This is a genomic window from Providencia sp. SP181, assembly GCF_050446505.1.
GTDB lineage: Bacteria > Pseudomonadota > Gammaproteobacteria > Enterobacterales > Enterobacteriaceae > Providencia > Providencia vermicola.
The window spans coordinates 173,014-230,684 of sequence record NZ_JBBPXM010000005.1 but is presented as its reverse complement, the minus strand read 5'-3'; the positions used below and the strand labels follow the sequence as shown (position 1 = coordinate 230,684).

The window sequence follows — 57,671 nt, the reverse complement described above, 5'->3', positions numbered from 1 at the left end:
TGCTGATTTGGATAAAATTCGTGATAGCTTGTCTAACTCGAACCATAAAGACCCATTGATTCAAAACTTTGGTAGCAGCCGTGACATCATGATCCGTATCCCGCCAATTGAAGGCACTGCGGGTCAAGAAGTCGGCAAAGAGATTATTACGATTATCAACCAAAACGTTGATGATAAAGCCACTGTAAAACGAATCGAATTCGTGGGGCCGAGTGTCGGTGCAGAGTTGGCGCAAACAGGGGCATTAGCTCTGTTAACTGCGCTTATCTGTATTTTGATTTATGTCGGTTTCCGTTTCGAATGGCGTCTGGCAGCGGGTGCCGTATTGTCTCTTGCCCATGACGTGGTGATTACCTTGGGTATTCTGTCTCTGTTCCATATTGAGATAGATATGACCATCGTAGCATCATTGATGTCGGTTATTGGTTACTCGCTGAACGACAGTATCGTTGTTTCCGACCGTATCCGTGAAAACTTCCGCAAAATTCGTCGTGGTACACCGTACGAAATCATGAACGTCTCTTTGACGCAAACATTGAGCCGTACCATCATGACATCAGCCACCACATTATTAGTGGTTCTGATGCTGTACCTGTTCGGTGGCGCAATGTTGGAAGGCTTCTCACTGGTTATGTTAATCGGTGTAACTATCGGTACTATCTCATCTATTTATGTGGCTTCTGCATTAGCACTGAAGATGGGTATGAAGCGTGAACACTTGATGCAAGTAAAAGTCGAAAAAGAAGGCGCAGACCAAGAGTCATTACTGCCTTAGTTTTTAAAAACGATAAATAACTAAGCCAATTAGTACTCAAAATAGTTTGTGTTGTGAGTAGGCAGCAAGCGAGCGATATCCCTAGGAACATAGTAAACTATGTGACTAGGGTATCGGAGTGCAGCTAAAACCCTCACAACACGAAATATGAAGAGTTACGAACACCTTGTAAGTTACCTTACAAGGTGTTTTTTCTTGCATAGTAGGGTAAACTATCCCTCCGTAAATAGGACTCAGGAAACGCTATGCATTGCCCATTTTGCTCAGCTGTAGATACGAAAGTCATCGACTCGCGTCTGGTTGGTGAAGGTGCTCAAGTCCGTAGACGCCGCCAATGTTTGCTTTGTCATGAACGTTTTACCACGTTTGAAGTGGCAGAACTTGTCATGCCCCGAGTCATTAAAAGTGATGAAGTGCGTGAGCCGTTTGATGAAGAAAAACTCAATCGCGGTATGCAAAAAGCGTTGGAAAAACGCCCTGTTAGCTCTGATGATATTGAACAAGCTATTATTTCCATTAAGTCCCAGCTCCGTGCGACAGGGGAACGTGAAGTTCCGTCGAAATTAATTGGTAGCTTGGTAATGGATGAGCTGAAAAAGCTCGATAAAGTGGCGTATATCCGTTTTGCCTCGGTTTATCGTAGTTTTGAAGATGTGCGTGAGTTTGGCGAAGAAATCGCGAAACTACAGGATTAGCGCCAATGATTGAACAAGATAACATTTACATGGCGCGTGCTTTTGAATTAGCACGTCTTGGCCGTTTTACCACATCACCGAATCCAAACGTCGGGTGTGTGATTGTACGTGATGGCGAAATTGTGGGCGAAGGCTATCACCAAAAAGCGGGTGAACCCCATGCGGAAGTGCATGCACTGCGAATGGCGGGCGAGAAAGCGAAAGGGGCAACGGCGTATGTCACCCTTGAACCTTGTAGCCATCATGGCCGTACACCACCTTGTGCAGAAGCATTGATTAACGCAGGCGTGAGTCGTGTTGTTGCCGCGATGCAAGACCCCAACCCACAGGTCGCTGGGCGTGGTCTGTACATGTTGTCTCAAGCGGGAATTGAAACTCGCAGTAATGTTTTATTAGAGGAAGCCGAAGCGGCAAACCGCGGTTTCTTAAAACGCATGCGTACTGGCTTCCCGTATATTCAGTTAAAACTTGCCGCCTCACTCGATGGTAAAACCGCGTTAGAGACAGGCGAAAGTAAGTGGATCACCAGTGCTGCGGCACGTAAAGATGTCCAAGAGTTTCGTGCCCAGGCTAGCGCCATCTTAAGTACCAGTAGCACTGTGATTGCGGATGACCCATCTCTGACAGTGCGTTGGAACGAGCTCCCCGCGGATATTCAACACGTTTACCCAGAAAGCCAAGTGCGCCAGCCAATCCGTATTGTGCTGGATAACCACAACCGCGTGACGGCTGACCATAAAGTCACACAACTTGAAGGTGAGTGTTGGTTAGTTCGCGCAACCCCAGAAGCAAACACATCATGGCAAGGAAAAGTTGAGCAGATTGCCGTTCCCGCTGATGATAACGGCACTGATCTGGTTATTTTAATGATGCAGCTGGCGAAACGTAACGTAAACAGTATTTGGGTAGAAGCGGGGGCCAAATTAGCGGGATCGTTACTCAAGCTGGGTATTGTTGATGAACTGATTGTGTATATTGCCCCTAAATTACTGGGCAACAATGCACGTGGTTTGGTTGATTTCCCTGCATTAAATGCCTTGGTGGATGCGCCAAGATTTGAATTTACAGATGTGACGAAAGTCGGTGATGACCTGCGTGTCAGGCTACGCCCTGTCTGGTAAGTGCGTTTTTTTGAAATTCGCGCATACGATAAACGAAAGAATGTGATAAAATCCGCGCCCCGCGGGTTATAATTAATATTAGAGGAAGACTATGAACGTAATTAAAGGTGTTGTTGCTGCGCCGAAAGCGCGTGTTGCTATCGCTATTGCTCGTTTTAACAACTTTATTAATGATAGTCTGCTGGAAGGCGCTGTTGATGCGTTAGAGCGTATTGGCCAAGTTTCAAACGACAACATTACTATCGTTTGGGTCCCGGGTGCCTATGAACTGCCATTAACCGCGAAAGCGCTAGTTGAAACTAAAAAATATGATGCCGTTATTGCACTAGGTACGGTTATCCGTGGTGGTACTGCTCATTTTGAATACGTTGCGGGTGAGTGCAGCTCTGGCCTGTCCCATGTTGCAATGAATAGCGAAGTGCCTGTAACTTTTGGTGTATTAACCACTGAAAATATCGAGCAAGCTATTGAACGTGCGGGTACTAAAGCGGGCAACAAAGGCGCTGAAGCTGCCTTAACAGCACTTGAAATGATTAATGTGATTAAAGCCATCAAAGGCAAATAATACACAAATAATGTGACGTCGCGGAGAGTGTGTAAACCTCTTTGCGACACAAATTATTGTGTATAGTTTTTAAATTTAAGGGGAATCTTGTGAAACCTGCTGCTCGTCGCCGCGCTCGTGAGTGTGCTGTACAGGCCATTTATTCATGGCAATTATCTGGCAATCCAATTGCTGAAGTCGAATATGAGTTTATTGCTGAACAGGACATGTCAGACGTTGACGTAAACTATTTTCGTGAACTGTTATCAGGCGTTGCGACCAATGCAACTAAGCTTGATCAACTGATGGCGCCTTATTTATCTCGTCAACTCGAAGAGCTGGGTCAGGTAGAAAAAGCGATTTTACGTGTCTCTATGTTTGAATTGAGCTTCCGTGAAGATGTGCCTTACAAAGTCGCAATTAATGAAGGTATTGAATTAGCGAAAGTATTCGGCGCAGAAGATAGCCATAAATTCGTTAACGGTGTATTAGATAAAGCGGCACCAGCGGTTCGCCGTAAAAAATAATAATATCAGGGTTCCCTCCTGTAACACTACAGTAGTCGAGAGGTAGGCTGGGTTTCAGTCTACCTTTGTACTTATAGGCTCGTCATACTTTAAGTTACAGGTGTATTGGCTAGAATTGGCTCAAATGCAGGTTTTAGTCTATTTTAGGAAGTGCAGTCATTTGCCGCCTATTTGTAACTTGAATTATTCAGAGTATAAATTATTTATTTCGTTTAAAACGAAAATAGAGATAGCGAAAACGGAAAATCTACCATGTCATATGGCGAATTTGACCTCATCGCACGTTACTTTAACCGTCAAACCACTAACCGACGTGATGTGAATATCGGTATTGGTGATGATTGTGCGTTGATGACCATCCCGGAAAAACAGCAACTTGCTGTGAGTACTGACACTCTCGTTTCCGGCATTCATTTCCTACCTACGATTTCTCCCGCTGACCTTGCGTACAAATCATTAGCCTCTAATTTAAGTGACCTTGCTGCAATGGGGGCTGATCCTGCATGGGTTTCTTTAGCTATTACACTGCCTTGTGTCGATTGTGAATGGTTGCAGTCTTTTAGTGATAGTTTGTTCGAACAACTAAATTATTATGGAATGCAATTAATTGGTGGTGATACGACTCGTGGGCCTATGAGCTTAACCTATACAGTGCATGGCTTAGTGCCAGTTGGTAAAGCAATGTCCCGTTCTGGTGCGCGTAATGGCGATTGGATTTATGTGACAGGCACATTGGGGGATAGCGCGGCAGGGCTCGCTATTTTGCAAGATAAACTGCATGTTGCGAACACCGAAGACAATGCGTGGTTAGTTGCACGCCATTTGCGTCCTCAACCGCGTATTTTACAAGGCCAAGCCCTGCGTAATTTAGCCTCTTCAGCGATTGATATTTCTGATGGCTTGGTTTCCGATTTAAACCATATTTTAAAAGCCAGTGGCTGCGGTGCGCGGATCAACTTAGATTCGTTGCCACAATCGGAGGCGTTAAAACAAAGTTGTAGTGTAGAACAAGGGCGCTTATGGTCGCTCAGTGGCGGTGAAGATTATGAATTGTGCTTCACAGTACCTGAAATCAACCGTGGTGCGCTAGAAATGGCGTTAGCACATACAGGCTCTGGTTTTACCTGTATTGGGCAGATCAAACCCCAATCCGAAGGGATCCGCTACTTTTGCAATAACCAAGAAGTTGATGTAAACCTTAAAGGTTTCGATCACTTTGTTTCGGAAGGTGTTTATGGCGACTAGCCAAGAAAAAGTAGAAGCGAAAAAACGGCTAAACATGCGTAACCCATGGCATTTACTTGCTACGGGGTTTGGCAGTGGATTATCGCCGATTGTTCCTGGAACGATGGGCTCACTCGCTGCAATCCCATTCTGGCTATTGATGTCAGGGATGCCCGTTTGGAGTTTATGGGTGGTGATTGTTGCAGGCTTCTGGATTGGCTGTATGATTTGCCAACGCACGTCGGACGACATGAAAATTCATGACCACGGCAGTATTGTCTGGGATGAGTTTATCGGTATGTGGATTACGTTGATGGCGATCCCTGTGGTGGATTTTGAGTGGGTTGTCACCGCTTTCTTTATTTTCCGTATTTACGATATGTGGAAGCCTTGGCCGATCCGTATTTTTGACCGTAAAGTTGGCGGCGGTTTTGGCATTATGATCGACGATATCATCGCGGCGATTTTCGCTTATGTAACTGTCTGGCTATGTGTTAAGTTTAATTTGCTCTCATTTTTATGAGTAAAATAAGAAGGCCATCAATGGATGGCCTTGCTTGCTTGTCATCATTAACAAAATTATTCCTTTCGACGACTAATTCCCATTACTGATGTTTGTGCTAGCGTTAACCCTTTGGTTTCTGGAGCAAACAATATCGAAACGACTAAACCTAATAACGACACTCCCGCCCCCATCAATACCACATTACTAATACCATATTCACTGATAAACACAGGCAGAGCCCACGTAGAAAAGATGGTTCCGATACGGCTAATTGACATGATCACACCGACGGCAGAAGCACGGATATCCGTTGGGAACAGTTCATTTGGATAGAGCCATTGTAAGATCCCAGGCCCTCCAGAGAAAAAGGCGTAGATCCCAAACATAATGATCACCAGACAGATCCCAAGGTTGGAAAATAGCCCGAGGGTCGCTAGTGCAAGTGTCATAATGGCAAAGCTGCCAATAAGTAAGGGACGTCTGCCCATTTTATTGAGCCAATACATGGCAGGCAGGCAACCTAACATAAAGAATAGGCTGATCACGACGTTACCGAGTGCGGCGTTTTTACCTTGATCCCAACCGAGCTGCCCAACAATTTGTGGGCCGAAGGTATAGATGGCGAACATTGGGATCACTTGGCAAGTCCAAATAATTGCGGTAAATAAGACGAAGGAAAAATGACGTTTAGTGAATAATTGCAGGAAATGTGTTTTCTTCTGTTCTTCCGCTTCAAACACCACGGGTTGCCCGAATAGTTTTTCCATCATTTTTTCACATTCTTTAATTCGCCCTTTACGTATCAACCACAGTGGCGATTCAGGCAAATCAAAGCGACCGATCAAAATAACGATGCAAGGGATTACTGCGCTGCCTAGCATCCAGCGCCAGCCGCCTTCGACATCGTACAGCACATAGCCCACAAGGTTGGCGCAAGTTGCCCCCACATACCACATCGCCGCAATAAAGCCGACGGCAAATGCCCTTTGTTTGGTGTTTGAAAATTCGGTGATCATTGAGGTAGCGATGGGGTAATCAGCGCCAATCACAATGCCAATCAAAAAGCGCATGAGAAGTAGCTGCAATGGCGTGGAGACAAACATGGTGGCGACAGAAATGACGCCGATCGCCACAATGTCAATGAGGAACATTTTGCGTCGACCGACTTGGTCACATATATAGCCAAAGAGCGATGTACCGATAAATAACCCTGCAAGGGTTGCTGCGCCGAGTAAGCCTATCCACTCGCTGCTTAAATTGAGTAAAGGGGTGAGTTGTTCAAGTGCGACACCGATCAGAACCAATACATAACCATCAAGAAAAGGCCCGCCGCTGCCCCACAGCATGATCCGCCGATGCACGGAGGAGAATTGAATATCATCAAAACTTTTCGGTTTCATTGTGTATCCCAGTGTCAGCGTAAAATACGCTATAAAACTCTCGAAGTCTTTGAAACTTCGAGAGTAATACTAATCAGCCGTAACGAAATTCAATGCCGAAAGTGCCACGTGGGTATTCCCACTTTTCGAGTGCACTCTCTAAGCCTAAAATACGGCAAGTACCGCACTCAAGGCAGCCAGCATAGTCAAAACGGACTGAGCCATCTTCTTGTTTTTTATATAAACCTGCGGGGCAGGCCTTTGTTAAAGTGTCGAGCACTTGCATATCAGGGTGTTCTTTGATGACGATATGTGGATTTTCTTCATCGACATTAAATTTATTGATACCAAGTTTGACATCAACGTTAACTGGCTGGCTCATATTGCTCTCACTCCTTTAATTCCATCCTTGATTAAATTCATGAAGCCCACTTTTTTCGCATGTTGCAGCATGGTTTTACGCAGTGGAACAGGCGCTTCATCCGAAATGGTAAATAATTTTTTCGCAATCCCAATTGCCATTTCTGGGTAAGCGGTAAACATACGTGGGTTATCCAAAAACTCAGGCATTTTTTGGTACATCTTCATGTCACGCAGTGGGCCTTCATTTAATAGTGAAAGATATTCACTGAGCCCTTGCTTGCTAAAGTCTTCTTTTTTCATTGCATTAAGCACAGTTTTAGCTGCCGCTTCACCCGAGGCAACGGCTAAATCCATGCCGCGAATGGTAAACCCAAGGTTCATACACATACCCGCTGCATCACCCGCAATTAACACGCCATCACGGACAAGTTCCGACTGCATTTTTAAGCCTGCTTCTGGCACAACGTGTGCAGCGTATTCAATCATCTTGCCGCCTTCAATTAACGGGGCGACAGCGGGGTGCTGCTTAAAATCTTCTAACATTTGTGGAACAGATTTTTTGGCATCTTTGATATGATGCAAACCACAAACCAGACCTAAAGAGACAGTGTCCTCATTGGTATATAAGAATCCTCCCCCCATTAGCCCATCAGTTGGCGAGCCAGCAAATAGCCATGCAACGCCTTCATTGTCTTTAATATTGAAGCGATTACATAAAACATCTTTAGGGAGTTCGATTAATTCTTTAACCCCAACAGCGACATGTTCAGCGCTCACACGCTTCGTCATGCCAATTTGTTCGGCGAGCAGTGAATTCACCCCATCAGCCAAAATAACAACTTTGGCTTCAAGCACATCACCATCCGCTTCGACACCAACGATTTTGCCGCCCCGCTCGACCAGTTTATCAACTCGGATACCTGTAATGCATTGCGCTCCCGCATTTTCAGCTTGTTCTACCAGCCACGGATCGAGTTTTCCCCGTAAAACAGACCAAGATGTTTCGTCTGGGCTCTGCTCGGCACTATTTTGAAAATCGACGGTGACGGCACCGGTTTCAGTCATAAATGACAGCCTTTCACGGGTGATCATGCGTTCGATAGGCGCTTCTTGGGTAAATCCAGGAATAATGCGTTCTAAACTATGGGCGTACATCCGCCCACCTGTGACGTTCTTCCCGCCAGCGTAGTTTCCTCTTTCAATTAGGAGAACTTGCGCACCTTCACGGGCAAGCACCAGTGCAGCGACAGAACCCGCTAGGCCTGCGCCAACAATGATTGCATCAAAAATATCATCGGACATAGTTTCTCCAAATCATACTAAGCAGTGGAGTGACAACTCCACTGCGATAGGCTTATTTCGCCAATTGTTGCGTTAAAGCAGGCAGAATTTTGAATAAATCACCGACAATGCCGTAATCGGCAAATTGGAAGATAGGTGCGTTTTTATCTTTGTTAATGGCAACGATAGTTTGTGCGCCATTTGCCCCGACCATGTGCTGGATTTGCCCTGAAATACCGACAGCAAGGTAAAGTTCAGGTTTGAGCATTAAGTTGGAAATCCCAACGTAGCGCTCGTGCTCCATCCATTTTTCATTTTCAGCGACAGGGCGGGAGCAGGCAATTTCAGCACCTATGGCATCCGCAAGCGTTTTGGCAATGGCAATGTTTTCTTGGCTGCCGATTCCGCGACCCACACTCACTACAAGGCGAGCTTTGTCTAATTCCACGGAGTTGCCTGCTTTTTTCTGAACCGAGGTACGTACAACAGATTGTTTTGGTTCGACCCATTGTGCAGTTTGAGCCGTTCCGCTGCGTGATGCATCACTTGCAGCTGCTTCAAAGGTGCCTGTGGTAACGGTTGCAATGGAAAAGATGCTATTTAAGGTTTCTTGGCCAAAAGCTAAGCCGCCGTAAACCATATGTTTAATGACTGCTTTGTCGGCTTCGATAGCAATCGATGCCGCATCATTCGATACGGCAGCTTGCAGTCTTGCACCTAAACGAGCAGCCAGTAATTTTCCACGACGTGTATTCGGTAGTAGTAACAGGCCTTTGTCGCCATGTTGTTTAATGGTCGCAACGATGGTGTCAGCGTAGTCTTCCAAAATACGGTCATCAGGTTTGCCCGTTAATTGAAAGACTTGTGTTGCACCCAATTGAAATGCTTGGGAACTTTGTGCTTCATCTAATGCTAATACATTCACTTGCTCACCGAGGGTGAGTGCTCCGCCAATCAATTCGGGTAGACGGGAAGCCATATCGCTAAAGACCCAAACGGTTGATAATTTGCTCATGACGCCTCCGATTAAATAATTTTTCTTAAATGTTCAGCAAATTGTGCAATTTGGTCTTCGCCATCACCTTCAATAATGATGCGTTGACGCACTTTTTGCTTCGGTGCTGCAATCGATTGAGCCGATAAAGCGGCGACATCTGTGAGTGCAATATCAGCGATGCCCCATGCTTGAACTGGCTTTTTCGCAGCGCCTAAAATTGCTTTCATAGACGGAATAACAGGGACGTTAATATCGGAGGTCACTGCAATAATGGCTGGCAGCGGAAGCGACAATGTTTCAATTTCATCTTCAAGTTCGCGCTCAACGACAATGTTATCTGCCCCAAGAGAAACAATTTTCTTCACGCCATTAATGGCAGGAATTTGCAGGCTTTCACCTAGTAGAATGCTGACTTGCTGCGCATTGAGGTCAGCAGAACCGTCACCACAAATGATTAAGTCAAAACCTATTTTTTGTGCGGCTGCACCAAGGGCAATGGCACTTTGATGAGGAAGGGCATGTTCGAATTGGTCATCAATAACCACGACTAATTCATCTGGGCCGCGAGATAACACGTCTTTACGGCCTTTCATGTTGGTCAGCGCTTTGCCACCAATACTTAATGCTGTGATTTTGCTATCGGGTTGTTGTGCTTTAATTTGATTAGCCGCTTCGATGGCATTTAAATCATATTGACTAATTTTGGTATCCGCACGGGAAAAATCTAAAGAGCCATCTGAGCTATTAATAATAATATCTTGTTCATCAGGAACAGATTTATAGCATGTAATAATATTCATTACATCTCCTAAAAATATATTTAATAAATATGATCCGTTTTGGTTTCGGATTATATAATTATCATGAACTGGATATTTAAAAATAAAACCTAGGTCACCAATATTGAAAACTTGAAATTAAACGTGTTTTAAATATTCATACTGCTACCTTACTCACCAATATTGTAAAAATCATCAACTTAGCGACGAAATGTTCAATATTGCTACCCTAATCACCAATACTGAAGGTATTTAATAACATTGCCGTTACAAGATATTTTATCTGTTTGTATTGATTGGTTATTTTGATAATAAAAACACGAAAAAACAGTAACAAATATTTATCACGAATAATATTGTGACCTTAATAACAGAATTGTTAATGATGAGCCGACATGATTTGAATAGTGATTGGATTAATAGTTAATTAAATTTATAGGAATTAAATAATAAATAAGTGGAGAGGTATTGCGAATAATATCTATTTTAAAACTTATGTATTAAATAATAAATCGGGATCGAACTATGAGCAAAGAAAATAAAAAGGGTGGGATAGAACCGAAAGTGTTTTTTCCTCCATTGATCATTGTTGGACTATTGTGTTGGTTAACCGTCCGTGACCTTGATGCTTCGAATGAAGTGATCAACCAAGTGTTTAGCTACGTGACAAACGTGTGGGGCTGGGCATTTGAATGGTATATGGTCGTGATGCTTGGTGGCTGGTTTTGGTTGATTTTAGGGCCATATGCGAAAAAAACCCTAGGGGAAGAGAAGCCTGAATTTAGCCGTGCGAGCTGGATTTTCATGATGTTCGCTTCGTGTACATCGGCAGCGGTACTTTTCTGGGGGTCTATTGAAATTTATTATTATATTTCAACGCCGCCTTTTGAATTTGCCCCTTATTCAACTCAGGCGAAAAGTATTGGGCTTGCCTATAGCTTATTCCACTGGGGGCCATTACCGTGGGCAACCTATAGCTTCTTAACGGTTGCTTTTGGTTACTTCTTCTTTGTACGTAAAATGGATGTTATCCGCCCAAGTAGTACATTAGTACCGCTGGTCGGTGAAAAACGCGTTAATGGTTGGTTCGGAACAATTGTTGATAACTTCTATTTAGTGGCGTTAATCCTTGCGATGGGCACTAGTTTAGGGTTAGCAACTCCGCTAGTGACTGAATGTATTCAGTATTTATTCGGTATCCCTCACACTTTACAGCTTGATGCGATCATTATTTTCTGCTGGATTGTTTTGAACGCAATCTGTGTGGCATTCGGTCTGCAAAAAGGGGTGAAAATTGCCAGTGATGTACGTAGCTACCTGAGTTTCTTAATGCTTGGATGGGTATTCATTGTTGGTGGTGCAAGTTTTATCGTTAACTACTTTACCGATTCTATCGGGGTATTAATGATGTATATGCCGCGCATGCTGTTCTATACAGATGCGGTCGGTAAAAGCGGTTTCCCACAAGGCTGGACAGTATTCTATTGGGCTTGGTGGGTTATCTACGCAATTCAAATGTGTATTTTCCTCGCACGTATCTCTAAAGGTCGTACCGTTCGTGAACTGTGTATTGGTATGGTCGCGGGTCTGACCGCAGGTACCACTCTGATTTGGACGATTTTAGGCAGTAACACACTGCAACTTGTCGACCAAAATATTATTAACATTCCAAAACTGATTGATGAGTTTGGCGTTCCACGCGCCATCATTGAGACATGGGCTGCCTTACCTTTGAGTACTGTAACAATTTGGGGCTTCTTCATCCTCTGCTTTATCGCCACTGTGACACTAATTAATGCTTGTTCTTACACCCTCGCCATGTCGACTTGTCGCGCAGTGAAAGACGGTGAAGAGCCGCCATTGTTAGTGCGCATCGGTTGGTCTGTTTTAGTTGGTGTCATCGGCATTGTTTTACTGGCTCTAGGCGGATTGAAACCAATTCAAACAGCGATAATTGCCGGAGGATGCCCACTTTTTTTCGTCAACATTATGGTAACGCTCTCGTTTATTAAAGATGCCAAAGTGCATTGGAAAGATGACTAATTTACTCAGAAACAACATTTAAGAGGTTATTGATATGGATTTTAGATTGAATGATGAGCAGGAGCTGTTTGTCGCAGGGATCCGTGAACTGATGGCCAGTGAAAACTGGGAAAGCTACTTCGCACAATGCGACCGCGACAGCCAATACCCTGAACGCTTTGTCAAAGCGTTAGCGGATATGGAAATCGATAACCTGCTGATTCCAGAAGAGCATGGTGGTTTAGATGCAGGGTTTATCACCGTTGCTGCGGTGTGGATGGAACTGGGGCGTTTAGGTGCGCCAACATACGTGCTGTATCAACTGCCGGGTGGTTTCAATACCGTACTGCGTGAAGGGACGCAAGAACAGATTGATAAAATCATGGCGTTCCGCGGCACGGGGAAACAAATGTGGAACTCAGCCATTACTGAGCCGGGCGCGGGTTCTGACGTGGGTAGCCTGCAAACTACTTATCAGCGCCGTAACGGTAAAGTTTACCTGAACGGAAGCAAATGTTTTATCACCAGTAGCGCCTATACGCCATACATTGTGGTGATGAGTCGCGATGCAGATTCGCCAGATAAACCCGTCTTTACTGAGTGGTTCTTGGATATGAGCAAACCAGGTATCAAGGTTAACAAACTTGAAAAGCTGGGCCTGCGCATGGATAGCTGCTGTGAAATTACTTTTGATAACGTCGAACTGGATGAAAAAGACATGTTCGGTCGCGAAGGAAACGGCTTTAACCGCGTAAAAGAAGAGTTTGACCATGAACGTTTCTTAGTGGCGCTAACTAACTACGGTACAGCGATGTGTGCATTTGAAGATGCGGCGCGTTATGCCAACCAACGCGTTCAATTCGGCGAAGCAATCGGTCGTTATCAATTAATTCAAGAAAAATTTGCACATATGGCGATCAAGCTCAATTCAATGCGCAACATGTTATACGAAACTGCATGGAAGAGTGATAACGGGCTGATCACCTCAGGTGATGCAGCAATGTGTAAATACTTCTGTGCAAATGCCGCATTCGAAGTGGTGGACTCTGCGATGCAAGTACTGGGTGGCGTTGGTATCGCGGGTGAACATCGGATCGCACGTTTCTGGCGCGACCTGCGTGTTGACCGCGTATCGGGTGGTTCAGATGAAATGCAAATACTGACACTAGGCCGCAGTGTACTGAAACAGTACCGCTAATGACGTAACCGTCGTGGATTGACCCTTTGATCATGGTTAGAGGGTCAACCGAGTTTCACAGGAGAATCGAACATGGCAGCGCATTTACCTATGCCTGAATTTGGCCCGCTTTCTGGGGTTAAAGTCGTATTTTCAGGAATTGAAATTGCAGGCCCATTCGCGGGGCAAATGTTTGCGGAATGGGGGGCAGAAGTTATTTGGATTGAGAACGTGGCATGGGCAGACACTATTCGTGTCCAGCCAAATTACCCGCAGCTATCGCGACGTAATTTACGGGCGCTCTCATTGAATATCTTTAAGGATGAAGGACGAGAAGCATTTCTTAAGTTAATGGAAACGACGGATATATTTATAGAGGCGAGTAAAGGCCCTGCTTTTGCCCGCCGAGGGATCACGGATGAAGTGCTGTGGGAGCACAATCCAAAATTGGTTATCGCTCACTTATCGGGCTTTGGCCAGTATGGCGACCCGCAATATACCAATCTTGCTGCATATAACACCATTGCTCAGGCCTTCAGTGGCTACCTGATTCAAAACGGTGATAAAGACCAACCAATGCCCGCTTTCCCATATACGGCAGACTATTTCTCGGGTATGACCGCCACAACCGCGGCATTAGCTGCGTTATATAAAGCGCGCGAAACAGGGAAAGGGGAAAGCATCGACGTGGCAATGTATGAAGTGATGCTGCGTATGGGGCAATACTTCATGATGGATTATTTCAATGGTGGTGAAGTTTGCCCACGTATGACCAAAGGGAAAGACCCGTATTATGCAGGTTGCGGCCTGTATAGCTGTAACGATGGTTATATTGTCATGGAAATTGTCGGTATCACGCAAATCCAAGAAATTTTCAAAGATATTGGTCTCGCACATTTATTGGGTACTCCTGAGATCCCAGAAGGCACACAACTGATTCACCGTGTTGAATGCCCATATGGGCCACTCGTTGAGGAAAAATTAGATGAGTGGTTAGGCGCACGTTCCATCGAAGAGGTACTTGCAAGGTTAGCTGAGCTGAATATTGCGAGCGCTAAAGTGTTAACCATTCCTGAGCTAGAAACTAACCCACAATATATTGCCCGTGAATCCATCACCAGTTGGCAAACCATGGATGGGGAAACCTGTCGTGGCCCAAATGTGATGCCAAAATTCAAAAACAATCCAGGACAAATCTGGCGTGGTATGCCATCTCACGGTATGGACACCACTGAAATACTAAAAAACATTGGCTACAACGAAAATGATATTCGGGAGCTGGTCGATAAAGGGCTAGCGAAAATTGTTGAGTAATTAAGTGATTATTCAGGTCAATCTTTCCTGTTGGCCTGAATGTTCATTGGGGAAATAGAGGGAAAACAATTAATGGATGTAATCGGTAGACAAAATTTGCGTCAAATGTGGGATGACCTTGCGTTAACTCACCAAGACAATAAGGCGCTTATCTTTGAGTCTTGCGATGGAAATATTCGTGAATTCAGCTATTTAGAAATGAATGAGCAAATCAATCGCACAGCGAATCTCTTTTTAGCCTATGGCATTCAAAAAGGGGATAAAGTTGCCTTACATCTGGATAATTGCCCTGAATTTTTCTTTTGCTGGTTTGGTTTAGCGAAAATCGGCGCAATTATGGTGCCCATCAACGCACGGTATAAATATAACGAAAGCGCGTGGATTATGCAGAACTGCCAACCTCGTATGGTAGTGACTTGCACCGTATTTTTAGATATTTATCAACGTGTTTTGGCGGATGAAAGCACTTGTCTTGAACATGTTTTTTTAATTGCAGATACACCCGTCCGACAACAAGATGGCATTTCGGACTTTTTATCAGAACAAGCGGCTCAGCCAGCGGCGCTCACACAAATTGTTGAGCTCAGTGTGAGCGATACTGCGGAAATCTTATTTACCTCAGGAACAACGTCAAAGCCTAAAGGGGTGATTATCACCCACTATAATTTACGTTTTGCGGGGTACTACTCTTCATGGCAAAACGCGTTACGTGCCGATGATGTGTATTTAACGGTGATGCCTGCTTTCCACATTGACTGTCAATGTACGGCATCGATGGCAGCTTTCTCCGTTGGTGCAACGTTTGTCTTAATCGAAAAATACAGTGCGCGGCGTTTTTGGCAGCAAATTGTTAGGCATCGTGCCACTGTGACTGAGTTAATCCCAATGATGATCCGAACGTTATTAAGCCAACCGCTGGCGGATAACGAAAAAGAGCATTGCCTGCGAGAAGCCATGTTTTATCTCAATTTAAGCGATGAAGAAAAAGAGCAATTTATGGCACGTTTTGGTGTGAAACGCTTTTTAACTTCTTATGGTATGACCGAAACGATAGTGGGGTTAATTGGGGACAGACCTGGTGATATCCGCCGCTGGCCATCAATTGGCCGCCCTGGTTTTTGTTACCAAGCGCAAATTCGGGATAAAAACAACCAACCCGTTGAAACAGGAGTGATTGGCGAACTGTGTGTTAAAGGTGAGCGCGGTAAAACGCTGTTTAAAGCGTATTACAACAACCCCGAGGCTACAGAAAAAGCCTTTGATGGCGCAGGTTGGATGCATACAGGGGACTTCGCTTACCAAGACGAAGACGGCTTTTTCTATTTTGTTGATAGAAGCAGCAATATGATCAAACGCGGTGGTGAGAACGTCTCTTGTAGTGAAATCGAAAATATCATTGCCTCACACCCTGCCATTGTGGATGTAGCGGTCATTGGTGTTGCGGATGATATACGTGACGAAGCCATTAAGGCATTTATTGTGTTGGAAGAAGGGGAAACCTTAACGCAGGAGGAGTTCTTTGCCTTTTGTGAAAAACAAATGGCGAAATTTAAAGTACCAACGTGTGTTGAAGTGCGCAAAGATTTACCGCGAAATTGTTCTGGGAAAGTACTGAAAAAACATCTGCAATAATCGGATCATTCTATTAATTCTGAGGATACCTCTGTTTATTACTTAAAACAGAGGTATCCCCCTATGATGACGAAAGGATTGCACTATGAGTGAATCATTAAAAATTACCCGTAATGGCTCCATTTTGGAAATCGTACTCGATAGGCCTAAAGCGAATGCGATAGATGCAAAAACCAGTTTCAAAATGGGTGAAGTTTTTCTTAACTTTCGAGATGACCCATCTTTAAGAGTCGCCATTATTACAGGGGCAGGGGAACGTTTTTTCTCTGCAGGATGGGATCTAAAATCCGCTGCGGAAGGTGAAGCCCCTGATGCGGATTTTGGTCCAGGTGGCTTTGCTGGGTTGACTGAGATTTTTAATCTTAATAAACCCGTGATTGCGGCGGTTAACGGTTATGCATTTGGTGGCGGTTTCGAACTCGCATTGGCGGCAGATATGATTATTTGTTCAGAAAATGCCAGTTTTGCGTTGCCAGAAGCTCAATTAGGGATTGTTCCAGACAGTGGCGGTGTTTTACGTCTGCCAAAAATAGTGCCTGCACCTATCGTGAATGAAATGGTAATGACAGGCAGGCGCATGGATGCTCAAGAAGCATTGCGTTGGGGCGTTGCGAATGATGTGGTGCCTATTGAAAAATTGATGGATAGAGCCCGTGAGCTGGCAGAGCAAATCACGCAAAGCGCACCATTAGCGGTTGCGGCATTAAAAGAAATTTTCCGTGCAACTGGGGAGTTGACCGTCGAAGAGGGTTACAAACTGATGCGCAGTGGGGTATTAACCAATTACCCAGCGGTTTTACACTCTGAAGATGCGACAGAAGGGCCGTTAGCGTTTGCAGAGAAACGTTCTCCAAGTTGGAAAGGCCGATAATCTAGCCACCTGAGAGGTCAATTGTGAGCTTCTATTCATTTGAAGGCGTAAGGCCCGTGGTACACCCAACGGCGTATGTTCATCCTTCCGCAGTCGTGATTGGTGATGTAATTATCAAAGAAGGAGTATTTGTTGGGCCGAATGCGTCACTCAGAGGGGATTATGGGCGCTTAGTGATTGAAAAAGGGGCCAATATTCAAGATTGCTGCATTATGCACGGTTACAGTGATGTAGAAACGATTGTGCGGGAGTGCGGGCATATTGGTCATGGCGCTATTTTACACGGGTGTATCATTGGCCGCGATGCTTTAGTCGGAATGAATAGCGTCATCATGGATGGCGCCGTGATTGGTGAGGAAAGCATTGTTGCTGCAATGAGTTTTGTTAAAGCTGGTTTTCAAGGCGAACCACGGCAAATGTTAGTGGGGAGCCCCGCACGATTTCTTCGTCAGGTTAAGGATGAAGAACTACATTGGAAGCAATTGAATACAAAAGAGTACCAGGATCTTGCTGGGCGCTATCTTGTTGGGTTAGAAGAGACTAAGCCCCTCACTGAAATTGAAATTAATCGACCAAAACTATTTGGTACCACAGAAGTGAAGCCTAAAGGGCAATAATAGGTATTGGTCGGAAATAAAAAAACGCGGGTTTAAAACCTGCGTTTTTTTATTGATATAACATATTAACTAGCGGCGCTGTGCTTTGGATAACATCCATTGCCATTTCTGTTCTCTATTCAGTTCACTTGGTGGCATTGAAGCCGCTTTCACGGGGGAATCTATGGTGACTTTTTCCGATTGGTGGTTTCTTAAACGAGAATAAAGTTGGTTATCAATTTTACTCACTTTAATTAAACGCTGGCATTGGCACCCACGACCCGATAGTTTATTCGGGATCATTTTAACTTCACATTGGATCTCAGCCACATCCGATAGAATATAAGAAACAATATTAACAGCATTAGGATGCGGAATATCGAAATTGTTAGATATTTCTCTGGCGGTTGTCCAACGACCTTGCTTCATTACCCAATGTGCTATGGATAAATACAAGGGTTCGTTAATATATTGTCCACACATAAGCGCTCCCAAATCTAATTATTAAAATTGAATAAATAAAGAGAAACTATATGTAAATTGTAGTTGGAATAATGTTATTTATCTCCCGTAATAAATTAAAGGAAAATAATTAATTATTAAAGCCTGGTTAAAATTGTTAAAATAATATATTTGTTATTGATTTATTTTACTTTGCTTTTAGATAGTTAAGTAATTTATAACGAATATAAGTCAGAGCCTAAATTGCGCAGTCATACAGTGACAAGGTTCATAATAATAGATTTAAAAATAATTTGCATGTGTTTATTTTTGAAAATTACATTCAAGGTAATAATTTTGTTTATATTCTATTTTTGGGTGAAGAGATAAACATTGTTGTTTATTATCTGATTATATTTGGTTTTTTTATTGGAAGGGATGTTATTAAACTAAGGGGAATATGTAAATGTTGTTATTTTAGATAACTATTTTTATAACAAATTAATCTAATACTCAATTAATGCGTATTTGAAAGAAAATGAGAGTCATTACACGAAATAATGACTCTCATTTAATAAAAGGTTATTTATTCAGGTAGCTTGTGATTGAATTAACAATGCCTTTGGCATTTAATCCAAGATCGGCAATCAGCTCTTCTTGGCTACCTTGGGAGATAAAGTAGTCTGGCAAGCCAAGGTTTAATACAGGAATTATTTTCTTTTCATGCATTAAAAACTCGTTCACGCCACTCCCTGCGCCACCCATGATGGCATTTTCTTCGAGTGTCACTAACACATCATGGCTATTTGCCATCTCGAGGATCAATGCTTCATCCAAGGGTTTCACAAAGCGCATATCCACAACGGTCGCATTTAATTGCTCTGCGGCTTCAAGCGCGTGGCTGAGTAAGGTCCCGAAGCACAGAATAGCCACTTTTTCACCTTGGCGGCGGATGACTCCTTTACCAATAGGTAATGGTGCTAAAGGCTGGAGTTCAGCCCCTGTACCCGTACCACGAGGGTAACGGACAGCACTTGGACCATCGTTATAGTGGTAGCCAGTGTGTAGCATCTGGCGGCACTCATTTTCATCACTAGGGGCCATGATAACCATGGTTGGTATACAGCGCAGGAATGAAATATCAAAAGACCCTTGGTGAGTTTGCCCATCGGCACCTACGATCCCTGCGCGATCAATTGCAAACATCACGGGGACTTTTTGGATTGCTACATCATGAATAACTTGGTCATAGCCACGTTGCAAGAACGTTGAATAGATAGCGACAATCGGTTTATAACCACCAATCGCTAAACCTGCAGCAAAGGTTACAGCGTGTTGCTCAGCGATAGCGACGTCGAAGTATTGGTCTGGAAATTCTTTTGAAAAACGCACCATACCAGAGCCTTCACGCATGGCTGGCGTGATAGCCATTAATTTGCCATCATCTTTTGCTTCGTCACACAACCAATCACCAAAAATTTTGGAGAATGTTGGGCCAGTTTCTTTGCTTTTCGGTAACGTAAAGGTACTTGGGTCAAATTTAGGTACTGCATGCCAGCTAATTGGGTCTTTTTCCGCAGGCTCATAACCGCGGCCTTTTTTGGTCATGATGTGCAGAAATTGTGGCCCTTTTAAGTCACGCATATTTTTCAATGTTTGGGTGAGTGCAACAACATCGTGCCCATCGACAGGGCCAATATAGTTGAAACCAAGCTCTTCAAACATTGTACCAGGCACCACCATACCTTTGATGTGTTCTTCGGTTTTCTTCAGTAATTCTTTAATCGGTGGCATGTTAGAGAACACTTTTTTGCCACTTTCGCGTAATGTGGTGTACAGCTTGCCAGAAAGTAAGTGCGCCAAATGGTTATTGAGCGCGCCAACATTTTCTGAAATCGACATTTCGTTGTCGTTGAGGATAACCAGCATATCTGGCGCGGCATCTCCTGCGTGGTTCATGGCTTCAAATGCCATCCCTGCCGTGATTGCACCATCGCCAATGACACACACGGTTTTACGGTTTTGTTTCTCTTTTTCTGCCGCAATGGCCATACCTAAACCAGCACTAATGGATGTTGAGGAATGGCCAACGCTTAAAATGTCATACTCACTTTCACCACGCCATGGAAATGGATGTAAACCATTTTTTTGACGAATAGTATCAATACGGTCACGGCGTCCCGTTAAGATTTTATGGGGATACGCTTGGTGGCCGACATCCCAAACTAGGTTATCAAAGGGGGTTTTGTAGACATAATGCAAGGCAACAGTCAGTTCTACTGCACCAAGACCAGAGGCAAAGTGACCGCTAGAGCGACCCACGCTACTCAGTAAAAATTGTCTGAGTTCATCACAAAGCTTAGGTAAGCTTTCTTTGGGCAGCAGACGAAGCTCATCAGGCGTCTCAGCCAGTGCTAGCGTTGGATATTTAGCGATATCAATACTCATTAGGTGCTCACTTATAATTAATCAAAAATACCCATCCTATTTTCAGCGACAGTAAGGGGCTGTATTTTCTTACGCTAGACATACATAAAAATCGATGTTTCGCGATTTGTTCTATTAGCCACTGACCCATCACATCAAATAGTTAAGGTAAAGCCCGTTTTACAGCTTAAACTACATCGGGTAATCAATGCCGTAATTATCAGTCTTCTTAATGCCTAAAGGCAAAGCATATTGTCAGCTTTTACGCTCAATAATAAAATTAGCTAAAGCACTTAGCATCTCTATATTATACCCATGGGATTGGATCGTCTCTAAAGCGTCTATTGCATCATGATATAGCTCACGCGCTTTTTTCTGTGCAGCCTCAAGGCCGAGTAGCGATGGGTAAGTACTCTTTTCATGTTCAGCATCCGCGCCTTGGCGCTTACCCGTTACCGCACTATCCCCAATGACGTCTAGGATATCGTCTTGAACTTGAAAGGCAAGTCCAATGGATTCGGCATATTTATCTAAGGCTGGTAACAATTGATGGCCTTTATCGCCAGCGGCATATGCCCCAAGACGAATCGCTGCACGAATGAGCGCACCAGTTTTATGTTGATGAATACGTTCTAATGAAGCAAGGTCAACATGTTTGCCTTCTGCATCTAAATCAAGGGCTTGGCCACCACACATTCCTGCTAGGCCACTGGCGTAAGCTAGTTCAGCTATCATCGCGATACGGTCTTTATCAGAAATATCAGGCATTTTCGCTGAAGCAAGTAACTGAAACGCGAGGGTTTGTAAGGCATCACCCGCTAAAACGGCATTACCTTCACCATACTTGATATGGCAAGTCGGCTGGCCGCGACGTAAATCATCATCGTCCATAGCGGGTAAATCATCATGAATCAATGAATAAGCATGAATACATTCAACTGCTGAGGCGGGGGCATCAAGGTTTTCTTCACTGACACCCAGCATGGAGCCGACTGCATAGGTTAGAAAGGGGCGTAAACGTTTCCCACCTAATAATGCACCGTAACGCATTGCATTGGCTAATGGCAGTTCTGCAAAAGGCAGTGCATTTAGCGTATCTAATAGGTATTGGTTAACTCTGTCGTAGGCATGTTTTTGTTGCAGTGCAAAGCTATCTGGAAGTTGTTCAGACATAATTTATTCAGTTTCAGGTGAAAAATCGGCAAGGGGTTTATTTTCATCATCGCTAAGCAATATTTGTACGCGTTGTTCGGCCTGTTGCAGTACTTTTTGACCTTGTTTGGCGATTTGGACACCACGCTCGAATTCATTGAGCGCATCTTCTAGTGGAAGATCGCCAGATTCGAGGCGAGCAACAATTTGCTCCAGCTCTTGAAGTGAGTTTTCGAAACTAACAGTTGGAACTTGCTGAGATTTTTCTTTAGCCATGTTATTTAGCCACTAATGTTAAATCAATATATTTGGAGTATTTTAAATATTTAGCAGACTAACGCAGTCTTGCTACGGTTACAATTTATTATTGGTGTTTTTAGATTCAGTCCGCAAGATAGTGTTATAATACGCCTCTTTATTGACAATTGGTAACGTGTACATGTGTCACTGTGAGATACATTCGTTAGCCCCAACAACCATGAACATGCAGCTATTATGAAGTTTATCATTAAGTTATTCCCAGAAATTACCATTAAAAGCCAAACTGTTAGGCTACGTTTTATTAAAATTTTGACCAGTAATATCCGTAACGTGCTTAAGTCACTTGGCGAAGAAATTTCGGTTGTCCGTAATTGGGATAACATAGAAGTGCGTGTGAAAGGGGAAACGAAGCATGACGAAATTTGTGACATGCTCGGTCGTATTCCAGGTATTCACCATATTCTTGAAGTTGAAGAAAAACCGTTTACCAGTTTGCACCATATCTTTGAAATGGCCCACGAAGCTTACGGCCCATCATTGGAAAATAAAACCTTCTGTGTGCGTGTAAAGCGCCGCGGTAAACATGAGTTTTCATCTATTGAAGCTGAGCGCTACATTGGCGGTGGGTTAAATCAACACATTGCTTCTGCGAAAGTGAAGCTTAAAGACCCTGATACCACCGTACATTTAGAAATTGAAGATGACAAACTCATCCTAGTGAAAGCGCGTATTGAAGGGATCGGTGGTTTCCCAATTGGTACTCAAGAAGATGTTTTATCGTTAATTTCAGGCGGTTTTGACTCAGGCGTTTCCAGCTACATGCTAATGCGCCGTGGCTGTCGCGTGCACTATTGTTTCTTTAATTTAGGCGGCGCAGCCCATGAAATTGGTGTGAAACAAATTGCGCACTATTTATGGAACCGTTTTGGGAGCTCCCATAAAGTGCGCTTTATTGCCGTTAACTTTGAACCTGTCGTCGCAGAAATTTTAGAAAAAGTCGACGATGGCCAAATGGGTGTTGTATTAAAACGTATGATGGTGCGTGCGGCGTCGAAAGTTGCAGAGCGTTATGGTGTGCAAGCGATTGTGACGGGGGAAGCACTTGGGCAAGTTTCTAGCCAAACCTTAACAAACTTACGTTTGATTGATAATGCGTCTGATACGTTAATATTAAGACCGCTGATTTCCCATGACAAAGAGCACATTATCAAATTAGCTCGTCAAATTGGGACGGAAGATTTTGCGAAAACCATGCCAGAATATTGTGGTGTGATTTCGAAAAGCCCAACAGTGAAAGCGGTAAAAGCACGGATCGAAGCGGAAGAAGCTAACTTTGACTTTTGTATTTTAGAGTCTGTTGTTGAGCAGGCACAAAATATCGATATTCGCCAAATCGCACAAGAAAGTCTAGAGAAAGTCCCTGAAATTGAAATGGTCAGTGAGCTTTCAGTGGAAAATGAAGTGATTGTGGATATCCGCTCTATTGATGAGTTCGAAGATAAACCTTTGAAAGTTGAAGGTATGGAAATCAAACATATTCCATTCTACAAACTCAGCACACAATTTGGTGACTTACCAAAAGATAAAACCTATCTATTATATTGTGACCGTGGGGTGATGAGCCGTTTACAGGCGTTGTACCTCAAAGAACAAGGGTTTGATAATATTAAGGTTTACCGCCCATAAGCGAGACAGGGTGCTTGTACCACAAACCGACAATAGAAAGAGAAATGTGGGGGAGATAACTCCCCCACAAGACTACTTACCGCATGATAAAGTAGCTTGAACCAGAGTATTTCCACTACTGATGCTTAACGAACACAATCTTTCTTGCATCATGCCTGAAAAACTCAATACCGTAAGACACACGGTAATTAACACTACAAGGGCAATTTTGGCCATTCCTCTTGACTCCTTTTCTAAAAGGAGACAGAATCAAACTGTTTGGGTTTTGAGACTGCCTCGGATTAAGATTAACATCTAAATTCGGGGCTTTCGTCTTTTTGGCTCTGGCAAATGCTTGAACCAAAATGATCCAAGCACCCGTCGCAATCATAACAAAAAGCCGTGAGCTTCAAAGGCTTTTTCAGTCATTATCTGTAAAATAAATCATTTTAATTCAGTGTCTTAATTGATTCTTAACCAATTATTCATGATGGGTATGAGTAGAGGGTTTATCTTCCAAATAATCGTTAATTCCATTCGGTAAAACAAGCTGCCCAGCAACGATTCCTGCGATTTCTCGACCAACTAATAATTCAATTAGTTTTAATGCAAAATCAAAGGACGTAGCGGGCCCTTGGCTGGTCAATAAATTGACGCGTTCATCAAAGTAAACTCGGCGATCAACCCATTTACTCGCAGGAATTTTATCTTTCATCGACGGATAGCAGGTCATATTACCAAGGGGAAATAGTTGGTGGTGTTCTAATACAATGGCAGGGGCAGCACAGATTGCTGCAACAATGTTACCGTCCAGATGCATACGGCGAACTTTTTCAACGACTAATGGGCTATCACGAAATGTTTCAGCGCCTTGGAGGCCGCCAGGTAGAACGATAGCGTCAAAAGGTTCATCAGCCACTTTAATTAATGGGATGTCTGCGACGATTTTCATACCCCGTGAGGCGGTGATTTGCAGGGAGCCGTCTTCATTAGCACTAGCAAGAGTGACTTGAATGCCTGCTCTGACTAATAAATCCGCAGTAGTGACAATTTCAATCTCTTCACTACCATGGGTGATGCAAATTAGAACGGAAGTCGTCATATTGTTGTTCTCTATTTTTGACTAAATGATATAAACGGTCATTTTCAGGGGTATTTAGGCCATGAGCTCGGGCTTGTTTGATTAAAAATCCCGTGATGTAATCAATCTCTGTGCGACGATTATTGCGAATATCCTGTAACATGGACGAGTAGTTATTAGCGGTATTTTGAATAATGCCATTAATATACTCAGTCAGTTCTGTTTTATCGGTGTGTAACCCTTCTGCTGCCATAACGTGGCAGATTTCATCAATAACCCGTGAAATTTGCTCTGTGTGGTAAGTTAATTCACCATTTTTACAATTATGTTCTACCGTGAGAGGGTTGATAGCACAATTAGCGATCAGTTTTCGCCAACAGGTGGTCAAAATCTGATTGTGCCAAGCAACGTCAGGAAGTGCTTCATGTAGGATATCTGCAATAGGGTAATAAGCTTGTGCTTGTGAATTGATTGCCCCAATATGTGTCATTCCGTGAGCAACATGAAATACTTGGTTGTTTTCTTGCCAAGCCGCATGGGTTGTCACACCTGCTAAAACGGGGTGTCGCAAAGGTGCTAGCTCTTCTATTGTCCCCATTCCATTATGGAGGAGTAAAATGGGTGTTTTTTCAGGAATATTGCCAAGTAGAGGCAATAAGGCATCGGAAACTTGCCATGCTTTTAAGCAGACAATCACCAGTTCACTGGTTTGTAGATGATTGATATTATTACAAGGAATGAGTTCGCGAAAAGTACGTCCACCAGGTTCATTCACATCGACAAACAAATCGGGCTGAGCCACACGCAGCCAGCCTTGAGTATCATGGCCTTGTAAGGTGAGGCCAGCAAGCCAAAGCTTACCGATAGCACCACAACCGATCAGGGTTATTTTCATAGTGTCCCTCTGAAATATGTGCTCTGACACCTTGTCATCTCTGACATTGGCTATCTAACCAAGTATATACCTTAGTGTGCGTTAATTATAGCGTAAGGAAGGAGAGAGCCCTGATAACTTGAAGTGCAGTGGCTAAAAACGTTATCATGCATGCAACAAAAAATATCCTTAGAGGTCTGAACAATGCCATCATTTGATATTGTGTCTGAAGTTGAAATGAATGAAGTGCGTAACGCGGTAGAGAATGCGCAGCGCGAGCTTACGAGCCGCTGGGACTTTAAAAATGTTGAAGCAAGCTTTGAACTTAACGATAAAAATGAATCAGTAAAAATCACCAGTGAATCGGATTTCCAAGTCCTCCAACTGGTCGATATTTTAAGGGAAAAAATGGCGAAGCGTGGTATTGATGGCGCAGTGCTAAATGTCCCTGACGATATTGTTCATAGTGGGAAAACTTATAGCGTTGAAGTGACGTTCAAACAAGGCATCGATGCGGCTATTGCTAAAAAAATCATTAAGTTAATCAAAGACAGCAAACTGAAAGTCCAAGCGCAAATTCAGGGTGACCAAGTGCGAGTGACAGGTAAAGCACGCGATGATTTACAGTCGGTTATGGCACTAGTGCGTGGCGGGAATTTAGGCCAGCCTTTCCAATTTAATAACTTCCGTGATTAATTACGACGAGTAAGTTATCAATAAAAATAGGCCTACAATTTTGCAGGCCTATTTTTTATTGCTGAATAATCGCTTCCAGTTGCTCGCGATTAATGATTTTTCGATCAACTTTAACGTAGGCACTTAATTCCTCGTCGACAACTAAAGCTTCCATAACCCCATTTTGAGCTCGTAGCTTTTGTTCTAGGGCGCGAGTATTTTTTAAGTGTGTGGGCAATTCGATACGAATACTACTGACGTATGGCGGTTGTTTCATGGTTAGACTAACGACAAACCAAAGGATTGTCAGGATCAAACCACCAATAAAGACAGTATTTGCCCCTTCAAAATTATATAACCATCCACCGACAATCCCCCCAAGTGCGACACCTAAAAATTGGCTGGTGGAATAAACCCCCATCGCGGTTCCTTTATAGCCTGCGGGTGCTTCCTTACTAATCAATGATGGCAAAATGGCTTCCATAATATTGAAGCCAATAAAAAAGATCTGTAAGCCAAGGATGATGATCCATAACTGGCTACCTGAGAACCACAATGTGATTTCTGCAACTGCCAATAGTGCGATGCAGACCAGGAAGACTTGCTTCATTTTACGATATTTTTCTGCGTAGATTATAAAAGGCAAAACAGTCACAAAGGAAATTAGCATTGTGACCAAATAGGCTTTCCAGTGATCTTGGGCGAGAAAGCCTGCTTTTGTCATAATCAGTGGCAGAGCAACAAAGCTCGACATTAGCAATGTATGTAGGCACAAAATACCGATATTTAATTTTAATAATTGAGGCTGAGCTAAAACGGTTTTTAAATTGCCTTTCACAAAGGCAGATTCACGGTTCAAAACATGGGTGTTGGTGTTTGGTACAACAAAAATGGTGAGTGCAATCGCGCCAACGGCAAGTAGGGCTATCCCCCAAAATAAACCATTTAGCCCAATTAGATGGGTAATGATAGGCCCTAAAACAAGCGCAATCGCAAAAGTTAACCCAAAGCTTATCCCTAGAAATGCCATTGCTTTGGTGCGATTTTGTTCGCGGGTTAAATCAGATAGTAACGCCATGACAGCTGCTGAAATCGCACCAGCGCCTTGCAATGCGCGGCCAATAATAATACCCCAAATTGAGTTACTGAGCGCTGCAATAATACTCCCAATAATAAAAATGATTAAGCCAATAACAATGAGTGGCTTACGACCGATTTTGTCTGACATCAAGCCAAAAGGGATCTGAAAAAGTGCTTGGCTAAGGCCATAAATACCAATGGCAATGCCCACTAAAAATTCATTTGCCCCTTGTAAGTGCATTCCATAGCTGGTCAAAATGGGTAAAACCATAAACATACCAAGCATTCGCAAGGAGAACACAGAACCTAATCCCCACGTGGATCTGAGCTCTGCTGATGTCATTTTGTTATCGTTCATTTTTATTCTTCATATTTCGAGCTGTAGCGGTATTGGCTTCTCTTAGCTAGCTAGGTCTCACATATTAGTAATTCAAACTATTTTAGATAGTGTCTGATTACATTAAAAATATGTTGAAATATCAGCTTATTAGCCATTTTTAATAGTGCATTTTATATCTAGCTTATAATAGCAAGGGGCTATTTAACCATAAAATAGATTCATAAGGATAGGCAGAATGCGTAAAAGTGAGTTGTAAAAGCCATCAGAGACAAATAAAAACGGCGGGGAAAGCCCGCCGTTTAGACATTGTTATCATCAGAGAGCAGATAGGTTATCTGACGAGAGCTATAACAGTATCGGTTGAAACGGTAGGATCAACAGACATCATTACACTCAATGCAGTAATTGCTACGATTGAGAAAATGAATAGTTTTCTTGCCCAGACTCGGTCGTCGTTCTCGGTTTTGAAACCTGAAATCGCCATACCCAGCCACCACAAGCTAACTGCTGCACCCACGACCAAATACTTATAGCCCGCGTATCCGCTGATAGCTAACATTAACGTTGCAACCATAAACGCAAGGATGTACAGGAAAATATGTGTCTTAGCGACAGAAATTCCTTTAATCACCGGTAACACGGGAATGTTCGCGGCTTTGTAATCCTTAAAGCGGAAAATGGCAATGGCATACGAGTGAGGCATCTGCCACAAACTGAAAATTAATAACAGGATTAGAGCCCCTGCATCAAATTCATTGGTGACAGCGCAGTAACCGATAACGGGTGGTGCTGCGCCAGACAAGCTGCCAATTAGCGTGCCATAGACTGACTTACGTTTCATATACAGGCTATAAATGCCTACATAAACAATGAAACCGATGACTGCAAGTAGCATTGCCAAGGCATTGGCTGCTACGAGTAGCAGCACCATACCAGCAATACCTAATGCAGCGGCGTAAATCAGGCTAACTTTCGGGTCAATCAGCCCTTTAACTAAAGGGCGATTCTTAGTTCTTTCCATGATACGGTCGATATCACGGTCGATGTAGTTGTTGAAAACACAACCAGAAGCCACGACCAGTGATACACCCAGCAAAGTCGCAACGAACAGCGGGTAATCAATTGACCCTTTTGAGGCCAAAAGAAAACCGCCGATCACAGAAATCAAGTTTCCGAATATAATTCCTGGTTTGGTCACTTGCAGGTATTGCTTAAACATATCGGCAACTCTTTAGTCGAGCATCATATTGATGTTCAGGTTGTACATAATCCACAGCGAGCCGACAACAACGATGCCGACAATAAGCATGGTGAACAGAAATGCAACCAAGTTCCAACGCTCATCAGATGAGGTATTCATATGTAAGAAACATACTAAGTGAACGAAGATTTGCACGACTGCCATACCGACAACAGTCCAAAGGATTGTTGACGTCGTCGCTGTGCCTTCCATCACCATCCAGAACGGGATAACCGTTAGGATAACTGACAGAATAAAGCCAATCAGGTATGTCTTAACGCTACCGTGGCTTGCTCCAGTGTGAGCATCTTTTGCATGACTCATTTAAATAGCCCCCAGAAGATAAACAACGGTAAATACACAGATCCAAACCACGTCTAAGAAGTGCCAGAACAGGCTCAGGCAGTTCAAACGTGTTTTGTTAACGTCAGTCAAACCACGACGAGTGACTTGAATCATCATGATAACAATCCAAATCAGACCCGCAGAAACGTGCAGACCGTGCGTTGCAACCAGTGCAAAGAAACCAGATAAGAAACCACTACGGTCAGGGCCAAAGCCTTCAGCGATCAGTTCGTGGAACTCATAGACTTCCATGATAACGAAGCCAAGGCCTAACAGGAATGTCGCGAACAGCCATAAGTTAACTGCACCGATTTTTCCTTTATGCATCGCAATCATCGCGAAGCCGTAAGTAATACTACTTACTAACAGTAAGAAGGTTTCGCCTAATACGAACTTCAGACTGAAGATATCTTTACCAGCGGGACCGCCAGCAGTTCCATCGGCCAAAACAACATAGGTTGCAAACAAACAAGCAAACAGGATCAAGTCGCTCATGATATAGAGCCAGAAACCGAATACTTTAGTGCCACCTGCATCGTGGTGCCCATGCTCAGCATGGGCGATATTTTGGTTAGTCATTGTATTAGTTGACATCGTTCACACCTGCCTTACGTAATTCTTCAAAGTGCTTATTCTCGATTTCTTCGATTTCAGCCACAGGTACGTAGTAATCAACATCTTCGTCGAAGCTTTTTGCAATCCAAGTTACGATCATTCCACCGAAACCAATGATTGCCATCCACCAGATGTGCCAGATCATTGCGAAACCTAAAACTAAGCTAAATGCTGCGATGATAACGCCAGCGCCAGTATTTTTCGGCATATGAATTTCTTCATATGAAGTTGGTTTCTTATGAGCAAGACCTTTTTCTTTCAAATCCCACCAAGCATCACGAGTTTGAACGTGTGGTTCAATCGCAAAGTTATAGAATGGTGGTGGTGAAGAAGTTGCCCACTCAAGAGTACGTCCACCCCATGGATCTCCCGTTAAATCACGGTTTTCATGGCGGTCACGAATACTCACAATGATTTGGATAACTTGGCATGCAATACCGATAGCGATTAACGCAGCACCGCCTGCAGCAACAACCAACATTGTGTGGTAGGTCGGGTCAATATTCTGGCTTAAACGACGAGTCATCCCCATAAAGCCCAGAATGTATAACGGCATGAATGCTAAGAAGAAACCGATGATCCAGAACCAGAATGCACGGACACCCCATTTTTCATTCAGTGTAAAGCCGTAAGCTTTCGGGAACCAGTAAGTCATACCCGCGAAGCATCCGAACACCACACCACCGATGATAACGTTATGGAAGTGAGCAATCAGGAATAGACTGTTGTGCAGAACAAAGTTTGCACCCGGTACAGCTAACAGAACACCTGTCATACCACCCACAGAGAAGGTGATAATGAAACCAATAGTCCACAGCATTGGTGATTTAAACTCAATGCGACCTTGGTACATAGTAAACAGCCAGTTGAAGATCTTAACCCCTGTTGGGATTGCGATAATCATGGTGGCGATACCGAAGAAGGCGTTTACGTTCGCACCTGAACCCATCGTAAAGAAGTGGTGCAGCCATACGATGAAGGACATAACGGTGATAACGATTGTTGCCCAAACTAATGAGGTATAACCGAATAAACGTTTTTTCGAGAAGGTTGCTGCAACTTCAGAGAATACACCGAACACTGGTAGAACAAGGATATACACCTCAGGGTGACCCCATGCCCAAATCAGGTTGATGTACATCATCATGTTGCCACCCATATCGTTAGTGAAGAAATGGGTACCTAAATAACGGTCTAACGTCAGAAGCGTCAGAGTGACGGTTAAGATAGGGAAAGCAGCAACAATCAATACGTTAGTACATAACGCAGCCCAGCTGAATACAGGCATTTTCATCATCGACATACCCGGAGTACGCATACGGATAATCGTGGCGATGAAGTTAACCCCTGTTAATAACGTACCAATCCCCGATATCTGGAGACTCCAGAGCCAGTAATCGACCCCGACCCCTGGGTTGTACTCCAAGCCTGATAATGGCGGATAAGCTAACCAACCTGTTTGTGCGAATTCACCTACCCCTAAAGAGATGTTGATTAAGACAACACCAACTACAAAGAACCAGAAGCTCAATGAGTTAAGGAATGGGAAGGCAACGTCGCGCGCACCAATTTGCAGAGGTACAACGAGGTTCATCAAACCGACAACAAATGGAGTTGCCATGAAGAAAATCATGATAACGCCGTGTGCGGTAAAGATTTGGTCATAGTGATGAGGGTTTAAAAAGCCCTCTTGCCCAGCAGAAGCAAGCACTTGCTGACCACGCATCATGATGGCATCCGCAAAACCACGGAACAACATAACCATCGCTACAATGATGTACATGACACCAATTTTTTTATGGTCAACCGAGGTTAACCACTCTTTCCACAGCCATTTCCATTTACCGAAATAGGAGATCACACCGACTAAGCCAAGCCCACCAAGGACAATAGCAATCAGTGTGACAACGATGATCGGCTCGTGGAGCGGAACTGCATCTAGTGTTAATTTTCCGAACATGCCCTTATTCCTCAGCGCCTGCTGCATGAGCATTATGGCTCATATGCATAGAATGACCTGTAGATTCTTCTTTGGTTTCTACAGGAGCGTGACCTTTATGGTGCTCATGACCAAACTTCAGAACGATATCGTTATAAAGGTTAGGTTTCACGCTAGAGAAGTAGGTAACAGGAACATTTGTGCTTGGCTTAGCGACTTCGTCGAATGCCTGCATTGTATCCATTGTCTTAGGAGACGCTTTTACCTTTTGTACCCACTCATCAAAGCCTTGGCGGTCAGGGGTTGCAATCGCATTGAACTTCATATCAGAGAAGCCATGGCCACTGTAGCTTGCAGAGAAGCCTTTATAGGTGCCTGGTTCATTGGCGATTAAGTGAAGTTTAGTTTGCATACCTGCCATCGCGTAGATTTGGCCACCTAAAGATGGAATGAAGAACGAGTTCATCACCGAATCAGACGTGATTTTGAAGTTAACTGGCACACCAGTAGGGAATGCGATTTCGTTAACTGTAGCAATACCTTGCTCTGGATAGATAAAGATCCATTTCCAGTCAGCTGAAATAACTTCGATTGTGACAGGTTCCTGATCACTCACTAATGGCTGATACGGGTCCAGCTCATGTGTCGTCTTCCAAGTGATAGCACCCAGAATGATGATAATGATGATAGGAACAGTCCAGCAGACTAACTCAATTTTATTTGAGTGAGCCCAGTTTGGACGGTATGTAGCAGACGTGTTGGATTCACGATATTTTCTGGCGAAGATAATCGTCATAAAAATAACGGGAATAACAACAAGCAGCATTAAGCCAATTGCAATAAGAATTAGCTCTTTTTGTTTTACGCCTACGGCGCCTTTTGGATCCATCAACACCATGTCGCAACCACCTAATAATAAGGTTGCTACAACGAGTGAGATTGCTCCGATACTTTTTTTGTAGTTCATAAGTCTCATCCACGACCCCAAATGACAAGATTCTAATTGTCGTTTCATCAGTGCGGGCATTTTACGGTAAGGTTATGCGAGTGTAAATGATTGTAAGGCAAAGAAACGGAATTGTTAGCTCTTTATGTTAATATGATCACATGTAAAGAACTTATAAAGAAAAAGTTAAAATTGATACGGATTATAAGTATATATTGATAAAAGCCCTTTAATACTAAATTATCTTAGTAATTTTTCAAAGAAAAATATATACAAAAGAAGTGAAAAAATGACAAAACTGATATGAATCATAAGCAATATGGTAAGGGAAATTACGTTTTTTATTGCCGATAAAGCTATTTAAGTCGCTTTATCGGCAAAATAGTTTAGAAAAATTATTACTATTTTGATTTAAAAAGAAAATTAATAAATCGCCATACAATTTTCAATAACGCATTAGAACGTATACTTTAATGTATAAATGATTGCGTCTTGATAAAATGTATCGCCTAATTTATTGTCAGCATAGCGATATTGCACACCCGCAGCTAAATGTGGCGTCGCATTCCACCAAAAAGCCATGGCACCATTAATGCCATTTCGCTTTCCTCCGTTGTAGCGTTTATTGCGTGCAAATTCCATTTCGTGCCAGTTGGTTATCATGAAGTTTTCTTCAAACGCGCTGAAATTATAACCCGCTACCCACCCAGCGGTATAACCGTTGTTACCAGAATAGAATGTTTGATCAGTATAGTTTAGGGCGATAAAAGGCTTAAACCACAAGTCACCAAAAGCGGTGTTGTAACCGATACCATATAATGTATTCACATCATGGAAATTCCCGCCATATTTTGTTCCTGGCAATGACCATGTACCGTAAACGTGACCGTACAGATTAAAACCAGTATCACCTAAATAAAAACGGCCTGTTGTTTTGATGGTGTAGCGTTTATTACGTCCTGAATCGGTATGCTGTGTATGGAGAGGGTTTTCCACATCAAAGAAACCGTAGAGTTCACCCCAATTAAAATTAGCTCCACCTTCTAATTCAACATAAGCAAAATCTTTTTTACGAGTCGTTTTCTCCGTTTTGGTCTCAGTACGGTGAGACCAGTCTAAATAGTTAATGTTGATATCAGCAAAACCATTTTGATAGCCTAAAAGATCATCAGAATATGCCGTACCTGCCACAGAAGCTAAGGCGGCAATATAAAGGAGTTTTTTCATAATAGATTATTTTCGTTAATTAATTAATGGGGTTGAGTAGTGCACTATTCGTTAACGTGTTATCTAACTAGTCTCTAACATGTGATATATTAGGCTTTAAAATTGCAATTAAGAAATATTTTTCATTGGATGAGTGATCATAATCACGATCATAAAGTGATTTTGAGGTGTTTTGTGATTAAGGGCTATTTTATTTGAATGATCAGATTCCCTAAACTAATAAGTTAGTCTTAGGGAATCAATTAAATAGATAAGTAAATGTGAGAGAAAAAAGAATTATTGTTTGACAGTTTTACGCACAGCGAGGAAATCTAAACTCCCCCCAATAATTAAACTGATGGCACCAATGCTAATCCCAGCATTAAACAAAATATTTTGGTAACTAGGGATAGCCAGCCAAAATTCAATTTGCGTGGTGAATAGGTAAACTTTCATTCCACTAAAAGAAAATGCCAATAGAGAAAGTAGCCAAATCGCAAGGCAAGTTACTGCAGCAAGTAGGGCATAAACAGCGAAACGATAGCCATTTGCGTATAGCTCACGGCGCTGGAACAGCCCTGTAGCCTGGGTATATAGCAAAGAACTGCGACAGGCTAATAACAATAAGATCCCTGGAACGGCAACGCCAATGGAGATCAAATAAAACAGTGGCCAGCCATAGTTACTGACGAAAATACTGGCGACTGGGCCAATATATACCCGTCCTACCGCAGAAAGGGCAGAGAGGAGTGCAAACTGCGTTGCGGATAAGGATTTATTACACAGCGTCATTAGCAGTGCAACAAATGCTGCGGTACCCATCCCTGAAAAAATATTCTCAAGGAAAATAATGGAGCCCATCGTCATGATATGAGGCGGGGTGACAGCGAGGAACCAATAACCAATGTTCGACCCACCTTGGAGCAAGCCAAAAAGAAACAGAGCCTTAAACAAGCTCATGTTTTTCATTAAGTAACCACCTAATAATGCACCAATGATAGTAGCAGCCATTCCGACTGTTTTATTCACTGTACCGACTTCACTAAGGCTAAAGCCCAGCGCATTGAGTAAAAAGTTAGTATTGAGCGCCATAACAAAAGCATCGCCCAATTTATAAAACACTAATAATAATAAGACGAGCCATGCGTTGTTACGGCTAAAAAACTCGGCTAGAGGTTCATAGATGGCTTTTTTTAACGAGGTAGGCGGGACGCTATTTTCTTCGGGCTCTTTGGCTAGCAAAGTCGCAATAACACCGATGACCATTAACCCTGCCATGACAAGGTAAAGCTGTTTCCATGTAAGGAACTTATCGGCGAGCCAAAGGGCTAACCCACCAGAAACTAACATGCTGATTCGATAGCCCATCACTGAGGTTGCAGCACCAATTCCGCGTTCTTCTGCGCTTAGCAAGTCAGTCTTATAAGCATCAAATACAATATCTTGGGATGCAGAACAAAAAGCGACGGTAACGGCTAATGCGGCGAGATACCATAAATGCTCAGAAGGGTTCATGAATCCCATTGCGGCAATACTAATAATAAGAAGAATTTGTGTGGTTAACAGCCAGCCTCTACGACGACCCAAAAAAGGTGGTGTATAACGGTCCATCATAGGAGACCATAAAAACTTCAAAACATAAGCTTGCCCGACTAAGGAAAAGAAACCAATTGTTTTGATATCAACGTTTTCAACCGTTAACCAAGCTTGCAATGTCCCTGCAGTCAGCGCTAAAGGTAAGCCAGAAACGAAGCCTAAAAGGATTAAAGTAATATTATTCGGTAGTGTGAAACGAGGCATTATTCCCTCTAAGCCTAAGGTGATTTTGCTGCAATACATAGCGCTGCAGAGGTATTGACCGCGCAAAGCTATCCAAGTGTTAACTTGGATAGCTTAATACGAAATGATGGTATTCGCTCGTTTAATAGCGTGAATTTTGTCTGATAAAATCGGTAATTTCTTGATCGGATGCCATGTCGGCAATTAAATCAGCTAATGCACTATTAATTGCAGCTTCAATTTTTGCATTATTCGCCGCTAACAATTCTTGTGTATTAAAATTACGGGTGAATGAGCGCGTTTTTGTTGAGCCATTTGGTGCAGTTGCTGTGATGCTTACACTTGAATTAACAGTAATATTATGACGTAGACTACCTTCAGCAACTTTAGTGTCCAATTTGTTCAATTGAACGACTAAATTAACATTGGCGGGTGAAGTGACCATAAAGCCACGAGCAGCCATCTGTTTTTCAACGGCTTCTTGCATCAAATAGCGGGGATCACGGGATGGATTAAGCACCACTAGGCTACCATTACGATTGACTTCCGCTAATGATTTATTGGTACGGTTGTCTACGCTGCTAACGCTAATTGAGGTTGCATTCAGCGTCGGATTTTTAGCGGGTAACGCTATTTTGGGTTCGAGCGAGAGTGTATTGCTGCTAGTTGCACATCCAGCAAGTAGAAACAACGCAAAAAGTGGAAAACACAGTTTTCTTAACATAATTTTTTCCAGTTCATCTTTCCTAATTGAAAATGTTTCGTTATGGTGCGGGTAGCCGCCACTCGATATAAAGTCGAGTGGCCAAATTATCCTGAACTATTAGACAACAGTTTTTGAAAAAATTCGCACTAACGTGTCGATATCATAACATTGCCAAGTCATGATCGGATATTTCTATAATATGAAGATAGCAATAATCAAGATGTGCAATATAGTTTACTGAACTTATCAATACTAGAGCGGGTCGCTATTAAGGAGTATTTTATGGTCGCCAATGCATCACAAAGTATGCAGTCTCGTGTGAGCCAAAAATTACAAGATGCTTTTGAACCAAGTCACTTGAATGTCATTAATGAAAGCCATCAACATAATGTATTACCTGGCTCGGAAAGTCATTTCAAAGTCATCTTAGTCACTGATAAATTTGAAAATAAACGAATGCTTGGCCGTCACCGTGAAATTTATGCTATTTTAGCCGATGAATTAGCGGGGGGCATCCATGCTCTTGCTCTGCATACCTATACACCAAAAGAATGGGATGAATTGGCAGATACCGCGTTAAAATCGCCAGCTTGTCGTGGTGTAGGTGGCGTTAGTCGTTAATTTGTGTAGCCAATTGGCCTTTACTTGGGACGATTGGAATTATCCATCAAACCTAAAAGGAGTCTGATGGGTATTTTTTCTTCAATTTTCGTGAGGAAATAAAAATTTTAGTCAGAAAAGTCACAAATAAAGAGGAAAAATCGCTTCTTTTATCTGCTTTTCTCGACTCAGGGCGCTGTCATCGGTATAATGCTGCGTCTAATTTTCAGTAAGGTTTCGGGACGCTTCTGATATCAGGGATTGACCGTTACGTAAGTAACGCCCCCGGTTCTGGAAGGGAGAAGGCCATTAATTGCTTAATGGCATAACTCTGGAGTAGACCGATCACTAAGATTTATTTTGAGGTAAGAAGATGCAAGTTTCTGTTGAAACGACTCAAGGCCTTGGGCGTCGTGTAACAATCACCGTTCCTGCCACTGATATTGAAAAAGCAGTAAATAGCGAGCTGGTTAGCGTTGCTAAGAAAGTACGTGTTGATGGTTTCCGTAAAGGGAAAGTACCAATGAACATCGTTAAACAACGTTATGGTGCGTCTGTTATGCAAGACGTTCTGGGCGATGTGATGCAACGTAACTTCATCAATGCAATCATCGAAAACAAAATCAACCCAGCTGGTGCGCCTAGCTACAAGCCAGAGCAACTGGAAGATGGTAAAGATTTTGTTTACGCAGTTGAGTTTGAAGTTTACCCAGAAATCGAATTAACCGGTTTAGACACTATCGAAGTTGAAAAACCAGCGGTTTCTGTTAAAGACGAAGACCTGGAAAACATGTTAGATACTCTGCGTAAACAACAAGCAGAGTGGAAAGAAGTTGACGAGGCAGCAGCAGCTGATTCACGCATCACTATCAACTTCACAGGCTCTATCGACGGTGAAGAGTTCGAAGGCGGTAAAGCAGAAGATTTCGCACTGGTTATGGGCGAAGGCCGCATGATCCCTGGCTTTGAAGACGGCGTTGTTGGCCACAAAGCTGGCGAAGAGTTCGATATCGAAGTTAACTTCCCAGAAGATTACCACGCTGAAAACCTGAAAGGTAAAGCAGCGAAATTCGCTATCGTTCTGAAGAAAGTAGAACAACGTGAACTGCCAGAATTTACTGAAGAATTCATCAAGCGTTTCGGTATCGCTGATGGTACTTTAGACGGTCTGCGTGCAGAAGTTCGTAAAAACATGGAACGTGAGCTGAAAAATGCGGTGCGTAACCGTGTTAAAGCACAAGTTCTTGATGGTTTGATCAAAGCGAACGACATCGAAGTTCCAGCGGCAGTGGTTGATGGTGAAATCGATGTTCTGCGTCGTCAAGCGGCACAACGTTTTGGTGGCAACGAACAACAAGCGATGGAATTACCACGTGAACTGTTCGAAGAACAAGCAAAACGCCGTGTTGTTATCGGTCTGCTGTTAGGCGAAGTGATCAACAAAAACGAACTGAAAGCTGACGAAGATCGTGTTAAAGCGCTGATCGAAGAAATGGCATCTGCATACGAAGATCCTGCTGAAGTTATCGAATACTACAGCAAAAACGAAGAGCTGATGAACAGCGTTCGTAACTTAGCATTAGAAGAACAAGCGGTTGAAACTGTTCTGGCTGTTGCTAAAGTCACTGAAAAAGAAACTAATTTCACTGAGCTGATGAACCAAGTTCAAGCTGGTTAATTTATTTCTTGTTGTACAAAATAAAAACCCGCGGTGTCTTACTGCGGGTTTTTTTGCAATTAAAGCTTTTGAATAACAACTTTTTTGTGAATTAAGATAGGGTAACCTTGAAAATCACATTTAAACCCTAATTATATCCCTAATACTTCATCTAGCATGTATTCAGTTTTGCTTGCGATTTGAACTATTTTGTAGAGCAAATATCAAAAGAGAGACGAATTCCACCAAAAGAGTTATTTCGTCATTTTTGAAAATCAATTATGGTTTTCTAATGGGATAATACCGTGTAAGTAAACAGACTTGTGTTAGACTTATTGAAAGAGCGTCTTATTGACTTCAGCACAGTTTACTGCACTTTCTTCTTATTTCACCCGTAATCAGTCCAATATAGGCTAAAATAGAGAAATAAGAGGATCGTGAAAGTTTGCAAAAAAAGGTATTTTTAAACATGTTGTTTTGCAACACTCCCTTTGCTCAAGATGATGGTTAGCAGATAGCAAATTAGGCGCAAGCACCAGAAAGTTTTTAATAGGAGATTTCGATGTCACATTTTGGCGGTCAGGAACAATTAGCATCCCAAATGGCTCTTGTGCCAATGGTCATTGAGCAAACCTCTCGAGGTGAGCGCTCATATGATATTTATTCACGTCTATTAAAAGAACGTATCATCTTCCTGACGGGTCAAGTGGAAGACCATATGGCGAACTTAATCGTCGCTCAAATGTTATTCCTTGAAGCAGAAAACCCTGAAAAAGATATCCAACTGTACATCAACTCACCAGGTGGTGTGATTACGGCAGGTATGTCTATCTATGATACCATGCAATTTATTAAGCCAGATGTTAGTACTATTTGTATGGGACAAGCGTGCTCTATGGGCGCATTTTTGTTGACTGCTGGCACAAAAGGTAAGCGTTTTTGCTTGCCAAATTCGCGTGTAATGATCCACCAACCGCTAGGTGGCTATCAAGGCCAAGCAACGGATATTGAAATCCATGCACAAGAAATTTTAAAAGTGAAAACTCGTATGAATGAACTCATGGCTCACCACACGGGGAAGTCCATTGAAGAAATCAGCCGTGACACTGAGCGTGACCGTTTCTTGTCAGCTAATGAAGCGAAAGAGTACGGTTTAGTCGACCAAATTTATAGTAGCCGCTAATTGGTTAACTTTTGGTATAATTAATTCATACCATAAACTATTTTAAGAAAATCGTTGCTGTGTTTCCTGTTTTAATCAAACAAAAACAAGGCAATATGGATAAAAGTGAGGTCAACTGATGACAGAGAAACGCAAAGAGGGAACGGGTAAACTGCTTTACTGTTCTTTCTGCGGAAAAAGTCAGCACGAAGTACGTAAGCTGATTGCCGGTCCGTCAGTCTATATCTGTGATGAATGCGTAGACTTATGTCTTGATATCATCCGTGAAGAAATTAAAGAACTTGCGCCACACCGTGAGCGCAGTGAACTACCTACGCCACATGAAATTAGGCAACACCTTGATGATTACGTCATCGGTCAAGAAAAAGCGAAAAAAGTCTTGGCGGTTGCGGTTTATAACCATTACAAGCGCTTGCGTAATGGCGACAAAACCAGTGATGGTGTCGAATTAGGCAAAAGTAATATCTTGTTAATTGGTCCAACGGGGAGTGGTAAAACGCTGCTGGCTGAGACCTTAGCACGTTATTTGGATGTGCCATTTACTATGGCCGATGCCACGACATTAACCGAAGCAGGTTATGTGGGTGAAGACGTCGAAAATATTATCCAAAAATTACTGCAAAAATGTGACTATGACGTAGAAAAAGCGCAGCGTGGTATCGTGTATATCGATGAAATTGATAAAATTTCTCGTAAATCTGATAACCCATCCATTACCCGCGATGTTTCGGGTGAAGGTGTGCAGCAAGCACTTTTGAAACTTATCGAGGGTACCGTTGCGGCTGTTCCTCCACAAGGTGGGCGTAAGCATCCACAACAAGAGTTTTTACAGGTAGATACCTCGAAGATTCTGTTTATTTGTGGTGGCGCATTTGCTGGTTTAGATAAAGTGATTGGTCAGCGTTTAAATACCCGTTCAGGTATTGGGTTCGCGGCAGAAGTAAAAGGCGAGTCAGACAAAGCAACAGAAGGTGAATTATTAACACAAGCTGAGCCAGAAGATTTAATTAAATTCGGTTTAATTCCTGAGTTTATTGGTCGTCTGCCAGTGGTTGCTACGTTGACTGAGCTGAGCGAAGAAGCGCTAATTCAAATTTTACAAGAGCCGAAAAATGCATTAACTAAACAGTACCAAGCGCTGTTTAGTCTTGAGGGAACTGAACTTGAGTTTCGAGAAGAAGCGTTAAAAGCTATTGCGAAAAAAGCGATGGCACGTAAAACGGGTGCCCGTGGCTTGCGTTCAATTGTTGAAGCTGCTCTATTAAATACCATGTATGACCTTCCTTCTATGACGGATGTCGAAAAAGTCGTCGTTGATGAAAATGTCATTAACGAACAATCAGAACCTTTGTTGATCTACAGCAAGCCAGATGCTCAAGCTTCAGGTGATAACTAATCTTTAAGAAAGCGTTCAATAAATAATCAAACAAAATGAGGGATATCCCTCATTTTGTTTTTTATGTTTAACTACCCATTGAATGCTAAAATCTTGTCCCCATATAGTTTATATTCTGAGGTGTGGTTTCCTTGTTTTTGAGAATATTTTTCAAGCGAGAGACAGAAACCCTTAAACTAGCGTGAGCTAAACGAAGAGAGAGCTTTATGAATCCAGAGCGTTCCGAACGCATTGAAATACCAGTATTGCCTCTGCGTGATGTAGTGGTATACCCACATATGGTGATCCCACTGTTTGTTGGACGTGAAAAATCCATTCACAGTCTGGAAGCAGCGATGGATCATGACAAACAAGTGATGCTGGTTGCGCAAAAAGAAGCCTCGACTGATGAGCCAGGGGTGAACGATTTATTTGCTGTTGGTACAGTTGCATCCGTTATTCAGATGCTAAAACTGCCAGACGGCACAGTGAAAGTCTTAGTTGAAGGCTTAAGACGTGCGCGTATTACTAGCTTGACGGATAACGGCGAGTATTTCCTCGCGCAAGCTGAGTATTTAGCATCTGAACAAGATAAACACGCTGAAGGTTCCGTTTACGACGAAACCACAGCGGGCACTCCAGCATCAATTCTTGATGAAAAAGAAAATGAAGTGCTGTATCGCACCATTGTGAGCCAGTTTGAAAGCTATATTAAGCTCAACAAAAAAATTCCACCAGAAGTGCTGACTGCATTGCACTCGATAGAGCAAGACCAGCTTGATAAACTTGCAGACACTATTGCATCCCACATGCCGCTAAAATTAGCGGATAAACAGCGCGTTCTTGAAATGGCAAATATTGCTGAACGTGTTGAGTTCCTGATGGCGATGATGGAGTCAGAAACAGAATTACTGCAAGTCGAAAAACGCATCCGTAATCGCGTTAAAAAGCAGATGGAAAAAAGTCAGCGCGAGTACTATCTGAATGAGCAAATGAAAGCTATTCAGAAAGAACTGGGTGAAATGGATGACGCGCCAGATGAATATGAATCGCTAAAACGTAAAATCGAAGAAGCGAAAATGCCAAAAGAGGCACAAGAAAAAGCAGAAGCAGAATTGCAGAAGCTGAAAATGATGTCTCCAATGTCTGCAGAGGCCACGGTTGTCCGTAGTTATATCGACTGGATGGTGCAAGTACCATGGCATGCGCGTAGCAAAGTCAAAAAAGACTTAGTTAAAGCACAAGAAGTGTTGGATACCGATCATTATGGCCTTGAGCGTGTTAAAGACCGTATTTTAGAGTATCTGGCAGTACAAAGCCGTGTCAGTAAAATCAAAGGGCCAATTCTTTGCTTAGTAGGGCCTCCAGGGGTTGGTAAAACCTCTTTGGGTCAATCTATTGCGAAGGCAACGGGTCGCCAATACACCCGCATGGCGTTAGGTGGTGTGCGTGACGAAGCAGAAATCCGTGGTCACCGTCGTACCTATATTGGTTCAATGCCAGGTAAACTTATCCAGAAAATGGCAAAAGTTGGGGTGAAAAACCCACTGTTCCTGCTGGATGAAATAGACAAAATGTCTTCAGACATGCGCGGAGACCCTGCATCAGCATTATTAGAAGTGCTTGATCCAGAACAAAATATCGCGTTTAACGACCACTATTTAGAAGTGGATTACGACTTGTCTGACGTTATGTTTGTTGCAACGTCAAACTCGATGAATATCCCTGCGCCACTACTGGATCGTATGGAAGTGATTCGCCTTTCAGGTTATACCGAAGACGAAAAACTGAATATTGCTAAAAAACATTTATTATCGAAACAAATTGAACGTAATGCCTTGAAAAAAGGCGAATTAACGATCGATGATAGCGCATTAATGAGCATTATTCGTTACTATACGCGTGAAGCGGGTGTACGTGGTTTAGAGCGCGAAATTTCGAAATTGTGTCGTAAAGCCGTTAAAGCATTATTAATGGATAAAAAACTCAAACACATCGAAATCAACGCAGATAATTTAAAAGATTATCTGGGGGTTCGTCGCTTCGACTACGGCCAAGCAGATACTGAAAACCGTGTCGGCCAGGTGACTGGTTTAGCGTGGACTGAAGTGGGTGGGGACTTACTTACCATTGAAACTGCGTGTGTACCAGGTAAAGGCAAGTTGACTTATACCGGTTCTTTAGGTGAAGTAATGCAAGAGTCGATCCAGACGGCCTTAACCGTGGTGAGAGCTCGTGCTGAAAAACTGGGTATTAACAGCGATTTCTATGAGAAACGCGATATCCACGTTCACGTTCCTGAAGGTGCAACACCAAAAGATGGCCCAAGCGCAGGTATTGCGATGTCAACAGCCTTGGTTTCTTGTTTAACAGGTAACCCAGTTCGTGCAGACGTGGCAATGACGGGAGAAATCACATTAAGAGGGTTAGTTTTCCCAATTGGTGGGTTAAAGGAAAAATTATTAGCTGCACACCGTGGCGGAATAAAAACCGTATTAATCCCTAAAGAAAACGAACGTGACTTAGAAGAAATTCCTCAAAATGTGATCGCTGATTTAGAAATTCACCCAGTGAAAACCATTGAAGAAGTTCTTTCTTTAGCTTTAGTTAACCCGCCTTTCGGGGTTGAGGTTGTTAAAAAGAAAGCGAAAAGAGTGAGCTGAATCAAGAAGTTTGCATAAAACTAAGGCTGACAGCTAATTTAGGGCTTGTCAGCCTTTTTTTTCATCGTTAATTTAGCGATGATTCTGATAATTGTTTGTATGCAATCTGTTCTCTTGCCATTGGTAATCAGGATTGATATAACGGCTAAATCATTAATTAGCTGTACGAATAGAAGCTAGCTGCTATAGTTAATTTGATGGTTTATAGTCCAACTAATAATGGGGATGATAAGAGTGAATAAAGCTCAACTGATTGATCAAATCGCTTCTGATGCGAATATTTCTAAAGCTGCTGCAGGTCGCGTTGTTGACGCGTTCGTTGCTACTGTAACGAGTTCTTTGAGTAAAGGAGACGATGTTGCTTTAGTTGGCTTTGGTAATTTCACTGTTCGTGAGCGTGCTGCACGTACAGGCCGTAACCCACAAACGGGCAAAGAGATTAAAATCGCTGCGGCGAAAGTTCCAGCTTTCCGTCCAGGCAAGGGTCTTAAAGACGCTGTTAATAGCTAATTAAGTATTTTAGTTTGTCTTTCTTGCATTTTTGCAAAAACTCAAACTGACGGAATGCCTTTAATCAGCTAATATATAAGCGCACCATGGAAATGGTGCGCTTTTTTTTCTTTCTGAGTTAAGATTAGCGTATTATTAAGAAATTGAATTCAACAAAGCGGAGTTAAGCCTTTTTATGATGGAAAATCTACGCACGAAGGCCAACAGTCCTTTTATTAAAATTTTGCTAGGGCTCATTATGCTGTCATTCGTGCTGACAGGCGTTATGATGGGCGGCTTAGGTGGCAATAGTGCCAACAAAGCAGCAGAAGTTAATGGGCAGCCAATTAGCAAGGAACAGTTACAGCAGGCTTTTCAGCAGGAACGCCAATCATTACAAGAATACTTGGGAGATAAATTCTCTGAAGTGGCGAGTAATGAAGAAAGCATGAATTTGCTGCGTCGCCAAGCGCTTGATAATTTGATTAACAATGAATTGATTAATCAATATGCTAATGAACTGAATCTCTCAGCAAGCGATCAACAGATTGAGCAATCCATTTTCTCTATGCCAATCTTCCAAACTGATGGTCGGTTTGATAGCGACAAATATCGCGAAATCTTAAGTCGTTATAACATCAATGCGGATAGTTTTGCGGCACAAATTCGCCAAGATTTAACACGTGCTCAGCTAGGGAAATCTTTTACTGGGACGGACTTCGCTTTACCATCAGAAGTTAAAGCATATGCTGAATTATTTATGCAAGAGCGTGAAATTCGCACTGCAACTTTGTCCTTAGCTGATGTGCAAGCGAAACAAACGATATCTGAAGAAGAGCTGAAAGCATACTACGATGCGAATCAAAATAGTTTTATTTCACCGGAAAAAGTGAAAGTCAGCTATGTTGAAATGGACGCAGCATCTATGCCAGAAGCCACGGTTTCTGATGAAGAAGTGAAAACGTATTATGAGCAAAACCTGAAAAATTACACTCAGGCAGAGCAAAAACAATACAGCATGATCCAAGTAGCTTCAGAAAAAGAAGCGAACGACATCATCAATGAAATCAAAGCAGGTGCAGATTTTGCAACGCTAGCGGCTGAAAAATCAACGGATAAATTCAGTGCGGGTAACAAAGGCCTGATTGGTTGGATGGAGGCCGCTTCAACGCCGAGCGAAATTATCACTGCAAACTTAACAGAAAAAGGCCAACTTTCGGCACCAGTTAAAGCGCAGGATAACTACGTTGTTTTCCGTTTAGATGATATTAAGCCTGAGTCAACAAAACCGTTTGAACAAGTTTCTGAAACCATCAAAGTTAGCTTGCTGCAAGATAAAAACATCAAGCAGTTCTATGACTTACAACAGAAAGTCAGTGAGGCTGCCACAAGCGATATGGAATCATTAGTTTCAGTTGAATCTGTTTCTGGCTTGAAAATGGTGACAACAGATTGGTTTGATCGTAACAATCCACCTGCGGCGTTAAATTTCCCTAAAGTTATCAATGAAGTCTTTAGCGACCGTCTAGTTGATAAAAATGGCTCTAAAGGGATTAACTCTGACGTAATTAACGTTGAAGGTGACCGTGCATTTGTTGTTCGTGTGACTGAGTACAAACCAGAAAGCACAGAGCCGTTTGAAACAGTTAAACCTGCGATTGAAACATTAGTTAAGCGCCAGAAAGCCGATGCAGAACTAAAAGCAACCGCAGACAAGCTACTTGCTGACTTGAAAGCTGGTAAAGGCGAAGAAGCGTTAAGTACAGCGGGCGTTAAATTTACTGGCGTGCAAACTGTTTCGCGTTTAATGCCACAAACCGCGACGATTAACACAGCAATGGACATGGCTCAACCTGTTGATGGTAAGCCTGCCTACTCTATTGCACGTGATGAATCTGACAACTATGTTGTTATTCAGTTGGATAAAGTGACTTTAGGCCAGCCAACGGAAGACGAGCTGAAACAGTTATCCCGTGAATACCAAGGTGTGATGAGCTCTGCTGTGAATGAAGCGTTGATGCTTAATTTACGTGAAAATGCGAAAATTGAAGTTCTGAATCTTGAATAATTGCGAGTAGCTTCGCAATTTAAGTTGTAAGCATATTATTAAAAGGCCACCTTTGGGTGGCCTTTCGCATTTTTATTTTTCGCAAAATGCTGAGATGATTTTTTTCTGGCACTGTGATGTCTCTACATACATAGGAGAAACATCATGTCATGGAAAACAATTGTTAAACGTAGTTTAGCGACAGCATTATGCTTAGCATTATTGGGGGGCTTTTCATCTTTAACATGGGCGAAAAAAAACACAGCAGAGAAAAACGCAATAACACACTCTCAGCCAACTGAATCTACAGAAAGCGTAAAAGCTATTGATATCAACCAATCAAATAAAGTGAGTATTAATAACGCAACGGCAGAAGAGCTGGCTCAAAAATTGAATGGTATTGGCAAACAAAAAGCAAAAGCTATTGTCGAGTACCGGGAAAAATACGGTGCGTTTAATACCATAGAAAATATTTTGGAAGTCCAAGGAATTGGCCCTGCGTTTTTAGAAAAAAATAAGAATAAACTCATGCTTTGATGTCATGGCTCCTCATTCGAATGATTGGGGAGCTACTTATGATATGGCTATTTATTAATCTGATTTACTGTTTTATGGTAAATAATTTGAGAGCTAAGTCTTATTCGTGATATTTATTCAGCATATTTTCCGTACATTTGTTATTTTTATGTTATCGGAATATAAACTGGTCGGAGTAGTTATGACAACAAAGATTAAAGTTCATGGTTATCATATTGATGTATTCCAGCACGTAAACAATGCACGCTATTTAGAGTTCTACGAGGCAGACCGCTGGGAGTGGATGAATAAGCGCAACTTTATCAGTTGGGCAATACAAAGCAATTTAACCATGGCTGCCGTGAATATCAATGTGAACTATATTCAGGGGGTATTGCTGGGGGATGAACTCACTGTTGTGACACGGATGGATAAAATCGGTTCTAAAAGCGCGGTGTGCTATCAACAAATTATTCGTAATAAAGCAGGGCAATCAGAAGTCGTCTCTGATGCTTATGTCACTTTCGTATTTATTGATAACCTCACTAATAAAGCGATTATGATTGATGAAGAGCTGCGTGAGAAGCTGGAGTCATTTAATGCGGTTATTGATGATTTTATTAGTTAATTAAATGAAAGCCTACCTGATCTTGATTATCAGGTAGGTAAACTTGCTTACTGCATTATTTAGCTTGTAGTTGTTTTAATGACTGTATTACAGCTTCTTTTTGGTTTAAGTATTCGTTTAAGCCATTGCTTCTTAAATGGCAGGCTGCACATTCACCGCAGCCATCGCCTTGAATACCATTATAGCAAGTTAGCGTTTGTTCTTTGATGGTGTTAAGGTGACCGTAACTATCAGCTAACGCCCAAGTTTGGGCTTTGTTTAGCCACATAAGGGGCGTTTCGAAGCGAATATCCTTTGCTAAACCAAGAGTGACGGCGTGATTAAGCGCTTTAACAAATTCATCACGGCAATCGGGGTAACCTGAAAAATCGGTTTCGCATACGCCAGTAATCACTGCTTCTGCTTGGACCTGATAAGCGTAGATTGCTGCTAGGGTCAGAAATAAGATATTGCGCCCAGGTACGAAGGTACTCGGTAATCCACTCGCCTCGCTTTTTTCAAAATCAGGGACAGGGATGTTGTTTCGCGTCAAACTACTCACGGCTAATTCATTGAGTAATGTGACATCTAAAACTGTATGGGCTGTTGCGCCTAATGATGCACTTAATTTCAGCGCAACTTCAATTTCTTGACGATGTCGTTGTCCATAATCGAAAGTGACACAATGCACCTCATCATAATTTTCTAAGGCTTGGATCAGACAAGTTGTTGAGTCTTGCCCACCACTAAAGACGACAACCGCGCGTTTCATAGTCACTCCTTGGTGATAATTCATGTAATTCAAGAAAATGAGGTTTTAGTTTTCCATGTTAGCGAGGTGATAACATAATTAACAGTTTTATTTTTATAGGTTTAGTCTATTTGATGTGCTATTTATCCTATTATTCTTTAATTTGTATAAAATTATTCTATAATAAAGCGAATTGGTGACACTATTATTTTTTTTGAATGATGATGTTTTGCATAATAAGGTTTCCAATATTAAAAACATAACAAAAAGCATTTACACCTAAGCCAAGAGAGCAATCATGTTAGATAAAATAGACAAAAAACTGCTTTGTTTATTGCAAAATGACAGTAGCTTATCCCTCAATACACTCGCTGAAGCGGTTAATTTAACCTCTACACCGTGTTGGAAGCGCCTAAAACGTCTCGAAGATGAAGGCTACATTCGTGGACGAGTTACGCTACTTGACGGCGAAAAGCTGGGGTTAGGCTTGACGGTTATCGTAACGATAAAAACTCAGCACCATAATAGTGAGTGGTATGAGCAATTTGTGTCATTTGTTAGTCAGATGCCAGAGGTACTGATGTTTTACCGTATGGCGGGGGAATATGATTACCTGATGCAAGTTGAAGTGCATGATATGAAATCTTATGACCTTTTTTATAAAAAGCTGGTGAATGGTGTTCAGGGTTTAATTGATGTCACTTCAAGCTTTGCGATGGAAAAAATCAAATATACAACAGTGTTACCTATCCCTGATTAGATTGTCGGCAGAAAAGACAATATAAGGCAGCTTAAGGCGTATAAATTAATTAAAATCATTCAAGGCAGCAATACGTGCGATTATTTTCACAACTAAAATGGTATTTTTTAAGTGAATGGCGGCGCTATCTCGGCGCTGTTTGCTTTTTGATTGTCATTGCTATCTTACAGCTCATTCCTCCTCGCATTGTTGGCGTGGTTGTTGATGGGATTAGCAAAGAAACCATGCCGAGAAGTCAACTAGTCAACTACGTCCTGCTAATGTTATTCATTGCATTAATTGTTTATGGCTTGCGATATGTTTGGCGGCTTTGGCTATTTGGTGCCTCTTATAAACTGGCTGTTCAACTACGCCAGAAATTCTATCGCCAATTAAGTCTGCAAAACCAAGCATTTTACCTGAAATATCGTACAGGGGATCTCATCGCTCGTACGACAAATGACGTAGATCGTGTCGTATTTGCAGCAGGGGAAGGGGTGTTAACGCTAGTTGACTCGTTGGTTATGGGGTGCGCTGTTTTAATTATGATGAGTGTTGAGATCAGCTGGCAGCTAACCTTACTGGCGTTGATTCCGATGCCAATTATGGCTATCGTCATCAAGCGCTATGGGGATCAGCTTCACCATCGGTTTAAGCATGCCCAAGGCGCATTTTCATCATTAAACAACCATGCACAAGAAAGTTTAACAAGCATTCGCATGATCAAGGCTTTTGGTCTTGAAGACCATCAATCTAACCAGTTTGAGCAAGTGGCGACCGAAGCAGGCCGCCGTAATATGCATGTCGCAAAAATTGATGCGCGTTTTGACCCAACGATATTTATGGCAATCGGCATGGCGAATTTACTCGCTATCGCGGGTGGGAGCTGGATGGTATTAGATGGTTCGCTCACGTTAGGTGAACTCACTAGCTTTATTATGTATTTAGGGCTAATGATTTGGCCAATGTTAGCCCTGGCTTGGATGTTTAATATTGTTGAACGCGGTAGTGCCGCTTATAGCCGAATTTTAAGCTTATTAAATGAGCCACTGGTGATTAACGATGGCTCGCATTCATTGCAACCTGAAAAAGGTGAATTGAGTGTGAACATTAGCGCTTTTAGCTACCCAGAAACAGCTCGAACCTCGCTATACAATGTCCAATTCAACTTAAAACCAGGACAGTTTTTAGGTATTTGTGGGCCGACTGGATCAGGAAAATCCACATTATTAACGTTATTACAGCGACAATTTGATGTGACTGATGGGGACATTTGCTATCAAGGGTTGCCGTTATCTGAAATTAAACTAGATGAATGGCGTGCAAGGTTATCGATTGTGAACCAATCCCCTTTCTTGTTTTCAGATACTGTGGCAGGAAACATTGCTCTTGGCAGACCAGATGCCACGCAATCTGAAATCGAAGAAGCGGCACGAATTGCCTGTGTGCATGATGATATTTTGCGTTTGCCAGAAGGTTATGAGACGCAAGTGGGTGAGCGGGGCGTTATGCTTTCAGGGGGGCAAAAACAACGTATTTCTATTGCACGGGCAATTTTACAAAACGCAGAAATATTGGTGTTGGATGATTCCCTTTCCGCAGTGGATGGGCAAACAGAATTTACTATATTGCAGAACTTAAGCCACTGGCGACAAGGACGAACGTTAATTATTAGTGCTCATCGGTTATCTGCCTTAGTGGAGGCCGATACTATTTTAGTGCTATCTCAAGGGACAATAACCGCTCAAGGTGAGCATGAATCTCTAATAAGTCAGCCAGGCTGGTATAAAGATATGTATCATTATCAACAAATTGAAGCGGCTTTGGATGGTGAACTATGAGCCAGAAAAAACCACTTTGGCCAGCATTAAAACGGCTTCTCTCCTACGGGAAAATTTACCGTGGCACGATGGGTATTGCTATTGGTATGTTATGGCTAGCTGCAATTGCGGAGGTCAGTGGGCCTCTGCTCGTTAGCTACTTTATTGATAATATGGTGGCTAAAAAAGAAATTATCATGCCACTGACCTTGTATATGGTTATTGGTTTTATATTGCTACAGGTAATTGCTGCGCTACTGCATTATTACCAAATCATTTTATTTAATAAAGCCGCTGTCGGCGTGGTGCAAAACTTGCGTACCGATGTGATGAATGCGGCGCTTCGGCAACCGTTAAGTGCATTTGATAAACAGCCCGTTGGTCAGCTAATTTCTCGCGTTACTAATGATACTGAAGTGATCAAAGACCTTTTTGTTATGGTTGTTCCGACGGTGTTTCGTAGCTTAGCGCTGATTTGCGCCATGTTAGTCGCGATGTTTTCCCTTGAATGGCGAATGGCATCAGTTGCAGTAATGATTTTTCCTGCTGTATTTGTTGTGATGATAGCTTATCAACGTCTAAGCACACCGATTATTCGTCGAGTTCGTTCATATCTTGCGGATATAAATAACGGTTTTAATGAAGTTATTAATGGTATGACGGTGATCCAACAATTTTTGCAGCAAGCTCGGTTTGGCGCAAAAATGCAGGATGTGAGTCAAGAGCATTATAAAGCGAGAATGAAAGCATTAAAGCTGGATGGTTTGTTGCTACGTCCATTACTTAGCTTATTTTCTGCTTCTATCCTGTGTGGTTTGCTATTCTTATTTGGCATTGAAGGGACAACAACGATTGGGGTAGGCGTTTTATATGCTTTTATTAATTATTTAGGCCGATTAAATGAACCGCTAATTGAATTAACATCACAGCAATCGATGTTGCAGCAAGCCGTGGTTTCTGGTGAGCGTGTTTTTGAGTTAATGGATAGCCCACAGCAAGGCTATGGCGAAAGCATTGCTCCATTACAAGGTGGCTCAATTACCATTAATCACCTTTCTTTTGCCTATCGCGATGATAAATTAGTTTTGAATGATATTAATCTGCATGTGCCAAATAACCACTTTATTGCGTTGGTTGGTCACACTGGAAGCGGTAAAAGCACGATTGCTAACCTGATTATGGGGTATTACCCATGGCAAAAAGGTGAAATATTGCTGGATGGTCGTGATTTACACACGTTGTCTCACCAAACTTTGCGTAACGGTATTGCGATGGTTCAGCAAGACCCTGTCGTATTAGCGTCTTCATTTTTTGATAATGTGGCATTAGGGCGTGATGTTAGCCAAGGTAAAGTATGGGAAGTGCTTGAAACTGTGCAACTTGCAGGCTTAGTTCGACAGCTTCCGGAGGGTTTAGATACTGTACTTGGCGAGCAAGGAAATACACTGTCTGTTGGGCAGCGGCAGCTATTAGCGATGGCTCGGGTGCTAGTAGTTACGCCTAAAATTCTTATTTTGGATGAAGCAACTGCAAATATTGATTCAGGCACAGAACAAGCGATTCAAAAGGCGTTACGTGTTATTCGTGAAAATACAACGCTGGTGGTAATTGCGCATCGCTTATCAACCATTGTTGATGCTGATGAAGTGATTGTGCTGCATCGTGGTGCAATTGTTGAGAAAGGGACTCACTCGCATCTTTTACAACAAAAAGGGCGTTATTATCAAATGTACCAGTTGCAACAGGTCGGTGAATCCTTAAATGCCCGCTGTGATGCTGGGATTGAGGTTGTAACTAGCTAATTATTCTGCACTATTATAATGCATCCTAGAAAACCACTCATTCGAGTGGTTTTTTATTTTGTTGTTTCTAATTGAATTTAAACAATAAATAGTTTTTGGCATGAGATTTGCTCATAAGTCAGTAGCGCTCATAGAGGATGAGCGTGCTATTGAGATGACTTATAGGAGTGAGAATGAAATATATCATCGTAATCATTAAGCCATTTAAATTAGATGAGGTTCGCGAGGCGTTGTCCGAAATTGGCATTCAAGGGATGACAATGACAGAAGTGCGTGGTTTTGGACGACAAAAAGGGCATGCTGAATTATACCGAGGGGCAGAATATACCGTCGATTTTTTACCTAAAGTGAGAATGGAGATTGCCGTTCCAGATGAGTTAGTCGAGTTAGTCATTGAAACAGTCGAGAGAAAGGCACACACCGGTCAAGTTGGCGATGGAAAAATATTCATTTTGCCACTTGAGCAAGCAGTACGAATTCGTACGGGTGAAAAACAAGATGAAGCACTTTAGGAGAACGGCGATGCGTAAATGGTTTCAATATATATTAATAGCAGCAAGTAGTTTTCCAATGACCGTTTTGGCTTCCCAAGAGGGATTAGATAAAGCAGATAATGCCTTTATGATGATATCCACGGCCTTGGTGATTTTCATGATTGTACCAGGTATTGCTTTGTTTTATGGCGGGTTATTAAGAAGCAAAAACGTACTTTCACTTATGGCACAGACGACAGTAATTCTAGCGTTGGTTTCTGTTATTTGGATTGTTTATGGGTACAGCTTAGCATTTAGTGAGGGGAATGCATTTTTTGGTGGATTTAGCCTTGTGATGTTAAAGGGAATTACAGTGGAAAGCTTATCCGCAACAATTCCGCAGTTTGTTCATGTTGCATTCCAAGGGGCGTTTGCATGTTTAACCGTGGCGCTAGTGATCGGAGCTTTAGGCGAGAGGATTAAATTTTCAGCCGTTTTAATTTTTACTGTTATTTGGACCACTTTTGCTTATTTACCTATGGCACATATGGTTTGGGGGGGCGGAATTCTTTCACAAGATGGGGCATTGGATTTTGCGGGGGGAACTGTCGTACATATTAATGCGGCAGTCGCAGGCTTAGTTGGTGCTTACTTACTTGGCCATCGTACAGGGCTTGGTAAAGAGGCGATTAAACCACACAACTTGCCGATGGTATTTATGGGGACATCCATTTTGTTTATTGGTTGGTTTGGATTCAATGCAGGCTCTGCGGGAAGTGCTGATGGTATAGCTGCTTTAGCCTTTGTTAACACCGTTGCAGCGGCTTCTGGTGCGATTTTATCGTGGACATTGGCGGAATGGATTTTTAGGGATAAACCGTCTTTACTTGGTGCTTGCTCGGGTTGCTTAGCTGGACTTGTTGGGGTCACTCCTGCGGCTGGAACTGTTGGCGTTGGCGGCGCATTAATCATTGGGCTGCTTTCAGGGATTGCGGGTTTATGGGGCGTGGTAATATTAAAACGTAAGCTGAGAGTCGATGATGTTTGTGACGTTTTTGGCGTTCATGGTGTCTGCGGTATTTTAGGTTGCTTGCTGACAGGGGTATTTACCTCAAGTTCATTAGGAGGAAGTGGCTTTGCGGAAGGCATCACGATGCTAAAACAGGTCGGTATCCAAGCGTTTAGCATCTTAGTGTGTGTTGTATGGACCGCTGTTGTTGCATTTATTGCTTTTATGGTTGCAGCGAAGACATCAGGGTTAAGAATTGGTGTCGAAAAGGAAAGAGAAGGTTTGGATATTACTTCCCACGGTGAAAGTGCTTATAACTAAGGCTGCCACGTACTTTTATTTATGAATTCAGGATAAAACTGTGTTCTATTCAAATTGATAATGGCAGTATACACAACACTGCCATTACCTTTTTGCTGAGTAAGTAATCACTTACTTTTCAATCGATGTTGTCTAGCGAGGTTGCCTTTGACGTATAACACCTTCTTGCACAGCTGTTGCAACAAGATCACCTTGAGGATTGTAAATTTGTCCTTTCACAAAGCCTCTTCCGCCAGACGCTGATGGGCTTTCGACTGCATAAAGTAACCAATCATCGATTTTAAAAGGGCGATGGAACCACATTGAGTGATCAATGGTCGCGACTTGTAAATCTCTTTCCATAAAACCACGACCGTGGGGCTGTAAAGCGGCAGGTAAAAAATTATAGTCAGAAGCGTAGCCTAATAAATAATGATGTAGTGAAGGTATATTGGGTAATTGCCCTTTAGCTTTAAACCAAATATAGCGGAATGGCTCTTGAGGTGGCGCATCAAATGGGCTGTAGAATTCAACTGGCCTAAATTCGAAAGGGTTAGGCCTTAAGGCATATTTTTTGACGGCTTCAGGCAATTTATCGGCCAATGCTTGCACAATATCATCTTGAGAAATTAATTGAGAAGGAGGTGGAACGTCAGGCATCAAGTTTTGATGTGAATATCCATCTTCTTGGGTTTGAAATGAAGCCGTCATAAAGAATATTGGTTGGCCATTTTGAATGGCACTGACACGGCGTGCACTAAAACTTCCACCATCACGTAAAATTTCCACGTCGTACACAATAGGGCGAGAGCTATCGCCAGGACGTAAGAAATAACTGTGAAAAGAGTTAATAAAGCGATCTTCAGGAAGCGTTTGTTCAGCGGCATACATGGCTTGCCCAACAACTTGACCACCAAAAACTTGTGGTAAACCAAGGTCTTCGCTTTGTCCTCTGAAAATACCTTCTTCAATTTTTTCTAGTTCAATGAGGCTAATTAAGTTCTGTAATTCTGGGCTCATAATTACCTTAATACCGTTAAAAATAATGAGATGTCGGTATTTTCCCATTATTTTACCAAAATAGGTAGATAGATTGTGTAAGGGTAAACTAACGCTTACTTGCAGTTACAATTTGAAATATTATTTTGTTATTTTATTCAAATTGGTTATACTTTTTTCAATTCCCACATCAAAAAAAGATTCTCCAATTTCAAGTTTTTTAAATATGTTATTAAACATTGCCTTATAGGTCATAATTATGATGTTCTTACGCTACTTAGTTAGCTTTATATTTGTTTTTTCTTTAATCGGCTGTGAAGGGAATAACACGAAGCCAGGTGAAAAAACACTGAATAGTAAAACTAGCCATAACAACCAAACTGTTGATTCAGGAAAAATCGAAGGGCGTGTTGTGATTGTGCAGAGCTCTGTTATACCTGCAGGTGCGGTTATGACTGTTACGCTTGCAGATACTTCAATAACGGATTTGCCTGCGCTTATTTTGTCTCAAAAATACTATGATTCATTCAATAATCGCCCGACCATACCTTTTGAGTTAACTTATCATAAAAATGAGGTAAGGCCTGAAGGTAAACTGACTGTGAATGCAACGGTTAATGCTGATGGAAAGCTGCTTTATATCACGGATTCTGTGGTTGAAGTGATTAATAATGGTGTCACCAAAAATATTGAATTATTAATGGTGCCTGCCAATTAACGTTATTTTTATCGCACCTAATTTTTCGATTTTACGGTTAATAGGTTGTCTTTTTTGTGTAATAAATCAGCACTTAGCCGCAGTATTCTTGCTATTTAAACGGCGATCGAGCATAATGCATTTGCTTCGAAAGAAGCATTCAATGGGGGCTCTGTTGGTTCTCCCGCAACGCTAACTTGTTAACTTGGTCAGGTCCGGAAGGAAGCAGCCATAGCAGGGGTCGTGTGTGCCGGGATGTCGCTGGCAGGGCTCCCACCCAAAATTTCATTTCTTACTTTATCCTTTAATATTATTTAAATACATTCAACCCAGTACTAATAACTAATAAAGTTACCTTTAATTTATTTAACATTTAAATTTTATATAAGTGTTAAGGTGGTTTTGTGTTTTTAAATAATGCCTAATATATAAATAGAACAAAGTTAAAAATATCGCATTAATTGTTAAAATGAGTTGCTTTTTAAGTTTGAGAGGAAAATAAACAGCGTAAAAGGGGTATTAGCATTAAAATAATGCCAATAATTGTGTTTGAATAATAATGAGTTCAGCCGATAAATGTTGTTACCGGCTATAACCATTTACTATCTGTGCGTGTTTCTAAGATATTATCTAACAAATTTCCAAACAGAAGCTGGAATTTTATCGTAGAGTTTATTCATTGTCAGTTCAGCAAGGCGATGATCTGCTGCTGAGTAGAACAATTCCAATTCATCATCAGATAATTCATACTTGTTTTTTTCAATCACTCGCTCAAGTGTTTCAATTGTTGTGCATTTTCTTAAACGCATCAGATAATCAGATTTGGTCATAACGCCCTTTCTTTTATGAGAAATAACTCGGTAATATACAATATGATAGTTAGACTAAAGATAAATAAAGCCTTTAAGTTTTGCTGGTTAGACATTTTAGATCGTCATCCAGCACAGCGACAAGGTTTTGATTCATTGTTTCCCAATCAATAATTTCACTCAATGTGATGACAGGGCTACCAAATAAATCGTAAGTCTCATCGAGATATTCTTCGATTAATGAAATAACAAGATTTTCTTTTGGATATTTGATTTTAAATCGCCAAACAAATGCTGCGATGTGCTCTATGAGTTCATTAAGCGCCGCGCTTTGGTCAGAGCTTAAGTCATTAATCCAATGTGTATTTGTTTGTTGTAAACTTAAAATAGCGTCCCGATTCAGACTATTACATAAGTATTTAAGTTCTGCTATATCATGTCTTTTGGGTGAGTATTCATCCATAATCACCTCCGCAGGCGAATCTGACGTTTGCTATGTATCTTTTTATATCAATAATACAGCCATAATAACTAATTAAAAGCACTTATGTTCAATGTAAA

At 42.2% G+C, this 57,671-nt stretch carries 55 protein-coding genes and 1 other RNA gene (1 of these 56 running past the window's edge); 31 read left to right on the top strand and 25 right to left on the bottom strand.

The features are described 5' to 3' along the window. The 7 genes from secF to pgpA form a co-directional block, all read left to right on the top strand. Positions 1-775, top strand: the 3' portion of a protein-coding gene (secF, locus tag AABS66_RS10910; protein WP_206084568.1) for a protein translocase subunit SecF. Its footprint begins 194 nt before the window's first position; 775 of the gene's 969 nt are visible here — the last part of the coding sequence; its start codon lies off the left edge, out of view; its stop codon occupies positions 773-775. Between the two features lie 245 nt (positions 776-1,020). Then, a complete protein-coding gene (gene nrdR / locus AABS66_RS10905) occupies positions 1,021-1,470 on the top strand; it encodes a transcriptional regulator NrdR (protein ID WP_206084569.1) in 450 nt (149 codons plus the stop codon). Positions 1,471-1,478: 8 nt separating this feature from the next. Next, positions 1,479-2,591 (top strand): bifunctional diaminohydroxyphosphoribosylaminopyrimidine deaminase/5-amino-6-(5-phosphoribosylamino)uracil reductase RibD, encoded by a 1,113-nt coding sequence (ribD, locus tag AABS66_RS10900; protein ID WP_206084791.1) that lies wholly within the window; start codon positions 1,479-1,481, stop codon positions 2,589-2,591. A gap of 91 nt (positions 2,592-2,682) precedes the next feature. Beyond that, the gene (gene ribH, locus AABS66_RS10895; RefSeq protein ID WP_206084570.1) at positions 2,683-3,156 is read left to right on the top strand and encodes a 6,7-dimethyl-8-ribityllumazine synthase; all 474 of its coding nucleotides are present in this window, start codon (positions 2,683-2,685) and stop codon (positions 3,154-3,156) included. Positions 3,157-3,245: 89 nt separating this feature from the next. Beyond that, the gene (nusB, locus tag AABS66_RS10890; protein WP_036958557.1) at positions 3,246-3,662 is read left to right on the top strand and encodes a transcription antitermination factor NusB; all 417 of its coding nucleotides are present in this window, start codon (positions 3,246-3,248) and stop codon (positions 3,660-3,662) included. Between the two features lie 252 nt (positions 3,663-3,914). Next, entirely contained in the window at positions 3,915-4,907 is a 993-nt protein-coding gene (gene thiL, locus AABS66_RS10885; RefSeq protein WP_206084571.1) for a thiamine-phosphate kinase, read from the top strand. Beyond that, a complete protein-coding gene (pgpA, locus tag AABS66_RS10880) occupies positions 4,897-5,409 on the top strand; it encodes a phosphatidylglycerophosphatase A (protein ID WP_206084572.1) in 513 nt (170 codons plus the stop codon). The genes thiL and pgpA overlap by 11 nt, the downstream gene beginning before the upstream one ends. A gap of 56 nt (positions 5,410-5,465) precedes the next feature. On the opposite strand, the gene AABS66_RS10875 is transcribed toward pgpA, so the two are convergent. From AABS66_RS10875 to fixA, 5 genes are all read right to left on the bottom strand, one after another. Beyond that, the gene (locus tag AABS66_RS10875) at positions 5,466-6,791 is read right to left on the bottom strand and encodes an MFS transporter (protein WP_206084573.1); all 1,326 of its coding nucleotides are present in this window, start codon (positions 6,789-6,791) and stop codon (positions 5,466-5,468) included. Between the two features lie 73 nt (positions 6,792-6,864). Further along, on the bottom strand, positions 6,865-7,152 hold the full coding sequence (gene fixX, locus AABS66_RS10870) for a ferredoxin-like protein FixX (RefSeq protein ID WP_206084574.1): 288 nt from the start codon (positions 7,150-7,152) through the stop codon (positions 6,865-6,867). Next, positions 7,149-8,435, bottom strand: a complete 1,287-nt coding sequence (gene fixC, locus AABS66_RS10865; RefSeq protein WP_430224914.1) for an FAD-dependent oxidoreductase FixC — start codon at positions 8,433-8,435, stop codon at positions 7,149-7,151. The genes fixX and fixC overlap by 4 nt, the downstream gene beginning before the upstream one ends. Positions 8,436-8,487: 52 nt before the next feature. Beyond that, complete coding sequence (locus AABS66_RS10860; RefSeq protein ID WP_206084576.1) at positions 8,488-9,429, bottom strand: FAD-binding protein; 942 nt, start codon at positions 9,427-9,429, stop codon at positions 8,488-8,490. A gap of 11 nt (positions 9,430-9,440) precedes the next feature. Beyond that, a complete protein-coding gene (fixA, locus tag AABS66_RS10855) occupies positions 9,441-10,211 on the bottom strand; it encodes a putative electron transfer flavoprotein FixA (RefSeq protein ID WP_206084577.1) in 771 nt (256 codons plus the stop codon). Between the two features lie 504 nt (positions 10,212-10,715). Here fixA and caiT point away from each other — a divergent pair. The 6 genes from caiT to caiE all read left to right on the top strand — a co-directional run bounded on the left by caiT (position 10,716) and on the right by caiE (position 17,823). Further along, positions 10,716-12,233 (top strand): L-carnitine/gamma-butyrobetaine antiporter, encoded by a 1,518-nt coding sequence (caiT, locus tag AABS66_RS10850; protein ID WP_206084578.1) that lies wholly within the window; start codon positions 10,716-10,718, stop codon positions 12,231-12,233. Between the two features lie 34 nt (positions 12,234-12,267). After that, positions 12,268-13,410, top strand: coding sequence for a crotonobetainyl-CoA dehydrogenase (caiA, locus tag AABS66_RS10845; protein ID WP_102139025.1), 1,143 nt, complete (start codon positions 12,268-12,270; stop codon positions 13,408-13,410). A 72-nt stretch (positions 13,411-13,482) separates the two neighbouring features. Continuing rightward, the gene (gene caiB, locus AABS66_RS10840; protein WP_206084579.1) at positions 13,483-14,703 is read left to right on the top strand and encodes an L-carnitine CoA-transferase; all 1,221 of its coding nucleotides are present in this window, start codon (positions 13,483-13,485) and stop codon (positions 14,701-14,703) included. Between the two features lie 72 nt (positions 14,704-14,775). Continuing rightward, complete coding sequence (gene caiC / locus AABS66_RS10835; RefSeq protein WP_272538993.1) at positions 14,776-16,335, top strand: crotonobetaine/carnitine-CoA ligase; 1,560 nt, start codon at positions 14,776-14,778, stop codon at positions 16,333-16,335. Between the two features lie 85 nt (positions 16,336-16,420). Next, positions 16,421-17,206, top strand: coding sequence for a crotonobetainyl-CoA hydratase (gene caiD / locus AABS66_RS10830; protein ID WP_206084581.1), 786 nt, complete (start codon positions 16,421-16,423; stop codon positions 17,204-17,206). Between the two features lie 23 nt (positions 17,207-17,229). Further along, a complete protein-coding gene (gene caiE / locus AABS66_RS10825) occupies positions 17,230-17,823 on the top strand; it encodes a carnitine operon protein CaiE (RefSeq protein WP_272538994.1) in 594 nt (197 codons plus the stop codon). Positions 17,824-17,892: 69 nt separating this feature from the next. On the opposite strand, the gene caiF is transcribed toward caiE, so the two are convergent. The 4 genes from caiF to xseB form a co-directional block, all read right to left on the bottom strand. Further along, positions 17,893-18,285, bottom strand: a complete 393-nt coding sequence (caiF, locus tag AABS66_RS10820) for a carnitine metabolism transcriptional regulator CaiF (RefSeq protein WP_206084583.1) — start codon at positions 18,283-18,285, stop codon at positions 17,893-17,895. A gap of 540 nt (positions 18,286-18,825) precedes the next feature. Next, positions 18,826-20,691, bottom strand: a complete 1,866-nt coding sequence (gene dxs / locus AABS66_RS10815; RefSeq protein ID WP_206084584.1) for a 1-deoxy-D-xylulose-5-phosphate synthase — start codon at positions 20,689-20,691, stop codon at positions 18,826-18,828. A gap of 234 nt (positions 20,692-20,925) precedes the next feature. Continuing rightward, the gene (gene ispA, locus AABS66_RS10810; protein WP_206084585.1) at positions 20,926-21,843 is read right to left on the bottom strand and encodes a (2E,6E)-farnesyl diphosphate synthase; all 918 of its coding nucleotides are present in this window, start codon (positions 21,841-21,843) and stop codon (positions 20,926-20,928) included. 3 nt (positions 21,844-21,846) lie between these two features. Further along, on the bottom strand, positions 21,847-22,098 hold the full coding sequence (gene xseB / locus AABS66_RS10805; protein ID WP_206084586.1) for an exodeoxyribonuclease VII small subunit: 252 nt from the start codon (positions 22,096-22,098) through the stop codon (positions 21,847-21,849). Positions 22,099-22,317: 219 nt separating this feature from the next. Between xseB and thiI the strand changes: the two genes are divergently transcribed. Then, a complete protein-coding gene (gene thiI / locus AABS66_RS10800; RefSeq protein ID WP_206084587.1) occupies positions 22,318-23,769 on the top strand; it encodes a tRNA uracil 4-sulfurtransferase ThiI in 1,452 nt (483 codons plus the stop codon). 72 nt (positions 23,770-23,841) lie between these two features. On the opposite strand, the gene AABS66_RS10795 is transcribed toward thiI, so the two are convergent. From AABS66_RS10795 to panE, 3 genes are all read right to left on the bottom strand, one after another. Then, positions 23,842-23,985 carry a Hok/Gef family protein gene (locus AABS66_RS10795; protein ID WP_430224913.1) on the bottom strand — a complete coding sequence of 48 codons (144 nt, stop codon included), beginning with the start codon at positions 23,983-23,985 and terminating at the stop codon, positions 23,842-23,844. 244 nt (positions 23,986-24,229) lie between these two features. Next, positions 24,230-24,850 carry a protein deglycase YajL gene (gene yajL / locus AABS66_RS10790; protein WP_272574211.1) on the bottom strand — a complete coding sequence of 207 codons (621 nt, stop codon included), beginning with the start codon at positions 24,848-24,850 and terminating at the stop codon, positions 24,230-24,232. After that, positions 24,813-25,724 (bottom strand): 2-dehydropantoate 2-reductase, encoded by a 912-nt coding sequence (gene panE / locus AABS66_RS10785; RefSeq protein WP_206084590.1) that lies wholly within the window; start codon positions 25,722-25,724, stop codon positions 24,813-24,815. The genes yajL and panE overlap by 38 nt, the downstream gene beginning before the upstream one ends. Before the next feature lie 183 nt (positions 25,725-25,907). Here panE and AABS66_RS10780 point away from each other — a divergent pair, with 183 nt between their 5' ends. Beyond that, positions 25,908-26,399: a YajQ family cyclic di-GMP-binding protein gene (locus AABS66_RS10780; RefSeq protein WP_042846924.1), complete on the top strand. Its 492-nt coding sequence runs from the start codon at positions 25,908-25,910 to the stop codon at positions 26,397-26,399. A gap of 55 nt (positions 26,400-26,454) precedes the next feature. Here the strand turns inward: AABS66_RS10780 and AABS66_RS10775 are convergent, their stop codons facing one another. The 9 genes from AABS66_RS10775 to AABS66_RS10735 all read right to left on the bottom strand — a co-directional run bounded on the left by AABS66_RS10775 (position 26,455) and on the right by AABS66_RS10735 (position 36,592). Beyond that, the gene (locus tag AABS66_RS10775) at positions 26,455-27,816 is read right to left on the bottom strand and encodes an MFS transporter (protein ID WP_272538996.1); all 1,362 of its coding nucleotides are present in this window, start codon (positions 27,814-27,816) and stop codon (positions 26,455-26,457) included. A 313-nt stretch (positions 27,817-28,129) separates the two neighbouring features. After that, entirely contained in the window at positions 28,130-29,017 is an 888-nt protein-coding gene (cyoE, locus tag AABS66_RS10770) for a heme o synthase (protein ID WP_206084592.1), read from the bottom strand. Between the two features lie 12 nt (positions 29,018-29,029). Continuing rightward, positions 29,030-29,362 (bottom strand): cytochrome o ubiquinol oxidase subunit IV, encoded by a 333-nt coding sequence (locus AABS66_RS10765; RefSeq protein ID WP_206084593.1) that lies wholly within the window; start codon positions 29,360-29,362, stop codon positions 29,030-29,032. Next, the gene (locus tag AABS66_RS10760; protein ID WP_206084594.1) at positions 29,363-29,977 is read right to left on the bottom strand and encodes a cytochrome o ubiquinol oxidase subunit III; all 615 of its coding nucleotides are present in this window, start codon (positions 29,975-29,977) and stop codon (positions 29,363-29,365) included. Beyond that, entirely contained in the window at positions 29,967-31,958 is a 1,992-nt protein-coding gene (cyoB, locus tag AABS66_RS10755) for a cytochrome o ubiquinol oxidase subunit I (protein WP_206084595.1), read from the bottom strand. The genes AABS66_RS10760 and cyoB overlap by 11 nt, the downstream gene beginning before the upstream one ends. Positions 31,959-31,962: 4 nt before the next feature. After that, the gene (cyoA, locus tag AABS66_RS10750; protein WP_206084596.1) at positions 31,963-32,913 is read right to left on the bottom strand and encodes a cytochrome o ubiquinol oxidase subunit II; all 951 of its coding nucleotides are present in this window, start codon (positions 32,911-32,913) and stop codon (positions 31,963-31,965) included. Between the two features lie 426 nt (positions 32,914-33,339). After that, positions 33,340-34,110, bottom strand: coding sequence for an outer membrane protein OmpK (locus tag AABS66_RS10745; RefSeq protein WP_206084597.1), 771 nt, complete (start codon positions 34,108-34,110; stop codon positions 33,340-33,342). Between the two features lie 276 nt (positions 34,111-34,386). Then, the gene (locus AABS66_RS10740; RefSeq protein WP_206084598.1) at positions 34,387-35,889 is read right to left on the bottom strand and encodes an AmpG family muropeptide MFS transporter; all 1,503 of its coding nucleotides are present in this window, start codon (positions 35,887-35,889) and stop codon (positions 34,387-34,389) included. A gap of 121 nt (positions 35,890-36,010) precedes the next feature. Beyond that, positions 36,011-36,592: a YajG family lipoprotein gene (locus AABS66_RS10735; RefSeq protein ID WP_206084599.1), complete on the bottom strand. Its 582-nt coding sequence runs from the start codon at positions 36,590-36,592 to the stop codon at positions 36,011-36,013. Positions 36,593-36,856: 264 nt separating this feature from the next. On the opposite strand from AABS66_RS10735, the gene bolA reads away from it, so the two are divergent. The 9 genes from bolA to AABS66_RS10690 all read left to right on the top strand — a co-directional run bounded on the left by bolA (position 36,857) and on the right by AABS66_RS10690 (position 47,732). After that, on the top strand, positions 36,857-37,195 hold the full coding sequence (gene bolA / locus AABS66_RS10730) for a transcriptional regulator BolA (protein WP_206084600.1): 339 nt from the start codon (positions 36,857-36,859) through the stop codon (positions 37,193-37,195). 352 nt (positions 37,196-37,547) lie between these two features. Beyond that, positions 37,548-38,852 (top strand): trigger factor, encoded by a 1,305-nt coding sequence (tig, locus tag AABS66_RS10725; RefSeq protein WP_206084601.1) that lies wholly within the window; start codon positions 37,548-37,550, stop codon positions 38,850-38,852. A 541-nt stretch (positions 38,853-39,393) separates the two neighbouring features. Beyond that, positions 39,394-40,014, top strand: a complete 621-nt coding sequence (gene clpP, locus AABS66_RS10720; RefSeq protein WP_206084602.1) for an ATP-dependent Clp endopeptidase proteolytic subunit ClpP — start codon at positions 39,394-39,396, stop codon at positions 40,012-40,014. A 118-nt stretch (positions 40,015-40,132) separates the two neighbouring features. After that, on the top strand, positions 40,133-41,410 hold the full coding sequence (gene clpX, locus AABS66_RS10715; RefSeq protein ID WP_206084603.1) for an ATP-dependent protease ATP-binding subunit ClpX: 1,278 nt from the start codon (positions 40,133-40,135) through the stop codon (positions 41,408-41,410). Between the two features lie 206 nt (positions 41,411-41,616). Further along, positions 41,617-44,052 (top strand): endopeptidase La, encoded by a 2,436-nt coding sequence (gene lon / locus AABS66_RS10710; RefSeq protein WP_430224912.1) that lies wholly within the window; start codon positions 41,617-41,619, stop codon positions 44,050-44,052. A 234-nt stretch (positions 44,053-44,286) separates the two neighbouring features. After that, positions 44,287-44,562: a nucleoid-associated protein HU-beta gene (gene hupB, locus AABS66_RS10705; protein WP_206084605.1), complete on the top strand. Its 276-nt coding sequence runs from the start codon at positions 44,287-44,289 to the stop codon at positions 44,560-44,562. 175 nt (positions 44,563-44,737) lie between these two features. After that, a complete protein-coding gene (ppiD, locus tag AABS66_RS10700) occupies positions 44,738-46,609 on the top strand; it encodes a peptidylprolyl isomerase (RefSeq protein WP_206084606.1) in 1,872 nt (623 codons plus the stop codon). Positions 46,610-46,753: 144 nt separating this feature from the next. Next, positions 46,754-47,125, top strand: coding sequence for a ComEA family DNA-binding protein (locus tag AABS66_RS10695; protein WP_206084607.1), 372 nt, complete (start codon positions 46,754-46,756; stop codon positions 47,123-47,125). Positions 47,126-47,306: 181 nt separating this feature from the next. Then, a complete protein-coding gene (locus AABS66_RS10690; protein WP_206084608.1) occupies positions 47,307-47,732 on the top strand; it encodes an acyl-CoA thioesterase in 426 nt (141 codons plus the stop codon). Between the two features lie 55 nt (positions 47,733-47,787). On the opposite strand, the gene queC is transcribed toward AABS66_RS10690, so the two are convergent. After that, positions 47,788-48,483, bottom strand: a complete 696-nt coding sequence (gene queC / locus AABS66_RS10685; protein WP_430224911.1) for a 7-cyano-7-deazaguanine synthase QueC — start codon at positions 48,481-48,483, stop codon at positions 47,788-47,790. A gap of 277 nt (positions 48,484-48,760) precedes the next feature. Here queC and AABS66_RS10680 point away from each other — a divergent pair, with 277 nt between their 5' ends. The 5 genes from AABS66_RS10680 (at position 48,761) to amtB (ending at position 54,626) form a co-directional block, all read left to right on the top strand. Next, the gene (locus AABS66_RS10680) at positions 48,761-49,222 is read left to right on the top strand and encodes an Lrp/AsnC family transcriptional regulator (RefSeq protein ID WP_206084610.1); all 462 of its coding nucleotides are present in this window, start codon (positions 48,761-48,763) and stop codon (positions 49,220-49,222) included. A 74-nt stretch (positions 49,223-49,296) separates the two neighbouring features. After that, positions 49,297-51,042, top strand: a complete 1,746-nt coding sequence (locus tag AABS66_RS10675; protein WP_430224910.1) for a SmdA family multidrug ABC transporter permease/ATP-binding protein — start codon at positions 49,297-49,299, stop codon at positions 51,040-51,042. Continuing rightward, positions 51,039-52,823 (top strand): SmdB family multidrug efflux ABC transporter permease/ATP-binding protein, encoded by a 1,785-nt coding sequence (locus AABS66_RS10670; protein WP_206084613.1) that lies wholly within the window; start codon positions 51,039-51,041, stop codon positions 52,821-52,823. Before AABS66_RS10675 ends, AABS66_RS10670 begins: the two co-directional genes overlap by 4 nt. Before the next feature lie 173 nt (positions 52,824-52,996). Then, on the top strand, positions 52,997-53,335 hold the full coding sequence (locus tag AABS66_RS10665; RefSeq protein WP_206084614.1) for a P-II family nitrogen regulator: 339 nt from the start codon (positions 52,997-52,999) through the stop codon (positions 53,333-53,335). Between the two features lie 10 nt (positions 53,336-53,345). Continuing rightward, a complete protein-coding gene (gene amtB / locus AABS66_RS10660) occupies positions 53,346-54,626 on the top strand; it encodes an ammonium transporter AmtB (protein WP_206084616.1) in 1,281 nt (426 codons plus the stop codon). 132 nt (positions 54,627-54,758) lie between these two features. On the opposite strand, the gene tesB is transcribed toward amtB, so the two are convergent. Further along, positions 54,759-55,625 carry an acyl-CoA thioesterase II gene (tesB, locus tag AABS66_RS10655; protein ID WP_206084617.1) on the bottom strand — a complete coding sequence of 289 codons (867 nt, stop codon included), beginning with the start codon at positions 55,623-55,625 and terminating at the stop codon, positions 54,759-54,761. Between the two features lie 238 nt (positions 55,626-55,863). Between tesB and AABS66_RS10650 the strand changes: the two genes are divergently transcribed. Beyond that, complete coding sequence (locus AABS66_RS10650; protein WP_206084618.1) at positions 55,864-56,322, top strand: YbaY family lipoprotein; 459 nt, start codon at positions 55,864-55,866, stop codon at positions 56,320-56,322. Positions 56,323-56,474: 152 nt separating this feature from the next. Next, positions 56,475-56,571, top strand: an RNA gene (ffs, locus tag AABS66_RS10645) — signal recognition particle sRNA small type. A gap of 356 nt (positions 56,572-56,927) precedes the next feature. Here ffs and AABS66_RS10640 read toward each other — a convergent pair. Together AABS66_RS10640 and tomB are read right to left on the bottom strand one after the other, a co-directional pair. Next, positions 56,928-57,131, bottom strand: a complete 204-nt coding sequence (locus tag AABS66_RS10640; RefSeq protein ID WP_004905417.1) for an HHA domain-containing protein — start codon at positions 57,129-57,131, stop codon at positions 56,928-56,930. Between the two features lie 73 nt (positions 57,132-57,204). After that, a complete protein-coding gene (gene tomB, locus AABS66_RS10635; RefSeq protein ID WP_225820328.1) occupies positions 57,205-57,573 on the bottom strand; it encodes an Hha toxicity modulator TomB in 369 nt (122 codons plus the stop codon). Between the last annotated feature and the right edge of the window lie 98 nt (positions 57,574-57,671).

What these genes read in the sequence shown, in the direction of transcription:
- nrdR (WP_206084569.1), top strand. Translation starts at nt 1,021, where the DNA reads ATGCATTGCCCATTTTGCTCAGCTGTAGATACGAAAGTCATCGACTCG.
- ribH (WP_206084570.1), top strand. Translation starts at nt 2,683, where the DNA reads ATGAACGTAATTAAAGGTGTTGTTGCTGCGCCGAAAGCGCGTGTTGCT.
- thiL (WP_206084571.1), top strand. Translation starts at nt 3,915, where the DNA reads ATGTCATATGGCGAATTTGACCTCATCGCACGTTACTTTAACCGTCAA.
- pgpA (WP_206084572.1), top strand. Translation starts at nt 4,897, where the DNA reads ATGGCGACTAGCCAAGAAAAAGTAGAAGCGAAAAAACGGCTAAACATG.
- AABS66_RS10875 (WP_206084573.1), bottom strand. Translation starts at nt 6,791, where the DNA reads ATGAAACCGAAAAGTTTTGATGATATTCAATTCTCCTCCGTGCATCGG.
- fixX (WP_206084574.1), bottom strand. Translation starts at nt 7,152, where the DNA reads ATGAGCCAGCCAGTTAACGTTGATGTCAAACTTGGTATCAATAAATTT.
- fixC (WP_430224914.1), bottom strand. Translation starts at nt 8,435, where the DNA reads ATGTCCGATGATATTTTTGATGCAATCATTGTTGGCGCAGGCCTAGCG.
- AABS66_RS10860 (WP_206084576.1), bottom strand. Translation starts at nt 9,429, where the DNA reads ATGAGCAAATTATCAACCGTTTGGGTCTTTAGCGATATGGCTTCCCGT.
- fixA (WP_206084577.1), bottom strand. Translation starts at nt 10,211, where the DNA reads ATGAATATTATTACATGCTATAAATCTGTTCCTGATGAACAAGATATT.
- caiT (WP_206084578.1), top strand. Translation starts at nt 10,716, where the DNA reads ATGAGCAAAGAAAATAAAAAGGGTGGGATAGAACCGAAAGTGTTTTTT.
- caiA (WP_102139025.1), top strand. Translation starts at nt 12,268, where the DNA reads ATGGATTTTAGATTGAATGATGAGCAGGAGCTGTTTGTCGCAGGGATC.
- caiB (WP_206084579.1), top strand. Translation starts at nt 13,483, where the DNA reads ATGGCAGCGCATTTACCTATGCCTGAATTTGGCCCGCTTTCTGGGGTT.
- caiC (WP_272538993.1), top strand. Translation starts at nt 14,776, where the DNA reads ATGGATGTAATCGGTAGACAAAATTTGCGTCAAATGTGGGATGACCTT.
- caiD (WP_206084581.1), top strand. Translation starts at nt 16,421, where the DNA reads ATGAGTGAATCATTAAAAATTACCCGTAATGGCTCCATTTTGGAAATC.
- caiF (WP_206084583.1), bottom strand. Translation starts at nt 18,285, where the DNA reads ATGTGTGGACAATATATTAACGAACCCTTGTATTTATCCATAGCACAT.
- dxs (WP_206084584.1), bottom strand. Translation starts at nt 20,691, where the DNA reads ATGAGTATTGATATCGCTAAATATCCAACGCTAGCACTGGCTGAGACG.
- ispA (WP_206084585.1), bottom strand. Translation starts at nt 21,843, where the DNA reads ATGTCTGAACAACTTCCAGATAGCTTTGCACTGCAACAAAAACATGCC.
- xseB (WP_206084586.1), bottom strand. Translation starts at nt 22,098, where the DNA reads ATGGCTAAAGAAAAATCTCAGCAAGTTCCAACTGTTAGTTTCGAAAAC.
- thiI (WP_206084587.1), top strand. Translation starts at nt 22,318, where the DNA reads ATGAAGTTTATCATTAAGTTATTCCCAGAAATTACCATTAAAAGCCAA.
- AABS66_RS10795 (WP_430224913.1), bottom strand. Translation starts at nt 23,985, where the DNA reads ATGGCCAAAATTGCCCTTGTAGTGTTAATTACCGTGTGTCTTACGGTA.
- yajL (WP_272574211.1), bottom strand. Translation starts at nt 24,850, where the DNA reads ATGACGACTTCCGTTCTAATTTGCATCACCCATGGTAGTGAAGAGATT.
- panE (WP_206084590.1), bottom strand. Translation starts at nt 25,724, where the DNA reads ATGAAAATAACCCTGATCGGTTGTGGTGCTATCGGTAAGCTTTGGCTT.
- AABS66_RS10780 (WP_042846924.1), top strand. Translation starts at nt 25,908, where the DNA reads ATGCCATCATTTGATATTGTGTCTGAAGTTGAAATGAATGAAGTGCGT.
- AABS66_RS10775 (WP_272538996.1), bottom strand. Translation starts at nt 27,816, where the DNA reads ATGAACGATAACAAAATGACATCAGCAGAGCTCAGATCCACGTGGGGA.
- cyoE (WP_206084592.1), bottom strand. Translation starts at nt 29,017, where the DNA reads ATGTTTAAGCAATACCTGCAAGTGACCAAACCAGGAATTATATTCGGA.
- AABS66_RS10765 (WP_206084593.1), bottom strand. Translation starts at nt 29,362, where the DNA reads ATGAGTCATGCAAAAGATGCTCACACTGGAGCAAGCCACGGTAGCGTT.
- AABS66_RS10760 (WP_206084594.1), bottom strand. Translation starts at nt 29,977, where the DNA reads ATGTCAACTAATACAATGACTAACCAAAATATCGCCCATGCTGAGCAT.
- cyoB (WP_206084595.1), bottom strand. Translation starts at nt 31,958, where the DNA reads ATGTTCGGAAAATTAACACTAGATGCAGTTCCGCTCCACGAGCCGATC.
- cyoA (WP_206084596.1), bottom strand. Translation starts at nt 32,913, where the DNA reads ATGAGACTTATGAACTACAAAAAAAGTATCGGAGCAATCTCACTCGTT.
- AABS66_RS10745 (WP_206084597.1), bottom strand. Translation starts at nt 34,110, where the DNA reads ATGAAAAAACTCCTTTATATTGCCGCCTTAGCTTCTGTGGCAGGTACG.
- AABS66_RS10740 (WP_206084598.1), bottom strand. Translation starts at nt 35,889, where the DNA reads ATGCCTCGTTTCACACTACCGAATAATATTACTTTAATCCTTTTAGGC.
- AABS66_RS10735 (WP_206084599.1), bottom strand. Translation starts at nt 36,592, where the DNA reads ATGTTAAGAAAACTGTGTTTTCCACTTTTTGCGTTGTTTCTACTTGCT.
- bolA (WP_206084600.1), top strand. Translation starts at nt 36,857, where the DNA reads ATGGTCGCCAATGCATCACAAAGTATGCAGTCTCGTGTGAGCCAAAAA.
- tig (WP_206084601.1), top strand. Translation starts at nt 37,548, where the DNA reads ATGCAAGTTTCTGTTGAAACGACTCAAGGCCTTGGGCGTCGTGTAACA.
- clpP (WP_206084602.1), top strand. Translation starts at nt 39,394, where the DNA reads ATGTCACATTTTGGCGGTCAGGAACAATTAGCATCCCAAATGGCTCTT.
- clpX (WP_206084603.1), top strand. Translation starts at nt 40,133, where the DNA reads ATGACAGAGAAACGCAAAGAGGGAACGGGTAAACTGCTTTACTGTTCT.
- lon (WP_430224912.1), top strand. Translation starts at nt 41,617, where the DNA reads ATGAATCCAGAGCGTTCCGAACGCATTGAAATACCAGTATTGCCTCTG.
- ppiD (WP_206084606.1), top strand. Translation starts at nt 44,738, where the DNA reads ATGATGGAAAATCTACGCACGAAGGCCAACAGTCCTTTTATTAAAATT.
- AABS66_RS10695 (WP_206084607.1), top strand. Translation starts at nt 46,754, where the DNA reads ATGTCATGGAAAACAATTGTTAAACGTAGTTTAGCGACAGCATTATGC.
- AABS66_RS10690 (WP_206084608.1), top strand. Translation starts at nt 47,307, where the DNA reads ATGACAACAAAGATTAAAGTTCATGGTTATCATATTGATGTATTCCAG.
- queC (WP_430224911.1), bottom strand. Translation starts at nt 48,483, where the DNA reads ATGAAACGCGCGGTTGTCGTCTTTAGTGGTGGGCAAGACTCAACAACT.
- AABS66_RS10680 (WP_206084610.1), top strand. Translation starts at nt 48,761, where the DNA reads ATGTTAGATAAAATAGACAAAAAACTGCTTTGTTTATTGCAAAATGAC.
- AABS66_RS10670 (WP_206084613.1), top strand. Translation starts at nt 51,039, where the DNA reads ATGAGCCAGAAAAAACCACTTTGGCCAGCATTAAAACGGCTTCTCTCC.
- AABS66_RS10665 (WP_206084614.1), top strand. Translation starts at nt 52,997, where the DNA reads ATGAAATATATCATCGTAATCATTAAGCCATTTAAATTAGATGAGGTT.
- amtB (WP_206084616.1), top strand. Translation starts at nt 53,346, where the DNA reads ATGCGTAAATGGTTTCAATATATATTAATAGCAGCAAGTAGTTTTCCA.
- tesB (WP_206084617.1), bottom strand. Translation starts at nt 55,625, where the DNA reads ATGAGCCCAGAATTACAGAACTTAATTAGCCTCATTGAACTAGAAAAA.
- AABS66_RS10650 (WP_206084618.1), top strand. Translation starts at nt 55,864, where the DNA reads ATGATGTTCTTACGCTACTTAGTTAGCTTTATATTTGTTTTTTCTTTA.
- AABS66_RS10640 (WP_004905417.1), bottom strand. Translation starts at nt 57,131, where the DNA reads ATGACCAAATCTGATTATCTGATGCGTTTAAGAAAATGCACAACAATT.
- tomB (WP_225820328.1), bottom strand. Translation starts at nt 57,573, where the DNA reads ATGGATGAATACTCACCCAAAAGACATGATATAGCAGAACTTAAATAC.